Annotated in this window: 45 protein-coding genes and 1 tRNA gene (1 of these 46 cut by a window edge); 4 read left to right on the plus strand and 42 right to left on the minus strand. The window is 40.4% G+C overall.

What is annotated here, in order from left to right:
• Positions 1-994 carry the 5' portion of an NAD(P)/FAD-dependent oxidoreductase gene (locus BUF11_RS13085; protein WP_073589306.1) on the minus strand. It extends 623 nt beyond the left edge of the window, so 994 of the gene's 1,617 nt are visible here — the first part of the coding sequence; its start codon is at positions 992-994; its stop codon lies beyond the left edge, outside the window.
• A gap of 26 nt (positions 995-1,020) precedes the next feature.
• Positions 1,021-2,223: a BaiN/RdsA family NAD(P)/FAD-dependent oxidoreductase gene (locus tag BUF11_RS13090; RefSeq protein ID WP_073589307.1), complete on the minus strand. Its 1,203-nt coding sequence runs from the start codon at positions 2,221-2,223 to the stop codon at positions 1,021-1,023.
• A 329-nt stretch (positions 2,224-2,552) separates the two neighbouring features.
• Here BUF11_RS13090 and BUF11_RS13095 point away from each other — a divergent pair, with 329 nt between their 5' ends.
• Positions 2,553-3,032 carry a flavodoxin family protein gene (locus BUF11_RS13095; protein WP_073589308.1) on the plus strand — a complete coding sequence of 160 codons (480 nt, stop codon included), beginning with the start codon at positions 2,553-2,555 and terminating at the stop codon, positions 3,030-3,032.
• 153 nt (positions 3,033-3,185) lie between these two features.
• Here the strand turns inward: BUF11_RS13095 and BUF11_RS13100 are convergent, their stop codons facing one another.
• The 5 genes from BUF11_RS13100 to BUF11_RS13120 all read right to left on the minus strand — a co-directional run bounded on the left by BUF11_RS13100 (position 3,186) and on the right by BUF11_RS13120 (position 9,591).
• Positions 3,186-3,548, minus strand: coding sequence for a response regulator (locus BUF11_RS13100; protein ID WP_073589309.1), 363 nt, complete (start codon positions 3,546-3,548; stop codon positions 3,186-3,188).
• A 51-nt stretch (positions 3,549-3,599) separates the two neighbouring features.
• The gene (leuS, locus tag BUF11_RS13105) at positions 3,600-6,011 is read right to left on the minus strand and encodes a leucine--tRNA ligase (RefSeq protein ID WP_073589310.1); all 2,412 of its coding nucleotides are present in this window, start codon (positions 6,009-6,011) and stop codon (positions 3,600-3,602) included.
• Between the two features lie 237 nt (positions 6,012-6,248).
• Positions 6,249-7,355, minus strand: coding sequence for a BclA C-terminal domain-containing protein (locus BUF11_RS13110; protein WP_073589311.1), 1,107 nt, complete (start codon positions 7,353-7,355; stop codon positions 6,249-6,251).
• Positions 7,356-7,367: 12 nt separating this feature from the next.
• On the minus strand, positions 7,368-8,471 hold the full coding sequence (locus tag BUF11_RS13115; RefSeq protein WP_073589312.1) for a BclA C-terminal domain-containing protein: 1,104 nt from the start codon (positions 8,469-8,471) through the stop codon (positions 7,368-7,370).
• Positions 8,472-8,496: 25 nt separating this feature from the next.
• Positions 8,497-9,591 carry a glycosyltransferase family 2 protein gene (locus BUF11_RS13120; protein ID WP_084558639.1) on the minus strand — a complete coding sequence of 365 codons (1,095 nt, stop codon included), beginning with the start codon at positions 9,589-9,591 and terminating at the stop codon, positions 8,497-8,499.
• Positions 9,592-9,754: 163 nt separating this feature from the next.
• On the opposite strand from BUF11_RS13120, the gene BUF11_RS13125 reads away from it, so the two are divergent.
• Positions 9,755-10,864, plus strand: coding sequence for a tetratricopeptide repeat-containing glycosyltransferase family 2 protein (locus BUF11_RS13125; protein ID WP_073589314.1), 1,110 nt, complete (start codon positions 9,755-9,757; stop codon positions 10,862-10,864).
• Positions 10,864-11,766, plus strand: a complete 903-nt coding sequence (locus BUF11_RS24370; RefSeq protein ID WP_073589315.1) for a hypothetical protein — start codon at positions 10,864-10,866, stop codon at positions 11,764-11,766. Before BUF11_RS13125 ends, BUF11_RS24370 begins: the two co-directional genes overlap by 1 nt.
• Before the next feature lie 30 nt (positions 11,767-11,796).
• Here the strand turns inward: BUF11_RS24370 and BUF11_RS13135 are convergent, their stop codons facing one another.
• The 20 genes from BUF11_RS13135 to alaS form a co-directional block, all read right to left on the minus strand.
• Positions 11,797-12,513: a BofC C-terminal domain-containing protein gene (locus tag BUF11_RS13135; protein ID WP_073589316.1), complete on the minus strand. Its 717-nt coding sequence runs from the start codon at positions 12,511-12,513 to the stop codon at positions 11,797-11,799.
• Positions 12,514-12,580: 67 nt separating this feature from the next.
• Positions 12,581-14,245, minus strand: a complete 1,665-nt coding sequence (locus tag BUF11_RS13140) for a putative polysaccharide biosynthesis protein (protein ID WP_073589317.1) — start codon at positions 14,243-14,245, stop codon at positions 12,581-12,583.
• Between the two features lie 16 nt (positions 14,246-14,261).
• Positions 14,262-15,350 carry a DUF3048 domain-containing protein gene (locus BUF11_RS13145; protein WP_073589417.1) on the minus strand — a complete coding sequence of 363 codons (1,089 nt, stop codon included), beginning with the start codon at positions 15,348-15,350 and terminating at the stop codon, positions 14,262-14,264.
• A 19-nt stretch (positions 15,351-15,369) separates the two neighbouring features.
• Positions 15,370-15,873, minus strand: coding sequence for an rRNA maturation RNase YbeY (gene ybeY / locus BUF11_RS13150; RefSeq protein ID WP_073589318.1), 504 nt, complete (start codon positions 15,871-15,873; stop codon positions 15,370-15,372).
• Positions 15,857-17,002, minus strand: a complete 1,146-nt coding sequence (locus BUF11_RS13155) for an HDIG domain-containing metalloprotein (RefSeq protein WP_073589319.1) — start codon at positions 17,000-17,002, stop codon at positions 15,857-15,859. The genes ybeY and BUF11_RS13155 overlap by 17 nt, the downstream gene beginning before the upstream one ends.
• A 9-nt stretch (positions 17,003-17,011) precedes the next feature.
• Positions 17,012-18,070 (minus strand): PhoH family protein, encoded by a 1,059-nt coding sequence (locus BUF11_RS13160; protein ID WP_084558641.1) that lies wholly within the window; start codon positions 18,068-18,070, stop codon positions 17,012-17,014.
• The gene (gene yqfD / locus BUF11_RS13165; protein WP_073589320.1) at positions 18,045-19,286 is read right to left on the minus strand and encodes a sporulation protein YqfD; all 1,242 of its coding nucleotides are present in this window, start codon (positions 19,284-19,286) and stop codon (positions 18,045-18,047) included. Before yqfD ends, BUF11_RS13160 begins: the two co-directional genes overlap by 26 nt.
• On the minus strand, positions 19,283-19,675 hold the full coding sequence (locus BUF11_RS13170; RefSeq protein ID WP_084558642.1) for a YabP/YqfC family sporulation protein: 393 nt from the start codon (positions 19,673-19,675) through the stop codon (positions 19,283-19,285). Before BUF11_RS13170 ends, yqfD begins: the two co-directional genes overlap by 4 nt.
• Positions 19,676-19,778: 103 nt before the next feature.
• Positions 19,779-20,819: a glycosyltransferase gene (locus BUF11_RS13175; RefSeq protein WP_073589419.1), complete on the minus strand. Its 1,041-nt coding sequence runs from the start codon at positions 20,817-20,819 to the stop codon at positions 19,779-19,781.
• A 111-nt stretch (positions 20,820-20,930) separates the two neighbouring features.
• Positions 20,931-21,521 carry a TVP38/TMEM64 family protein gene (locus BUF11_RS13180; protein ID WP_084558643.1) on the minus strand — a complete coding sequence of 197 codons (591 nt, stop codon included), beginning with the start codon at positions 21,519-21,521 and terminating at the stop codon, positions 20,931-20,933.
• A 252-nt stretch (positions 21,522-21,773) separates the two neighbouring features.
• Complete coding sequence (gene rpsU, locus BUF11_RS13185) at positions 21,774-21,950, minus strand: 30S ribosomal protein S21 (RefSeq protein ID WP_033166800.1); 177 nt, start codon at positions 21,948-21,950, stop codon at positions 21,774-21,776.
• Between the two features lie 116 nt (positions 21,951-22,066).
• Positions 22,067-23,185, minus strand: a complete 1,119-nt coding sequence (locus BUF11_RS13190) for a bifunctional glycosyltransferase family 2/GtrA family protein (protein ID WP_073589322.1) — start codon at positions 23,183-23,185, stop codon at positions 22,067-22,069.
• 45 nt (positions 23,186-23,230) lie between these two features.
• Positions 23,231-23,665 carry a 6-carboxytetrahydropterin synthase gene (locus BUF11_RS13195; RefSeq protein ID WP_073589323.1) on the minus strand — a complete coding sequence of 145 codons (435 nt, stop codon included), beginning with the start codon at positions 23,663-23,665 and terminating at the stop codon, positions 23,231-23,233.
• Positions 23,655-24,707 carry a hypothetical protein gene (locus tag BUF11_RS24375; RefSeq protein WP_073589324.1) on the minus strand — a complete coding sequence of 351 codons (1,053 nt, stop codon included), beginning with the start codon at positions 24,705-24,707 and terminating at the stop codon, positions 23,655-23,657. The genes BUF11_RS13195 and BUF11_RS24375 overlap by 11 nt, the downstream gene beginning before the upstream one ends.
• A gap of 2 nt (positions 24,708-24,709) precedes the next feature.
• Entirely contained in the window at positions 24,710-26,074 is a 1,365-nt protein-coding gene (locus BUF11_RS13205) for a TIGR03111 family XrtG-associated glycosyltransferase (RefSeq protein ID WP_073589325.1), read from the minus strand.
• Positions 26,043-26,651, minus strand: a complete 609-nt coding sequence (xrtG, locus tag BUF11_RS13210) for an exosortase family protein XrtG (RefSeq protein ID WP_073589326.1) — start codon at positions 26,649-26,651, stop codon at positions 26,043-26,045. The genes BUF11_RS13205 and xrtG overlap by 32 nt, the downstream gene beginning before the upstream one ends.
• A 20-nt stretch (positions 26,652-26,671) precedes the next feature.
• Complete coding sequence (locus BUF11_RS13215; RefSeq protein ID WP_073589327.1) at positions 26,672-27,364, minus strand: Firmicu-CTERM sorting domain-containing protein; 693 nt, start codon at positions 27,362-27,364, stop codon at positions 26,672-26,674.
• Between the two features lies 1 nt (position 27,365).
• Entirely contained in the window at positions 27,366-30,434 is a 3,069-nt protein-coding gene (locus BUF11_RS13220) for a 6-pyruvoyl-tetrahydropterin synthase-related protein (protein ID WP_073589328.1), read from the minus strand.
• Between the two features lie 11 nt (positions 30,435-30,445).
• Positions 30,446-31,942 (minus strand): methyl-accepting chemotaxis protein, encoded by a 1,497-nt coding sequence (locus tag BUF11_RS13225; RefSeq protein ID WP_073589329.1) that lies wholly within the window; start codon positions 31,940-31,942, stop codon positions 30,446-30,448.
• Positions 31,943-32,228: 286 nt separating this feature from the next.
• Positions 32,229-34,868, minus strand: a complete 2,640-nt coding sequence (alaS, locus tag BUF11_RS13230; protein ID WP_073589330.1) for an alanine--tRNA ligase — start codon at positions 34,866-34,868, stop codon at positions 32,229-32,231.
• Positions 34,869-35,088: 220 nt separating this feature from the next.
• On the opposite strand from alaS, the gene BUF11_RS13235 reads away from it, so the two are divergent.
• A tRNA-Glu gene (locus BUF11_RS13235) sits at positions 35,089-35,160 on the plus strand.
• A 54-nt stretch (positions 35,161-35,214) separates the two neighbouring features.
• Here the strand turns inward: BUF11_RS13235 and BUF11_RS13240 are convergent.
• From BUF11_RS13240 to BUF11_RS24585, 15 genes are all read right to left on the minus strand, one after another.
• Positions 35,215-36,348 carry a glycoside hydrolase family 18 protein gene (locus tag BUF11_RS13240; RefSeq protein WP_084558644.1) on the minus strand — a complete coding sequence of 378 codons (1,134 nt, stop codon included), beginning with the start codon at positions 36,346-36,348 and terminating at the stop codon, positions 35,215-35,217.
• A gap of 24 nt (positions 36,349-36,372) precedes the next feature.
• Positions 36,373-37,485 carry an acyltransferase gene (locus tag BUF11_RS13245; RefSeq protein ID WP_073589331.1) on the minus strand — a complete coding sequence of 371 codons (1,113 nt, stop codon included), beginning with the start codon at positions 37,483-37,485 and terminating at the stop codon, positions 36,373-36,375.
• A 54-nt stretch (positions 37,486-37,539) separates the two neighbouring features.
• Positions 37,540-38,862: a glycosyltransferase family 2 protein gene (locus tag BUF11_RS13250; protein ID WP_073589332.1), complete on the minus strand. Its 1,323-nt coding sequence runs from the start codon at positions 38,860-38,862 to the stop codon at positions 37,540-37,542.
• 298 nt (positions 38,863-39,160) lie between these two features.
• Positions 39,161-43,636, minus strand: a complete 4,476-nt coding sequence (locus tag BUF11_RS13255; RefSeq protein ID WP_073589333.1) for a PolC-type DNA polymerase III — start codon at positions 43,634-43,636, stop codon at positions 39,161-39,163.
• Positions 43,637-43,699: 63 nt separating this feature from the next.
• Positions 43,700-44,767 carry a flavodoxin-dependent (E)-4-hydroxy-3-methylbut-2-enyl-diphosphate synthase gene (gene ispG, locus BUF11_RS13260; protein ID WP_175562060.1) on the minus strand — a complete coding sequence of 356 codons (1,068 nt, stop codon included), beginning with the start codon at positions 44,765-44,767 and terminating at the stop codon, positions 43,700-43,702.
• Positions 44,768-45,126: 359 nt separating this feature from the next.
• Complete coding sequence (locus tag BUF11_RS13265; RefSeq protein WP_073589335.1) at positions 45,127-45,327, minus strand: hypothetical protein; 201 nt, start codon at positions 45,325-45,327, stop codon at positions 45,127-45,129.
• A gap of 287 nt (positions 45,328-45,614) precedes the next feature.
• Positions 45,615-46,964, minus strand: coding sequence for an RIP metalloprotease RseP (gene rseP / locus BUF11_RS13270; RefSeq protein ID WP_073589336.1), 1,350 nt, complete (start codon positions 46,962-46,964; stop codon positions 45,615-45,617).
• Between the two features lie 78 nt (positions 46,965-47,042).
• On the minus strand, positions 47,043-48,191 hold the full coding sequence (locus tag BUF11_RS13275; protein WP_073589337.1) for a 1-deoxy-D-xylulose-5-phosphate reductoisomerase: 1,149 nt from the start codon (positions 48,189-48,191) through the stop codon (positions 47,043-47,045).
• 39 nt (positions 48,192-48,230) lie between these two features.
• Positions 48,231-49,028: a phosphatidate cytidylyltransferase gene (locus BUF11_RS13280; RefSeq protein ID WP_073589338.1), complete on the minus strand. Its 798-nt coding sequence runs from the start codon at positions 49,026-49,028 to the stop codon at positions 48,231-48,233.
• Between the two features lie 21 nt (positions 49,029-49,049).
• Entirely contained in the window at positions 49,050-49,775 is a 726-nt protein-coding gene (locus BUF11_RS13285; protein WP_073589339.1) for an isoprenyl transferase, read from the minus strand.
• 104 nt (positions 49,776-49,879) lie between these two features.
• A complete protein-coding gene (gene frr / locus BUF11_RS13290) occupies positions 49,880-50,434 on the minus strand; it encodes a ribosome recycling factor (protein WP_073589340.1) in 555 nt (184 codons plus the stop codon).
• 137 nt (positions 50,435-50,571) lie between these two features.
• Entirely contained in the window at positions 50,572-51,276 is a 705-nt protein-coding gene (gene pyrH / locus BUF11_RS13295; RefSeq protein ID WP_073589341.1) for a UMP kinase, read from the minus strand.
• A gap of 15 nt (positions 51,277-51,291) precedes the next feature.
• Positions 51,292-52,074 (minus strand): bactofilin family protein, encoded by a 783-nt coding sequence (locus tag BUF11_RS13300; RefSeq protein WP_073589342.1) that lies wholly within the window; start codon positions 52,072-52,074, stop codon positions 51,292-51,294.
• A gap of 21 nt (positions 52,075-52,095) precedes the next feature.
• Complete coding sequence (locus tag BUF11_RS13305; protein WP_175562061.1) at positions 52,096-53,148, minus strand: polysaccharide deacetylase family protein; 1,053 nt, start codon at positions 53,146-53,148, stop codon at positions 52,096-52,098.
• Positions 53,149-53,655: 507 nt separating this feature from the next.
• Positions 53,656-53,837, minus strand: a 182-nt coding sequence (locus BUF11_RS24585; protein WP_207665484.1) for a hypothetical protein, incomplete at its 5' end; no start/stop codon positions are given.

A 53,837-nucleotide genomic window follows, 5' to 3' on the forward strand; every position in this document is an offset into this window, starting at 1 on the left:
GACACATGCAAAAGGAATAAATCCCTCTGTTATTTGCTGCGTTGTGAGTCAATTTATAGTCTGCCGGCGGCAGTTTCTCATACCTGCTTCCATATTGGTTTCTGCTGATCAATTCCTGTGGATGTTCCATGCGAAGACCTATTGCAAAGGATTTAGGCGTAAGCTTCATACTCTTTTCGTAAAGCATCTTAAAAGTATCTCTGGCACTGTGCCCAAGAGCCAGTACTAACACCTCACAGGCAAGAATCTCCTTGTGATTAAGCTCAATACCGGTAACTTCTCCCTGTTCTGTAATGATATCAGTAAGACAGGTATTAAACCTTACTTCACCGCCAAGAGCTATAATTTCCTCCCGGATTGCCTTTACCACATTCCTTAGCTTATCCGTCCCGATGTGGGGTTTATTTAAGTAACGTATTTCTTCCGGGGCGCCATGCTCTGCCAGTATCTGAAGTACAAAATGGTTTCTTCCGGACTGGTCCTTTATCAGGGTATTTAACTTCCCATCGGAAAAGGTACCTGCCCCGCCTTCGCCAAACTGTACATTGGACTCTAGATTTAACATACCGCCATTCCAGAAGCTTTCTACCGTTTCCACTCTTTTGTCCACTTCTTCCCCCCGTTCCAGAATAACAGGGCAGTAACCAAAGCGGGCTAACATCAGTCCGCAGAATAATCCGGCAGGACCAAATCCTGCAATAACAGGCCTGGCTGCCAGTCTGGCTTCACCGGAGGACTTAAACTGATATGCACTTTTCTTTGCTATGGTGACATTGGGAGATTTCAGCCTTGCAGCTTTTTTTTCTTCCTCTGAAACCTCTGCCTCCACCTGATACACATAAAAGATGTCTTCCTTTCTGGCATCTATGGATTTTCTGGTAATTACAAGCTTCTTTATCTCCTGTTCGGGTATCTTAAGGGTCTTTGCTGCCAGCTTGTACAAATCCTTCTCTGTATGATCAATTTTAAGTTTTAACTGGGATATCTGTAGCATAAGTTACCTCTTTTCTCTCACCTTTTCTATAAATGACTGCCGGCTACGAAACCGCTGGACCATGCCCATTGCAGGTTATAGCCCCCGCAGGTACCGTCCACATCCACAACTTCTCCTGCAAAAAATAATCCTTTTACCAGCTTTGATTCCATCGTTGCCGGATTTATGAAAAGAGTATCGACCCCTCCGGCGGTAACCTGGGCCTGTTCAAAGGAATTGGGCTCGGATACCGGTATCTTCCATTCCTTTAGCCTAAGGGCCAATTGGTTTAGCTGTTCTTCCTTTAGCTGGCTTAGGGTTAAGGATACTAAAATCCCGCTTTCCTTTAAAGCTGTATAGGCAAGTTTTTTATTCAAAAGCCCTATAAAGGCCTGCTCTATTGATTCCTTTTGGTTTCTTTTAAGCCTGCTTCTAAGAATCTCCTTAATTTCTTCTTTTGAAAGAGAAGGAAAGAAGTCAAGTATCAATACGGCTTCCCTGCCTTCACTAAGGGCCTTGGCTGCATAGCGGCTTACCTGCATAACCGGAATACCGGATACCCCATAATCCGCAAAAAGTATTTCTCCCTTTTCTTTTACAAGCAGCTTCTTTCCGGAATACAGGCTTACTTCCGCCTCGGTACGTACTCCCGATAATGTCTTAAAGTATTTTTCCCTGGATTTTAGCTGGACAAGCGCCGGGAGTGGCGTAATAATCTTATGCCCCAGAGCCTTGGCAATTGCAAATCCGCTTCCATCGGAACCAAGGGCAGGATTTGCCATGCCTCCGGAAGCTAAAAGAATCCTGTCTGCCTGATATTCTTTCCTGTCCGTCAGAATCCTAAGCTTCTTATCAACTTGCTGTACATGGGTATCGCATTCTATTTTAACATTCAAACGTTCTGCTTCCATCAATAATACCTCCAGTACAGAGGAGGCCTGTCCGGAATTCGGATAAAGATATCCGTTCTTCTCATGGGGATAGATACCAATTTCCTTAAAAAATTCCACCGTTTTGTCTGTATCAAATGCTTTTAATATCTCTCCCGCAAAAGAAGGATTGTTACTTCGGTAGCATTCTTTGGTTTGTACAAGATTGGTATAATTGCATTTACCATTTCCCGTTGCAAGAATCTTCTTTCCGGGTCTGTCCTTATGTTCCAGAACCGTGACCTGCTTATTTCTCTTTGCGGCCCATATGGCGGCAAAAAGCCCGGATGCTCCGCCTCCAATAATATATATTCCGCCCATATGGTCACTCCTTCCATTTTACTTTTAAATTACGGCACTTGAGCTATATTATAGCATACTTATAAATATCTGCCCACCATTTATCATATAATCCCCATGGATATCGCAGGCTTGCCAGTAGTTTGCTTGCACTCTACACAATACTGCCCAAACAGAAAGTTTGAAAAATGTTTTATCTTTTTCAAACCAATACCCGGAGCAAACACATAAAAAGGGTTGTTCTGCCATAAATTAACATATTCTTGACAAACATGCTCTTATGACTTAAGATAACAAGTAGGCAATATTACCTAGGCCATATTCACTATATGCTTAGAAAGGAGCGAAGGATGAACACATTAGTTGTTTTCTATTCACTTGAAGGGAATACAAAAATCATTGCTGATATCCTTACAGAGGAATTGGATTCTGATTGTATAGAGTTAAAGCCAGACAAGGAAATTCCAAAAGGAGGTCTTACCAAGTTTTTCTGGGGCGGAAAAAGTGTATTATTTCATGAAAAGCCTGACCTTGTAAATGACCTGCCTGATATGGATGAATATGATACCATATTCATTGGCACTCCCATATGGGCAAGCTCCTATGCTCCCCCCATTGCCTCTTTTTTGGATAAGGTATCCATTAAGAATAAGAAACTGGCCTTTTTTGCCTGTCATGCGGGCGGCGGTGCAGATAAATGCTTTGATAAATTAAAATCAGCCTTGAGCGAAAATACAGTTATTGGAACAATAACCTTTACCGACCCTGCAAAAGAAGAAAAGGACAAAATCAAAGCTTCGGTAAAGCATTGGCTCCATGAAATCACTTGATACTCTCCTGCATTATAGAAACATAGGCTGTTTTTATAACCGGATGCACGGCGGTAAAAGCAGCCACAAACAAACTTATCATAAGGAAAAGGGCTTAAGAAAACAGTTGGAAACTGTTTCTTAAGCCCCTTTTATTTACTGTTATTCAAAGTCTTAGAGGAAGCTAAGCTTTTTGACCTGTTCCAGTACATCTCCTTCGCTGAAGGGCTTTACGATAAAGCCCTTGGCACCGGCACGAATACAGTCCATTATCACAGCTTCCTGACCCATGGCAGATACCATAATAACTTTACAATTCTTATCAATCTTCTTAATAACCTGCAGGGCTTCCAATCCATCCATCCCAGGCATGGTGACGTCCATTGTTACAAATTCAGGTTTAACCATGAGATATTTTTCCACAGCTTCTCTTCCGTTCGAAGCTTCTCCTACTACTTCATAACCGTTCTTCTTTAAGATATCTCCCAGTACTTTTCTCATAAATATGGCATCGTCAGCAATTAAAACCTTCTTCATACGGCCTCCTACAATTTCGCCCGGCACAGTAATCTCCCAGCATTTTTTAATCTAACGCACCACAATATTATAAATCTTATCTTTTACGTAGATTTCCTTTACAATGTTTTTGCCTTCAAGGAACTGCGTGATAGCATCCGTATTCATGACCTTCTCCTTAACAGTTTCCTGTTCTTCCCCTCTGTTAATCATTACGGTTGCTTTTAATTTACCATTTACCTGGACAGCGATTTCAACCTGGTTTTCGATTGTCTTATCTTCTTCCCATACAGGCCATGCTGTTTCATAAATCCTGCCCTTAAAACCTGCCAGACTCCAAAGCTCTTCTGTCATATGGGGTGCTACCGGATTTAACAGGATAAGGAAGGTTCTGTATTCCCCTTTTGTAACCTTACCCAGCTTGTTAAAATCATTAATTAATGCCATCAGAGCAGCAATAGCTGTATTGAATTTAAGTCCTTCAAAATCCAGACTGACCTTCTTTATAGTCTGGTGCATCTTGACTTCCAATTCCCTGGAGTAGCCTTCCTCCTCTGTAAGAATATCCTGAAGCTTCCACACCCTTTCAAGGAAACGGCGGCAGCCCTTTACTCCATCATTGGACCATGCGGCACTCAACTCAAAAGCTCCGATAAACATCTCATAGGTACGTAAGGTATCCGCGCCGAATTCATTTACGATATCGTCCGGATTAATTACATTTCCTCTGGACTTTGACATCTTTTCACCGTTCTCACCAAGAATCATACCATGAGAGGTCCTCTTCTTGTAGGGTTCAGGTTCACTTACATAGCCCAGATCATAGAGGAACTTATGCCAGAACCTGGAATAGAGAAGATGCAGAGTGGTGTGTTCCATTCCGCCGTTATACCAGTCTACCGGCAGCCAGTAATCCAAGGCTTCCTTTGATGCAAATGCATCCTCATTGTGAGGATCAATATAGCGCAGGAAGTACCAGGAAGAACCTGCCCATTGGGGCATGGTATCCGTCTCTCTGTGGGCATGTCCACCGCAGTGAGGGCAGGTAGTCTCAACCCAATCTGTCATTCGGGCTATCGGAGACTCTCCGTTTTCACCGGGTTCATAGCTTTCTGTCTCCGGCAAAAGCAACGGAAGCTCACTTTCAGGAATAGGAACATAACCGCATTTGTCGCAATGTACTAAGGGAATGGGTTCTCCCCAGTACCTCTGTCTTGAAAATACCCAGTCTCTAAGTTTAAAATTTACGGTCTTCTTTCCGATTCCTTTTTTCTCTACCCAGTCTGTCATACATTTTTTAGCTTCTGTCACGTAAAGTCCGTTAAGGAACTCGGAATTAATCAGCTTTCCATTATAATCGGTAAATGCCTCTTCTTCTACATTGCCGCCTTCAATTACAGGAATGATGGGGAGACCGAATTTCTTTGCGAATTCCCAGTCTCTGGTATCATGGGCAGGTACTGCCATAATAGCACCTGTTCCGTATGTCATAAGAACATAATCCGAAATCCAGACAGGAATTTCCTTGCCTGTCACAGGATTTACAGCAGCTACACCCTTAATCTCCACACCGGTTTTTTCCTTGGCAAGCTCTGCTCTTTCAAAATCAGATTTCTTCGCAGCTGCTTCTCTGTAGGCAGTTATCTCTTCCCAATTTGTTATATCATCTTTGTATTTATCCAATAAACCATGCTCCGGTGAGATTACCATATAGGTAGCACCGAAAAGAGTATCCGGTCTTGTTGTAAAGATTTTTAAGGTTTCTTCTTTGCCGCTTAATTTAAAATCAATTTCGGCTCCTTCTGAGCGTCCAATCCAGTTCTTCTGCTGATTCTTAATGCGGTCCGCATAGTCTACCAAATCAAGGTCATCTATTAAACGGTCTGCATAGGCAGTTATCTTTAACATCCACTGGCTCTTTACCTTATGGACAACTTCGCTGCCGCAGCGCTCACATACACCGTTTACTACCTCTTCATTTGCAAGCCCTACCTTACAGGAGGTACACCAGTTAATAGGCATCTCTGCCTTATAGGCAAGTCCTTTTTCAAATAATTTCAAGAAAATCCACTGTGTCCATTTATAATAGCCTGTATCTGTGGTATTAACTTCCCTATCCCAGTCAAAGGAATAACCAAGGGATTTTAGCTGTTCTTTGAAATGCTTTATATTATTATCCGTTACAATTCTCGGATGGATTTTGTTCTTTATGGCATAATTCTCCGTAGGAAGCCCAAAAGCATCCCAACCCATAGGATATAGAACATTATAACCTTCCAGCCTTCTCTTTCTTGCTATGATATCAAGAGCCGTATAAGGTCTTGGATGTCCTACATGCAGTCCTTGTCCTGATGGATAAGGAAACTCAACAAGGGCATAATACTTAGGTCTGGACTTATCAATTCCGGTTTGAAAAGCATTTTCTTCATCCCAGATGTCCTGCCACTTTTTTTCAATTTTCTTCGGTGAATATTCCTCTGTCACTCTTAATGACCTCCTAAAATGTACTATATTTTTTTCAATTATACACATAATTGTTTCTTTTCACAACACTTAAAGCCATTTTAACCTGCTTTTATCATTATAATCTTACCGTGCTCCCATAAAATATGCAACATGATTATTCATAATACCACTACAGGCACGAAAATAAAAGACACATCTTTGGTTTTATTTTCATTTTCTGAAAACCGGCCAAAAATGTGTCTTTCCAATAATACATCAGCTTAAGCGTATAATCATCAGGCTCGCACCTGCACCATTGTTAATTAAAGTAGCTGCACCTATGATAGTTGCAAACATCTGCAAGGATATTGTTGCACCTACTCCCAAATCAAGCTCAATCTCATTGTAATACTGCGAAGTTGACAGCACCGGATTGATAGTGGAAGTAATATTGGCAGAGCCATTTATTATCAGCCTGCTGCCCATTAACAGCGATAAAGTTGTATTAATATGGTAGGATATACGGTATCTTCCAAAGGTATTGACAGTAAACACCGTATTGGCACCGTTTACTGAAATATCTGCGGATAACAGCTGCGTACTCGGAAGGGCAATCAATGTTCCACCCAGCAATACAGTAATCGTAGGACCCGTTGTATTGGCAGCAAAGCCTGCTGTCACGGACGGATTCGGTCCTAAGGCTCCTGTAGCTCCTGCAGGTCCTGTATCTCCTGTGGCTCCCGTTGCTCCCGTTGCTCCGGCGGCTCCCACTGCCCCAGTGGCTCCTGTGGCTCCTGTAGCTCCCTCAGGGCCTGCCGGACCTGTGGCACCAACTGCTCCCACTGCACCTGCAGCTCCTGTGGCTCCTGTTGCTCCTGTGGCTCCCGCAGGGCCTGTGGCTCCTGTGGCTCCTGTTGCTCCCGTTAGACCTGCGGCTCCGGCCGCTCCTGTGACTCCTACAGCTCCTAAGGCTCCCGTTGCTCCCGTGGGACCATCAGGTCCGGTAGCTCCTGTGGCTCCCGTGGCTCCTGTAGCTCCTGTGGCAGGGCCTGTGGCTCCTGTTGCTCCCGTTGCTCCTGTAACTCCTGGAGTAACCGGGGCATTCATAGCAAGCATCATCTTGGAATTTAGCATAAGCTGGTTCTCAAGTGCCGTGTTTAACATCCCTTCAACACTTGAATTTACCTCTAATACCTCTTCATAGGTCGCACTTCCGCCTGAAAGTCCCGGCAGTGTTCCCAGTACAAACTGCATCTTTTCCCCTTCTGCATTGAGGATATGGCTCATTCCCAATTCCTCCAGGGCAATAGATGCTAATATCTGGTTAATAGAATCTCCTCTGGTAAGAGGCGGATCAATGATAGGATACCTTGGCAGCGACATATTTTCCCCCTCCTAACTCAATCGAACTATCATTAGGGATGCTCCTGCAGAGCCGCTTAATAAGACCGCTGTTCCCAATAATCCAAATAATTGTAATGATACTGTTGTTCCTGCCGTAACATCAAGTAAAACCTCAGCAGAGAAGCTGGATAAACTTAACAGGGGGACTACTGTGGATTGTAACAGCGCCGTGCCATTGATCAACAGCCTTGTGCCAAGTATCAATGCAGCCGTAGTGTTAACATTGTAAGACAGCCTGTAACGCCCTGTGGTATTAACGGTAAAGGTATCATTGGCTCCATTTACTGTAATATCTGGAGGCAATACCTGACTGCTTGGGAGGGGAACTAAAACTCCTGCTACCGCTACCGATATGGTAGCTCCCGTTGTATTAGCTGCAAAGCCTGCTGTACTTGTAACGTTGGTACCTGTAGGACCTGTGGGGCCTGTGGCTCCCGTGGCTCCCGTGGCTCCTGTAGCTCCTGTGGCTCCCGTGGCTCCTGCGGCTCCCGTTGGGCCTATTGGGCCTACTCCTCCGGTCGGTCCTAAGGGACCTGTGGCTCCTGTGGCTCCCGTTACTCCTGTAGCTCCAACTGCACCGACTGGACCTGTGACTCCTGCCGGGCCGACTGCTCCTGTAGGACCATCTGAACCCACAGCTCCGGTTGCTCCTGTAGCTCCTGCCGGACCCGTATCACCGGTTGGACCCGTGGGACCCGCGGCTCCTGTCGCCCCCGTTGCCCCTGTGGCTCCTGTCGGACCTGTCGGACCACCGGATGGGCCAGTGGCTCCTGTGGCTCCTGTGGGACCCGTGGGACCCTGCATTTCCGATGAAGCTAAGGCGCTTTGCATTTTATTCTTATAAAGCAGCTGATTCTGCGATATAGCGTCTATCATATTGCGGACACTATCATTTGCTGCCAGAACATCGTCTACTGTTGCTCCCGGCCCGGTTATACCGGGAAGGGTTCCTATAATATACTGAAGCTTTTCGCCTTCTGTGTTAATAATGTGGCTTAATCCCAATTCTTCCATAGCAATAGAAGATAATATCTGGTTAATTACATCTTCTCTTGTCAATGCAGGGCTAATGGAAGGAAAACTCGGCTGTGACATATAATTGCACCCCTTTGATTAAAATTTAAATCCTTAGTTCTTCCAGTCTTTTTTTCGCCTCTGTAAAACCAGGATGAATGAATAATGCCTGCTGGAAAGCTTCACGTGCATTCTCCTTTTCTCCTAACTTTAAATATGCCTCCCCCATATAATGATATGCAAGAAAGCTTCCACTGCCGCACCGGATAAGATAATCTGCATTATCCTCTCCAAGTAAAATGCAATAAGAAAACTCTCTTTTTGCTGCCTCATATCTGCCAAGCTGAAATAAGGCAATTCCTCTATAAAAATGAAGTTCAACATAATCCTTATATAGATTGACCGCTTTTTCTAAACCCTCACAAACACTTTCCATGCTTCCGTTATAAATGAGTATGTCATATTTTAGTTTATATAGAAAGGCCGGCGGCATTTTACTTTGAGATAAAAATTCCATAACTGCGTGATTAACAAGCTCCAATGCATCTTTAATATCCCCCAGCCGGTATAATTCGCAAGCTATATAGTAATCCAGCCATGGATTATCTGTTTCTGTTTCTTTTTCCTTCAGGCAGATTTGAAGATTCCTTAATGCTTTTTCTTTCATGTGTTTTGTAGTGTATCCGTAGTGAATGATTTCCACAGAACCTTTTGCATCACCTGATTCCGGTACAATGCCCGAACCTTTAAGAAGCCTCTCATGTATACGGCCTTTAAAATAGAAGCCGTTCTTTCTTCTGAAAAGTCTGTTGTGATAAGATATATAGTACTTCTTCTCTTCTTCTCTTTCTGAGTCAGTCAAATGCAAAAGTTTAACAAAAAACATATCCCTATCCTGCTCTGACAGTAATCTTTTAAAAGCATCCTTATTCCTTATTACCAGTCTTTCATCAGCATCCATCCACAGTATCCAATCACAAGAAGCCTTTTCTATACTCATATTGCGGGCCTCACTGAAATCTTCTTTCCACTCCATTTGATATATTTTGTCCGTATAACCGGAACAGATATCCACTGTACTGTCATCAGAGCCTGTATCAATAATAATAATCTCATCGGCAATATCTTTTACACTTTCTAAAGATGCCTTAATATACTCTTCTTCATTTTTCACTATCATACAAAGACTTAAAGTGGGCATAATCCATCCTTTAGACACATTGGATTTATAATATTTTATGTTCTATCCTGACAATGGTTACGATAAAATTAATATTGTAAAACTGCTTCTATGTAAGAATCACTACAAAAGTTTATTCTCATATAATATAATAATAATTATGTAATGAACCGGAGATTTATTAATGGTTACTATCAGTTTAGCCATGATTGTCAAAAATGAAGAAAATTATATAAAGAGATGCTTGAATTCTGTCTATGGAGTAGTGGACGAGATTATTATTGCAGATACCGGTTCCACCGACAAAACAAAAGACATCTGTTCCTTCTATACCGATAAAATTTATGATTTTAAATGGATAGATGACTTTTCTGCTGCCCGGAATTATTCCTATGGACTTGCAACGATGGACTACATTCTGTGGCTGGATGCAGATGATTTTCTGCTGCCCGAAGACAGAATCAAGCTTCTTAAATTGAAAGAGACTATAGACCCAAAGATTAATACTGTAATGATGAAATATAACACCGGTCTGGATTTACAGGGAAATGTGGTTTTTTCTTATTACCGTGAAAGAATGACTAAAAGAGAATGCGGCTTTCTATGGCATGAGCCTGTTCATGAGTATATGCTGACTACCGGACCTGTTTTAGAAACAGACCTCTGCATCACTCATGGGAAAATACCGGGAGAAAAATCAAGTGACAGAAATTTAAAAATCTACGAAAAAAAACTAAGAAAAAGGGAATTCCTTTCTCCCCGGGGAACCTATTATTATGCCAGGGAATTAAGGGATCATGACCGGTTTTCAGAAGCCGCGAGGCAGTTCGAGTTATTCCTGGATACGGATATGGGATGGATTGAAGATAATATCTCTGCCTGCAGTGAACTCGCCAAATGCTACCTTAAGCTGAATCAGGATAAACGCGCCCTTGCCTGCCTTTTCAGAAGTTTTGTCTACACTACTCCGAGGGCTGAAATCTGCTGTCAAATCGGCTATTATTACCAGGAAAAAAAGGATTATCAAACTGCTGCTTTCTGGTTTGAATTTATACTCTCCCTCAAAAAGCCGGTACAATGCTGGGGCTTTCTGCAGCATGACTGCTGGTCCTATATCCCACTTATTGAAAGCGCCGTCTGCTATGACCGGATGGGTGATTATAAAAAAGCACTGAAATTCAATACAAAGGCATTAAAAGTAAAGCCTGATTCCTTACAGGCAAAACAAAACCAGGTATATCTGCAAAATAAAGTGGCTTTACAGCGGAAAAGAAAAACGAAAGGAGCTCCCTAATGTCTATTCCGAATTTTCCGGATATCAGCCCGGATATTACAAGAGAAAAGGCCCTGAATATGATTCTGGCTTCTATTGCCTTAGAAGAAGTGGGACTAAGCCACATTATTAATGCAGAAGGTGAGAAAATACAATATGTCATAAACGAATTAGAAAAAAAAACCGGAAGCTGTGCTTCCGTAGAGGATATCTTATCGGTTAATAAAAGTGTTGAATCACTGATTGATACACTAATGCAGATGCAAGTCTTCCTGAAAAACAAGATGGAAAGTGTACTGGATGTCATGACCTCGGAAATCGGCCCCACTGGACCAACAGGCCCCACTGGCTGCCCGGGACCTATTGGCCCTATTGGCCCGATAGGTCCGACAGGTAAGCAGGGTCCAAGAGGACAAAGGGGGGAAAAGGGCGATACCGGTCCAATAGGTCCAGTGGGCCCCCCGGGTCCTGCCTGCCAATCCTTTGCCTGTATCTCTTCCTTTAAGGAAGCATGCATAGACTCCACCTGGAACTGCATGACTCTCTTTAAATGGAGAGTTAACTTTTCTTCCGACAACTGTTTTTGTCCCACACTTTCTCCCGACTGCAGTTACATTCTCTTGAAAGGCGGAGCTTATTATCTGATTACACTGACTCTTAATATAACCGGTCAAAATAACCAGCAGAAAAAGAATCTTGATATTTCCATAAACCTTTGTGAAAACAGTCAGACGACAGAAGTCTTTCGGATATACCGGCCGTTTACCGCCTGCGCCAGCACGCCGGTTACGGTATCCGCCGGCAATTTTCTCATTCATACCTTGGACTTTAGTGAAGAGAGCTCTCTTTCTGTCTGCCTTATATCTCCCTATTCCGTTACTACCGGGCAGGCAGAACTTACGGTTATTGAATTTCCATGCTGATATCAAAAAGTACTATACCCAGCCTGATAATCAGCTGGAGTAATTCTCCAGAATTGCATACAGCTCGTCCAGGTCCTTGACAAATATTCCTTTTTCTAACTGAAGCCTGTCCTCTAATGCCAGATTTTCAACGGATACACCTGTATAGTTATAAACCGTTTTCTGATCCCCATAGTAGGCTACAATATAACCATCCACTGCTTTAAGGAAATATTTATATTCTACCGAATCCGAATTGTAAGTTTTACGAAGCACGATATTATCTTTTGAGAAAGAAATCAGTTCAAAGGATACCAGACCCTTCTCAAATTCACTTAGCGACAAATCTGCAAGGTATTCCTTTAAGTACTGCATGACCTCTTCTCTGTTCAATCCAATAAGGTAGCTTGGTGTAGGAAGTTCCTCCTCCTTCAGGCTGCCTGTTTTCATATCATAGGTCTGGAGGGTATACTGGGTTGTAGGAAGTACCGCATTTGTAACGGCACTGGCCGCCGTGTCACCGGCCTCTGAGCCCTCTTCCTTCCCGGTGCTCCCATTATCACCTGTGGTCTTTGCCTCTGCTGCATTTGCAGTATTGTTAAGATATCCCTGTTCTTTCAGTTCCTTGATAAGGTCATTATTTCTTTCTACAGCATTTTCATTAAATTCTTTCAATGCCTGCTTATAGCTAAAATAATAGCAGGCTGTAAATATACATGCTATGGACAAAAAACCAAGAAAATAGGTTACTGCCTTTTTATATCTCACTAATATCACTCCTTTGCATTAAGTATTCACCTAAAAATAAGGTTTATACATCCGCAAAGGGAAAGAGCTATAAAAGATGAAGCTTAACTGCGATACGGGCAAGCGTGCGCCCCATAGGCATTTTAACCAATTCCGTTTCCGTAACATCCTTAAAAACAAGAAGTAATACCGCATAAACAATCATTGCAACGCAAATAGCAAACAGCGTACTTAATGCATTGCTTTTAATTGTCGTATACAGCAGCCAATAGACAAGGTAAGCAACCCCTGCCATAAAGACAGAACATCCTGCAGGTATTAAAAATGTCTTTTTGATCTCCTGCTTATAGTTTAAAAGTCTTGCCACGGAAATCCAATTTAATATACACACTATAAGAGCAAAAATCACATTGCTGACCACAAGTGCATAGGCACCAAGATTTAAAAATTTCAATAAAATATACAGTACCACAATATGTATTACCAATGCTATCACAGAATGTATTACCGGCAGATGCATCTTGTTAATTCCCTGTAATACGGCATTAGTCAAAGTAGATAAAGCATAAAATACAATTGCAACCGAACCCAGTGCCAACATTCTGGCAGGCAAAAGACTGGCATCTCCAAAGATTAACTTTAGTATCGGTGAAGCCAATACTCCTATGCCAAAGGCGCTGGGAATGGCTATAATCATATTGAATTTAATCGAATCATGTATCTTTTCCTTTACAATAAGATGAGCTCCCTCTTCTCTGGAAGTAACAATGCTTGGCACAATAGCCACCGCCATAGCAGATGCAATAGAAATCGGTACGTTCACCAGAATATTATATTTATTGGTGTAAATCCCCCAAAGAGCAGAGCGTCCGGTATCCCCAAGTCCCTTTCCGCTTAGTACATAGGAAAAAACAGAACCGTCAATTAAGGAACTGATATTATAAACGGTCTGGCTTAGAATTACGGGTAAAACAGTAAAACCAAATACCTTAAGGATTACCGGCACTGTTTCCGGAAGGGAATTTCTATCCTTCCTCATCTGCTTATCTACAACGGGCTTGTACAGTGCAAATATAAAAGCTAAAAATATCAGGGAAGCAATTGCTCCTATCAGGGTACCAAGGGTTCCCCCCGCAGCACCATAAGCTGCCATTTTATCGGAAGCGCTGTGGTTTTTCACCAGAAAATAAGCAGCAACAATACTTACCACCGCATTTACAACCTGTTCAATTATCTGGGAAATAGAAGTTGGCAGCATGGTTTTCTTTCCCTGGAAAAAACCTCTTAATACTCCCATTATTGCAAATACCAGAATTGTCGGTGCAAGTACCCTTAAAGGAATCGCTACTGCCGGCTGCTTTGAGATTATTACAGCAAAGAAATCAGCACCGAAATATAAAATCAATGCAAAGGCGGTTCCTGTAATAATTGCAAACCCAAGAGCACAAAGAAACACAAGGTAGGAATTCTTATACTGCTTTTTAGCATCCCTGGAAGCTACCAGCTTCGATACAGCCAAGGGTAGGCTGTAAGAGGACAATATCAGGGCTATATTGTAAATATTAAACGCATAGCCGTAATACCCCATCCCTTCATCACCAATCAGATAGGTTAGCGGTATTCTGTAAACTACTCCGATTATTCTGACTATTATTGATGCAATAGCCAGTATACTCCCCTGAACCAAAAAATTATTGCTCTTATTCTCGACCTTGGGCTTTACCCCCTGGTATATTCCGTTGTATGATTCCATTTCAGCCAAAAACCTTTCAATTTATTTGAATATGCTCTTCTCTATTTTCCGGAAACAGCGCAATATATGTTTTTCCCGGGTTGATGGTAAGCTCTTCCCCTGTAGAATCATAATACCTCATTTTTTTCGTATTTTCATTCTTTTTCCAGGTTATCTTTATTCTTTTACCATCTGTTATATAATACCCTTTACCTTCGGCATTTTCAATATCCATTGTCTGGTAGCCATGATTATCTTTATTCCATTCCTTCACAAGCTGGATGATAATATTCTTATATGCCAGCTGTTTTCCTGTATTCTTATCAATATGGGATTTTCCAAACTGGTATCTAAGATAAGTTTTTGTGCTCTCATCATAAGTAAAATAAGGATTGGATATACTGGAAAAGCTTAAAGACAGCTTTGATACTGCATCATTGCTGTCAGGAGTCGTATCCTCATCATAAAATTTAAAGTGTCCTTCATAATCCTTGGAATAATCGGTCTCATAACCCTTTATTTTCATTCCCTTTTCTATTCCCTCTTTCGAGGTAAAGGCGTTATGGGGTGCTTTAATGGAGTTATCCCGATAAAAAACCGTCTCACCGATGCTGCTTAACCCACTTAATGTATCAATTCCCAGCTCTTTTATTTTCTTTGTGGCATAGGTAGTCTGCCCGTAATGAACAAAGATAGCATTATATTCATCCGCAACACTTACAAAATAATGTCTGGCACTACGGGTTGAACCGATTCTTTTGTCATTTAGTTCTTCAAAAATTCCCATCAGCCTTGTGATGCCGCCCTCTGCCAATGCTTCATAAAGAATAGAGGCTTCTGTCGTTCCGCTCTGGGGTGAGGCATATTCTATGTTGTTTAACATAATAGCAAAAGGTCTTTTCATTCCAACTTCTTCCTTTACCCATTGCCCGGTAAGTAAGCTCTTTACCTGCCCTTCGTGGCTTTCCTCTGCCTTCGTGGGAGCTGCTGTGGGCGTTGTTTCTATAACGCCCGATGTAGGTTCTTCTGACGGAGTTACCTCTGCGCCGTTTTTCTTATCACCTTTACTGCATCCAATCATTAAAAGAGCAGTCAATACAACCAAAATTAATAAACGCTTTTTCATTTTCACGCCAACCTCTTTTTTATTTATTCCTTGTAATCTGAAGGCCATCAAGAATTTCCCGCTGTTTTTCTTCCATAACAGTCCTCTCTTCTTCCTCCATATGGTCATATCCAAACAGATGCAGCATACTATGGGCAACTAAAAATCCTAATTCCCTCTCTTTTGAATGACCGTATTCAATGGCTTGTCCTATAACCTTTTCCACCGAAACAATAATGTCTCCCAGCAAAAGTTCCCCTGTTTCCGGATTAAAACAGTCATCCGCCTCTTCTTCCAGGTGTGAAAAATCAGCCGGAATCCCATAATCCACCATGGGAAAAGACAGTACATCCGTAGGTGCATCTATCTGCCTGTATTCCTTATTAATTGCCTGAATTTCCTTATTATCCGTTAATATAACGTTTAACTCCACTTCATAAGGGCAGTTCTCCGTATCCAGAGCTTTTTCCACCACCTTATGTATGAGGGATTCATAATCCAGGTCTAATTTGATATCTGTTTCATATTCAAAATTCAGTGTCAAGATAGTCCTCCTCTTTGCCATAGTAATCCAAATAAAAATTCTTTAGTTTTATATACTGGGCAACTGTCAGATTAGAATCTGAAAGGCTGTCCTTTTCAAGCCGCATGGCAAAAAGATTATCAATAAATTTCAACATGAGTTTTAAGAGGTCCATGGCTTTCTTGTCCTCTTCTCTCCTATTTGCTAAAAAATATTCCTTTGCTGCAACCAGGCTTACAGTGAACATAACAACCGCGCCCTCCGGTGAAGCCGGCTTGTCCGCCTTCAGGTTATGGGATGCAATAATATTTATGATAGCCTCTGGCAAATGATACTCCTTTGCAAGGGCAATTCCTTCTGCAACATAATCTTTCCCCTTAAGCCTTCCGATTTCATGATAAAGCCCTCCGGCCCTTGCGGTATTTCTATCAAGCCCGGCAGCTATGGCAGCTCCTTCCGATATGGCAGCAATCCTGCCCGCATGCAGAAAAAGCTTTTCGGAAGCCTTTAACTCCTTATAGAGTTCAAAATCCTCCCTAAGTATACTCTCTATGGTAAGCTCATGGTCCTCTGTATCCTCTTTCGTTTCAGAAGCTGACATTCTTTTCTGAAATAAATCACCTGCAATATTACCAATCAGAATCGACACAATAACCGAACCAATAGCTATCGCCGAATGAAATCCCAAAAATCTTTCCACCGAAAAATTACTGTTTACTAAAAGTATGATAATATCTGCAGAGATTATCAAAAGAAACGAATACCAAAACAGTTTTTTTTCTTTTTTGTTCACCGGCAGCAGACTGATTAATATCCCATTTATGAGGAAAAAAAGCCCCTTTTCCCAGGTTAACCGCTCCAATGAATTTGCAAGAATATAAAATAGCAAGGTAAAGAATATACTGCTTTCTTTTTTTAAGACTACTGCAGCAAATGCCACTCCAATAAAAATAGCCGGCATAAAATCAGTTCCTGTCAATAGTATCCCAGGAAGTGACAATAATACTGTTACAAGAATAGCAGGGGAATCCTTCTTCCTGCCGTCCGTATACAATATCAGCAGTACAACTAGAAGGATCCCCAAGGTCCCTGCTTTTAAAATGTCCAATCTTGAAAAGTGCATCAAAAATGCCCCTGTCATATATTCCATCTGCTCATCCTAGCCTTGTCTCTTCCTGTGGTAAGCTTTGTCGGGATTTTTTATGACAATTCCTTTCGGACCTTTTCTCCCATACTTTTCCTTTTTCAATTCCGTTTTGCTTAGTTTGCTTTCATAAGTCTCATATGCCATAACAATCTTTTGCACCAGCGGATGCCTAACCACATCCTGCCCTGTTAAATAGGCAAATCCGATATCTTCAATTTTATTAAGCACCTTGATAGCAACATCAAGTCCCGACTGGGTTCCGCTTGGCAAATCCTTTTGTGACAAGTCACCGGTTACGACTACTTTGGAGCCAAAACCAATACGTGTTAAGAACATCTTCATCTGGGCAGGCGTGGTATTTTGTGCCTCATCCAAAATAATAAACGCATTCTCCAAGGTCCGCCCTCTCATATAAGCTAAGGGTGCCACCTCTATCAATCCCTTTTCCGTATTTTTTAAATACCCCTCTGCTCCCATAATCTGATACAATGCATCATAGAGAGGCCTAAGATAAGGGTCTACCTTACTTTGCAGATCACCTGGAAGAAAGCCTAACTTTTCTCCCGCTTCTATGGCAGGCCTTGTAAGAATAATCTTTCCTACCTCGTCATTTTTAAAAGCAGTTACTGCCATGGCCATAGCAAGGTAGGTCTTGCCGGTTCCTGCAGGCCCTACTCCAAAGGTAATCATTTTCTTGCGTATGAAATCCACATAAGCCTTTTGCCCTAAGGTTTTAGGCTTTATCTGTTTACCGGAAATTGTATGGCAGATTAAATCCTGGTCAATCTCCACAATTGCCGCGTCTTTGTTGTCCTGGCTTAGCGACAGGGCATAGCTTACATTCTGCTCTGTTATAGCATTTCCCCTCTTTGACAGTTCCAAAAGATTCATAAAAACACTTTTTGCTTTTACTACGTTATCATTTTCACCAATTAACTTTATCTCACCATCCCTGACAATTATAGTAACGGCTAAGGTTTTTTCTATCATTTTAACATAGGCGTCAAATTGGCCAAACACATTCTTTTCATGCTCAAGAGGCACATCAATTATCGTTTCCATCAGACTCATCTGTATCAATAATCCTCCACTCACTGTCATCAATAGCCTTATAATCTTTCACGGACTCCAATACCACAAGCTTACCGTTTGCTGTACAGACATTCCCCTTTACAGCTACCTGGACATTATTCTCCAATATTGTAACATCTCGTTCCTTCAGCTTCTTTATAAAACGTTCTAACCGCTTTCCCGCCAGGGCTTTTGCCTCTGCCTCCGAATACTTTTTCTTTTCTTCCCTGTATTCTAAATATCGGTTTGCAGTCATAGAAACCGGAAGGTAAAATTCATCATTAAGATGTAATGTAAATTCATCCCCAATTATATCATATTTATTATAAGGAATTCTAGGTCTGTATAAATTTATTTTTTTCAATAATATGGAAAAAGTATAAGATTTTTTTTCTTTGCCGGTATAGACCTTATCCGTATAGTATAAGGAAAATTTATCAGAATAATCATAAAAAGTCTTACCAATAATATCCGCATCAGCAATCATCGGCTGTTTTCTCACCAATAATCCGTTATCTCCTATGATATCAACTACCCCGGATACCAGAACGTCTCCTTTCTTTACCACATCTCCGATTCCTGCCATCGGAGTTCCTGTTCTTGTCACAATCTTTGTAATAATACAATCCTTAGAAGCTATAATATGGCAGTTATTGGTTTTAGTTACCGCCGGAGAGGGCATGTTAGTCTCTGTTATTTTAATAATCAGTCTTGTACCTTTTATTTCAGCAGAAACCCATCCAATATCATTATAGCTGTGACGTATCAGATCTTCTATTCCCTGACAGTTAATGTCTTTTTTCTTTAGTCCCGGCTGAATATCATTATTTCTTAAAAATTTCACCATCGCTTCTTGTGTATAAGTATAGCCGCCGGAAACGTTAATATCCCAAATAAACAGAGATAATATGTACAAAATGACCAGAAAAAGTAAAAATCCAAATACATATCCGCTTCTTTTTTTGTAATGCTGTATTGTAAAGGGAAGACCGTATCTTTTCTTTACTAACGGCAGAGTTCCTGTCTTTTTGGCAAGAGGTTTTAACTTATAATAATCCTTTAATTTAATCCGAAATTCATAATCTTCGCCATTTGACTTTAAATCCCACAAATAGATATAACGATTGCTGCACAAATTGATGAAACGCTCCGTAGACACTCCCTTTAACCGGACCAGGAGAAATCCCTGCAGCCAGCGAACCAGCTTTATAATCATCTGACGCCCTCCGTTTTGTTCTGTGTTATATAAGTTATGGCGGATACCAATCCGGTTATACGCATTTCATCATTTGTAAAATAAGGTATGTTTAAATTCTTGCCCTCCACCCGTATAATTCCTATTTTCGAAAGCACTTTTACAAAGGTATCGTTATATTCTAAAATTCCTTTATAATTCTCAATGCATACCTCATTTCTTCCCATGGCTGTTATAATCGGTGCTCCTGCTAAAATATCCGGCGGCAGTTTTAATTGCTCTGAAACGTTCTCTAAAAAAGGCCTTCTGTCTGCCTCTTCTTTCTTCTTATTTTTATTTATACTGCTATATAATTCTTTATTCGAAGTTTGCTTATTTTTTTCATGCAAGGATTTGAATTTATGCTGCATCCGAAATACTCCATATTATTCTGGATTATGATAGAATATATGGGTGGATTCTCTCAGTTATGCTTATAATCTGGGCACCTGCATGAAAGTTTGGGAAAGCGTTTTATATATTTTTATACGAATAGCGGGATGCGCCGCTCTTTTCCGGTTCAAATACGTTAGAATATATACCCTTTAAGGCTTCTCCAATCTTTTCTATACTTCTTTCGCCTGCCTTCTCATATCCCTCTTCTGTAAGCAGAGGAACCTCTCCTTTTAGAATATCACGTATTAATTTTTCGAATTCCTCAAGACTTCTGCCTTTATAAATCTGTTCACGGTCAAAAAGCCAGCCTTCATAAACAGGAATATCACGTATTAACGCGGGTATTTTAAGGGCCAATGCTTCTAACAGTACAATCCCTTCTGTTTCCTCTTTTGTAAGGAATAGAAACAAATCACTGCCGCAATAGGCCTGTTTTAGTTCTTCACTTGAAATATATCCCGGAAAATGCAGATTGGGAAGTTTCGTCTCTACTGCTTTTTTTATATTATCCGGCACTAGCTTTAGGTTGGTATCTCCAAACCATATAAACTGGTATTCGGGAATTCTCCCGGCCAGTTCGACAAAATCCTCAATGCCTTTTCTTTCAATATAATGACCAACAGAAATAACTACTTTATCCTTCCTGTCAAAGCGGTATTTTTCCCGGAAACTTTTTCCTGATTCCTCATCACGGTTAAAAAAGTCCAAATCAATGCCATTGGATAAATATAAAATTTCCTTGTTGATACCATAATCCTCTAATAACTCTTTCGAATACTTTGTCGGTGTAATTATTACATCTCCCAGGCAATAGCAAAAACGTATCCATTTCTTAAAGAAAGGAGCCAAAAAATCAGAACCCCTAAAGGACTTTTTAAAGTCCTCCATGGTGGAGTGGGCATAGTATACCACTTTTTTTCTCATGACTTTTGCTAACAGGGCCGCCAGCACCGAATCCGGAAAAATCGTATTTAGCTGGACAATATCGTAATCAAAGCTGAATTTTTGCGTATAAGCAACTCCTGTTTTTTCCAGTGCTGATTTCTGATGTTCCCATGCCTTTCCTATGCCGCTCTTTCGTATTAGTTTTAAACCGCCTCTATATAACCATATTTTCACACTTTTCCCGCATTCCATATACTGCACCCTTTCGTATCTGAATTTTCTTTTACCTCCATCATGCATAAATCCTCTGCAAGAGGATGGTTTAACGCTTTATAACTGTCTATGCTAATAACCCACAGAATGGATCAGCGCAGTAAACACCAGATTTAACCCCATCGAATAAGCTGCTATTGAAACTGGTTTGCCTGCCAGTATTATGATAGAAAATTTTTTCAGGGAGATTTTTGTTATTCCGGCCAGATAACATAGAAAATCATCAGGGGCTACAGGAAAGAAGATTGCTAACGCAAACCATTTATCAAATTTATCGCTGCTTAGCCATGAACTGTATTTCTTCCAAAGTCCGGGCTTTGAAATCTTTTCTACGAATATGGTTCCGTAGCGCCTTGCTAAAAGGAAGGCAATAATTGAACCCATGCATATCCCAATGTAATTATAGAGAAAACCCTTCACCGGTCCAAAGATAAGCACTCCGGCAAGGCATCCAATTGACCCCGGAACAATAGGAATCACAACCTGTACAGCCTGTACCAATATAAATATGATATCCGCAAATATTCCGAATCGGCTTAAAAAACTATGTAATGCATCGGAAGATACGAATATTTTTGCTTTATAGCCATAGAATAAAAAAGCAATTACCAGCACAAAACCCAAAACAGTTATGAAATCTAAAAATGATATTTTTCTTTTCACCGTATCTGCTCCAATCCAATTTTAATACACACACTTTTAACCATGATTATAAAGCAAATAACTAAAGAACAGGTTTATGTAATATAAATGATTTCTAAAGAATTTCAAAAAAATATACGGTACATCCATATGGAAAATGGATGTACCGTATTCAGATGATGCAGCAATTTTTGCTTTTTAGAAATGAAAAAACTAAAAAAATAAAAACCCCTGAACTTTGTGTTCAAGGGTTAATTTAAGCAGCTTCGCTACTTATTTGAATTTACGCTTACGGGCAGCTTCAGACTTTTTCTTACGTCTTACACTTGGCTTTTCATAATGCTCTCTTTTACGGATTTCCTGTTGAATGCCGGCCTTCGCACAGTTTCTCTTAAATCTACGTAGAGCACTATCTAAAGTCTCATTATCTTTTACAATAACATTTGACATAGTCTCACACCTAACCTCCCTCCAGTTGTGTATTGTGCCTATACAACTGTTTGGGTATTTTTTGAACAGCACTACAGTAATTATATTGTCTATTATATGTTTTGTCAATACATTTTTTAATAATTTCCGTTGTCCGCTTGGTCCTTCAGTCCCTTAAGCTCTTGTATATTGTTTACATTTGTGTTTCGAAAAACCCACTTCATCTGAACCTGATAGCTGATAAAGAATAAAATAGAATCCACAAATACCTTAATTAAAGTTTCAAAAGCTCCCATGGCAGAATACAGCCAAGTCACCAAAAAAGCCGAAAGAAGCATCTGAACAATGCAGAGGGCGAAATAGCGCACAAATACTCTGCCTCCATTATTTGTATTCCCAAATACTTTACTGCGGTTAAAAGAAAAGTTCACGAAGGATGATATTATCCTTGCGGCTACGGTACTTACCATAATAAATCCAACAGGAAATACCAGCCTGGTCAGATTGCTAAATAGTATAAACAGAAGAATATCAACGAAAAAGGAGGCCAGGGATACCGCCAAAAACTTAACAAACAACGAATATATCCGCAGGGAATCCAATAAGGGATTAAAGTGAGAGGATTTATTGTCTTCCAGATAGATTGTTTCTATGGGCACTTCTATAACCGATATGCCATATTCCCGTACCGCTAAAAGCATATTCATCTCATATTCAAAACGTTCACCGGAAACGGTCATGAATTTTTCCAGTAATTCCGTTGACATGCCCCTAAGCCCTGTCTGTGTATCAGAAACTTTAATTCCGCATAACAGGTTTAATACCTTACAGGTAATCTTATTGCCCGCTCTGCTCCGAAAAGGTATTGTCTTATCCTCAAAGCTTCTGCACCCCATAATCAATGCATCAGGATTCTCCCATAAAGCCTTTGCGCAGCTTAGTGTATCTACCGCGCTATGCTGGCCGTCAGAATCCACCGTAACAACTCCCCTGATATTCTCTTTGCCTGTTAATATGTAATTAAAGGCATCCTTAAGTGCTCTTCCCTTTCCCAAATTTACCCCGTGCTTAAAAATATTGCATCCGTAAGTTTCTTTTGCCCTCCTGTAGTATTCTTCATATATCGTACTGCTTCCATCATTTACTACAAGTATATGTTTAAACCCGGTTTCCTTTAATTGCTGTATAAAGCATAACATTTTCTCATCCGGGTTTAGGGAAGGTATGATAACCGCTACTTCCTCCAGGTATCCCATGGTTCCTCTTTCTGATATCCGTATACTGAAATATCCTATTATTTTTTAAGTAAGAAATGAATTTGCAATAATATCATTTACCATATCAGCCTTTTGCAATTCGGATTTTGCTCTATTTTCCACCAGGCTTATGATATAAGACCTGGAAGGTGTCTCCCCAACCTCAATACAAAAAATATACCATCCAATTGGCATCAGGATTGCCTGAATTTCCTTCAAAAGATAATTTGTGATATTCTCCAGTGTCGGGTTGATATCCTTAAAGGGCTCACAAGCATTTAAAAATTTGTTCTGGTATTTATCCAGAAATTTTTCTACCGGTTCTTCAACTTCTTTAAACTGTACAAACTCCTCTTGCTGCTTTAGGGTGCTGATTTCAATTTCCCATGTATGAGGATGCTTTTCTCCCATTACCCCCTGTATATAAATTGCATGTATGGCATTGAGATAGAACTTGAACTTATACTGGCTATATCCCATATACCACCTTCCAATCCAGGCTGACGTCTTCCTTTTGGATCTGAACATCAGCAGGTATTTTCCCAAAATACAACTGGTACATTTGATAAAACTGCTGCAGGAATTGGCATGTCTCCTGCATATCCACATTAAGCAGCAGCACCCTGAATTCTCTTTCGCTCCATATACAGCTTATGGTCTTTTTATACTGCAGTTTGGCAAGGATAGCTGCAACATTGGCAACCAAACCATAATCCTTGGAAACTATATCAATCTTGATTTTTACGCAGGCCTTAAGCTGTTCATCTGTAAGATGATCCATCAGCTTTACTACCATGTCTTTCGACAGAAAGCCTGACTGCAAATACTTTTCTCCCAAATCCGAAACTAAAATATCATCATTTAACCGGTCGATAACCTGTCTGCTGCTTGCTAACTCCATCTCCTGCTTTGCTATCTGTTCTTCATTCTGCTTTAATTTAGTGCTTACATGGTAGGAGGCTGCCATTAAAAGCAAAGCCAATACCCCGGTATAAAAAACCATATGAAACTGCAATGTCTTTGTATCCAGTAACTGGGAAAAGTAATTTTCACTGGTTGCAATACCCATAATACAGATGCCATCTGCATCTTCATACTTAACCATGCTTACAATATAGGTCTTTCCGTCACTTATCCTGTATTTTCCGGTGAAGGCATCCTGTAAATTACCAGGAAGAAGCTCGTTACTGCTTACATTCAGGTATTTTTCAAGGGGAGTGCTTTTATATACTCTGTCCTTCTCAAAGATAACCTGCCCGTCCACAGCCAGAAAACAGTAGTTTCCGGCAGAGGTCGGATAATCCTCTTCAATAATCTTTGCAAGAATGGTTTTTAGAGGAGCTCCCGTTACAGTATTAATCCGTTCTGCCTCTTTTAAGTACTGCTCTGCCATATCTGCCTGATGATTCCGATACCATTCATGCATATTTGAAGAATAACTTCTGATATCATAGAAAATCAACACAATCCATATCAGACAAAATACTGCGGCAATACCCAATATTATACCTTTGCGCCTCAACTTTATCTTTCCTCTTTTCTATATATGTATTTTTTTTGCATTTCTATTTTTTTCTTTATTATCGCGATATCATCCCGGATGATATCCTTTATAATCTTATTCTCTTCTGCCAATGTCTTAGTTCTCCAGTTGCTGGCTCCTTTAATACTGTTGATAATTCCGGCCAGCCGGAACCAGTAAACAATAAAGTTAAAAGCCGGCATAAGAAATATGACATAAGCCTTGCGGCTATAAAAATTTCTTAATTCTTTATTCCATGTCAGATAAGAAATAATATTCAAATAATATAAAAATCCAGATAAAATATATAAAAAATAGAGAAAACAAAGAGATATTATAATAAACCGAAAAGGATAATCTAAAAAAGTCAGGCAAATCAAAGCAAAATACCAAATCATACGCGGAAAGGCAAAGGTGTGATCAAACAGCAGTAATCGAAACAAAAGCGAGTCTTTTCTGCCCTTCGATGCTGGAAACATATGGGCAACCTCAATTTCACCTCTTTGCCATCTCTGCCTTTGTACATACAAGGTCTTCATACTGTCAATCGGATCCACAAAAAAGACTGCCTTTTCACATAAATCAATCCTTTTCTTTAACAGGCGCCTTACCTGGAAGGTTACATGTGTATCCTCACAAACCGTTTCTGTGTTATATAACTGTGTCTTTAAAATAGTGGATTTGCGGAAGGCTGAAAATGCACCTGAAAGTGTAAAAATGCTGTTAAATTCCGATTCAAAATTCCTGCCTGCCAAAAAAGCCTGGGCATATTCATAAAATTCCACTTTCTGCATTAACCTGTGCCAAAAGCCCTTACTGTCCTTAATCATCTCCGGATTGGTAAGAATTGTACCAGTCATACAGTGGATATCTTCCTCATTTTCAAACCGGGTGACTAGATTGCGGATGGCATCTTTCTGTAAAGTGCCGTCGCTGTCTATGTGAATAATATATTTTCCCTCACTGTTAAACAAAGCCATATTAAGTGCTTTGGACTTCCCCTGCTTTGCATTAAGCCATTTAATATTGATATCGGCATGGCTGTTCTGATAATCCTGAAAAATGGTAAAGCTCTCATCCCTGCTTCCGTTATTTGCTAAAAATATTTCAACCTTATCACAGGGATAACTTGAATAATATACGGAATCAAGGCAGCTCTTAAGACTTCCTGCAGAATTATATACAGGTATGATAATTGTTATCTGCGGATAATACTTAAGCTCTGAATCCTTCTTCTTTCTTATCTTTTTTGTTACAAGAATAAAGAATCCGAAAATTGCCGGTAATACTTCAACCATAAGCGGTATTATAACCCACGGCAGCCATGAATTAATTTTAGCTGCCAGTATCTGTAAGATGTTCTGCATATGAAAATCCACCAACCTTCTGCTTTACAACTTGTGCTTTTGTAAAAGTAAAATAATATAATCCCACGGACATCACATAAAAAACAATTCTTCCAGCTATGGTATGAGCAAAATAATAGGAATTGTTTCCAAAGAAATAAATAATTGCACATATGGTAAATATACGCACAATATTGGCGAAGAATATTCCCAGGCATCCAAGAATACCCACCACTACCCTCTGTCCCGGTTCATACACCTGAAAAAAGGCAACCATTGCGACAAAAACCATCATCTCAATAATCCCGGAACATTCATAGTCAATATATAATGAAATAGCCGAATTACCATGTTGAATAAACAAGATCCCATATTCATAGTAGGAACTGTACATTCCCGTAATCTTTCCAATAATACCTGCCATCGAGGAAACCAGCGATTGCAATACCGGAGTTGCCACCGGCTGTACTATAATCATAAGAAACAAAAATAAGCCAATGCTCCCCCAAAGGAACCGGAAAAAGTAAAGTTTGCCTCTATGAAACACTGTTAACATATAAATCCACAGAATGAAACAAATAAAAACAAAAACATGCATGACTGCCTCCGCCACCCTTTTTATAGTGCTTCACTTTTAGCCATCTGCCTTTCGTATGTCAGTCCACGGTGCATTACTCTTCTTGCTATAAAAATTCCGAATATCAACGGTATCACAAACCCATACTGGAATCCTGTCGGTGTATCAACAGCGGAAACTGTAGTACCTCCCAGTCCGGGAATATTAACGCTTACCCTGGCGCCGTTATTAATTGTGCCGGAAGGCATGGATAGATTGTTCTCCAGAGCTGCTATGCTCATACGCATTTCCACATAATTTCCATCATTTTTTACCAGTGCAGCCTCCCCAAGGCTGTTATTGGGCCAGTAGGTAAAAGGGCTTAGCCCAAGATAGGTACCTCTTCCCAGATCATATACGCCCCTGCTCCAATCGGTAGTTCCCGAACTTGTAGGATATCTTAAAAAAATCTGTGTATTTATGCTGCCAATTGTCAGGCTGATGGAATCTAAAGGTATATAAGACCCGGATGATTGTTTATTGCTTTCATAGAACAGATAAATACTAGTGTCATCTTTTACAAGGGAGATGTAATTGGGATACTGGCTGTTATATGTTACTGTTGCTTTCGGCATGGACATCCAGTCATCAAAATAGCCGTCAATTGTGATAGCCGGAGCATCCGCATAGGCCTTTATCCCGGTCAGCTGCATAAGAATGATAGCCGTAAAAATGAATTTAACTATTCTCTTCAAACTATTCCTCCTTATCACTTTTCATCCGGTTTCTTTTTAACCAAAACAAATAAAGAACCGTACCGGTTATTCCTATGATACTGATGAGCAGCCCTTGTACGAAATAGGGATACTTAATCGTAATTACTGTTATACCCTTATCAGCCACCAGCAAATTATTGTCCGTTTTTAAAGTCCCTTTTCCATGTAAGATATCCAAACCGGAAAGGGTGGTATTAACATTATCATAATCACTGGTAATAATAATCTTATTATGGCAGTAAGAAATGATAAGCGGTACAATTGTCCTAAGCGGCAGACTATCTGTATCCAGCTTAAAAATCTGCTTTAACAGCTCTGCTATTTCTGTATCCTGGCTGGTCAAAACATGATAGGGCAGATTAAATCCCAGAAAATGAATGTTCTTATTTCCTGCCGTTCCTTCAAAAACCAGTTCCGTACCATCCAGATTGCATGTTCCTTCTTTCTCTTTGATGCCATCCAAATATACCGTGTTCCAGGTTGATAAATCTTCGCCCCCCTCTTCTTTCGTATCTGCAAACATTTCAGAAACGTAATTTTCGCCCTCATACTTAAGCTTTGGAAAATAGTCTTTAAAGGAAATAACCTGGGCACTCACCCCTAGCAGTTCGTACCGGTTTGTTTTTGCATCAGCAGGTATCTTATTCATATCAATGAAGATTTCCGTGCCGCTGCCAGCAAGAGCAGTCAAAAGCTCTTCCGCCCCTTTTTTGTTCTTATAAGTAAATCCTGATAAATAGATTTTTTTATATTCCTTTAATTCCTCGTATGTATAGCTGTCAAGCTGCAGAGAATCCCCTTCTTTAAAGGCAGGGAATAATAAGGCAATATCTTTTGCAGAAGAACCAATGGCCATATATTCATAGTCTGTCACCACCCCAAAACTGCTTATCGTATTTCTATGAAAAAGCAGACTGCCGTTCCTGTTCTCCTTTCGTGCATAACCGGATTTTTCGGCGGCCGCGGCTATCTTGTCTATGTCTTCCTCTTTATTCTCTAAGAAAACTGTTGGGATGAGCACCGTATCACTTCCAAGCTCTAAGCACCTGTCAAACAGATAATAATAATTGCCTCCCGCCAGCGCAGTGTTTAGCCGCACAATATTGGATGCCGTATGAGCTCCTTCCCAGCCTGCTCCAAAGGTATATTTAATTCGTTTATCCGTACCTGCCACATAATAAGGAGCAAATGCTCCATACCGGCTAAGGTCCAGTATAGCAAGCCTCTGTGAAGTTATCTTCTTGGCATCGCTAATCAACAGATTATCCGCATTATTTCTTTGTGCTGTATAAACATCCTGTGCCCCATTTACCCCTGAATAAATATATCTATAAGACGGAAGGGTATCCAGTATCAGCGCCAGGCACAATAGAACCATTATATATGGTTTTAATTTCTTCCACTGCAAAAAAGCAAACAGCGCTAAAATCACTGCTCCCGGTATGAATCTTTGCATCCAAAGAAACTGGCTGATGGGAAGTCTTGAGAATATTTCATAGGCCGTTTTTGATGTGGAAAATAAAATCAGCATTGCTGCTAAAAATGCGGGAACAGTTTCCTTACTGCCGTAAATAACTCCAAATACCAGCAATACGAATAGCGGCAGTCCGAAGTAAAAAATATCTGTCATTCCCTGTAAACGGTATATGGGATTAAGGGAAACAAAAAGGCTTTGAAAGAAATTTTTCATAACCTGGTTCGTACTGGAGCCGCTTGTTACCCCTCCGCCAATCAGGGCAGGATACAGCCATATGCCGATAAGTGCAAAAGCTAAAAGCATACCTGTAAGTAAAGAGAGTACTCTCTTTGACTCCTTCATCACTGCCCCGTATATTCCCAGGAACAAAGCAAAGGTTACAAACAGCATGACTGCTATACCGCCATGGCAGATACCGATTAACCCCTGTAAGAAAATAACTGCTAAGGCATCCCTTATTCTCCCTGCTTTTAAATAATTCCACATAAAATATACGAGATATGGCAAAATGGCTGCAATCAAAGCTCTTGGAAGATTGCCGCCTTCAAAAAACACTGCCATATTTTCCGGTTGAAAAAACCAAAGTATACCTAATAGAAATGCAAGCCCCATGCGGTTATAACGAAGTCCTGACAGCATCCAGCCTAAACTTCCCGCAATATATATCAGGCCTGTAAACAATATATAAGCATTCATGGAATCTCCGCCTGCAAAATACTGCATCAAAGCCAGTGTATACAAAGGCAGAGGCCCCCAATAGCGCATAATTTCAACTCCATTATACCAGTATGGATCATATAACGGGTAGAATACACCTTTCTTAAGCGACTGAAATATCAGATCGGCCCTATAGATATGGCAGAAAATATCAGATCCTTTGGGATAACTTCCGCCGGCTCTTACTATATACATAATTCCTAAAGAGACAATTAAGATAGCCGATATGTAAAGCATAAACTTAAAGGCTGTTAAAGACTGACCTCTTTCTTTTGCTGCGGCTATTTCTGAAAACACCTGCTCTGCCGTTACAGGTTCTTCCTTTGTTAAAGCCATTTCCCTGCTTGTATTCTCTTTTGCGGGAGTGACAGAAACCGCTGTTTCATCAGCAATACTGCCACTTTCTATATTCTCAACGGCAAAATGATTGCCGCTCTCAAAAGTACCGCCTGCCGCAGGATTATTCCATGAAACATTAAGAAGAGGTGAGTACTCAAGCAGATTGACACTGCCATCTAATATTTTCTCAGAAACAGAATATACATGAACGGGGGACTCACTGATATCAAGGCGTATTAACTCAAATCCTGTTCCTTCTATCTTTTCCTTCAATGCCAGGTAGAGCGCATCTCCTGCCGCCTCAATAAACATGACATGAAGGCTTTTATTCTGATACTGTTCAAGCCATTCCGAAATATTCTCTTCTATTTTTTCAAACAGGATAAGCTCATTTCCGTAACTTTTAATATATAGGGTAATCGTAAAATTATGGAAGTGTTCGGGCATTGCCGGATCTGAAATGCTTTTATGGCTTGCATACAGATCAAATTTGAGCTTATACCCTTGAAAACTCATGGTTATCCTTTCTACTTTGCACCCAGCTCATTTCGAAGGCTGCTGCTTAGTTTCTGCATTACTGACATTTCTCCTGTCGTTATGCGGATACTTTGATTCTGTTCCTCCATAGACGCGAGAATTTCTTCTGTCGATGCTGCATGTTCTGATGATAAACCGGAAATATTCTCAAGTTGATCCAATATCACAGCAAATGCTGTGTTAACTTCGGATATTTTAAAGTCCTGCTCTCCAATCTGGCTGTTAATTAATTCTGAATTCTTCTTAAGCATCACAAAACGGTCCTTAACTTCTTTAATTACCTTTGTGCCCGCTGTCACTGCATCCTTTCCATCTACTACCTTATCATATGTTTGAGCTGCTGCTTCCTGCAGCTTCTCCACTACCACAAGAACCTCTTTGACAGTCTTTGAACTCATTTCCGCCAGATTTCTTACTTCTTCCGCCACAACTGCAAAGCCCTGCCCCGCTTCCCCTGCCCTGGCAGCTTCGATGGCTGCATTCAGGGCAAGCAGATTCGTTTGACTTGCTATGGCAGTTATACTGGCCATAAACTGGTTAATCTGCTCCATACTGTCCTTTAAGTCAACTACCGTATTCATAGCAGTTCCAACTGCATTTTCAATGGTGTCCATCTGTTTCAGCATGATGTCAATTCCCTCTGAATTCTCATGGATGATATCCTGCATTTCTCCCGAATTTTCAATTGTCTTTGCCGAAATCGCCTGTGTTTCTTTTATTGTTCCCGTTGCATCGGCAGCTTTCTTCGCTATGGCTCCTGTGCTCTCTGCCTCTTTTGAAATTCCTTCCGCAATCTTATCCACCACCTGGGTTGTTTGGTTACTGACTGTTTCAATTGTCTGAATATATTGATACGCTTTGGATATCGCATCATTAAGCTGTAAGGTATTCTCATCAATGACCGCAAAGGTACCTTCCCGCTTTTGTGTCATTTCTACCGCTTCTCTTTCTTTCATCTGGGCAGATGAGATATATTCGCTTCCCCATTTTGTCAGAATATAAAGTATAAACATCATAAGGTCCAGGCAGACCAGTCTGGTCACAAATTCCGTTACATTATGGTTATCCCCTAATAACCCTTGCGGATCATAGAGAAAAGAACCGATTATAAAAAGATTGAAGACTGCCGCATAGCCTAAAAGAGTTGACCTGCTAAAATAAAGTGCAACCATAGCAAAGCTTCCGGTATAAATAAGGAACACTCTTACCGTGATTGCCCCACTTTCAATATGGTTTAAGAAGCTTGCCGACACGGCAACAGAAAGGGGAATCAGTATTCCTGCAAGCTTCGTAAGCTTCTTAAATTTTCTGCAGCCTAAGGCTAACAGCGTAGAAAATATTGCTGCTGAATAGGTTGCCAAAAGTACTTTAATCCCATAATCCACGCCCGTACTGATAAAAGCCTGGACGGATAGTACCGTCGACAACCCCCAAATAAGAAGAACATTAAAATTGTTAATACGCCTGCTGTCATAATCTACCTTCATAGCTTCCTCCTTTTCTGCATCGCCATGTACAGAATTTTGTTATATTTTGTCATTTGTCAGTGTCGTTACTGCTCAAATGCTGGAACTTAGAATCATATTATAAATTTTTTGTTATATTTTTTTGTATAATTAGTAAATTATATTTTAAATATTATTTTAAGTGAGCGGCTTTGTCAATAAGATATGTCCTTCTTTTCTCACATAGATGCAAAAAAGCCCTAAAAGTGAAACAGGTAGTACCTTTTTCATCTTTTAAGGCTTTTATTTTCATGTATTAATTGCAGAATTACTGTAACTGTTTTTCTAATGCTTTAGGAGCTGCTTCTATCAGAGCATCAATACCTGCCGGATTTTTACCGCCGGCCTGGGCAATGTTTGGACGTCCGCCACCGCCGCCGCCTACTAATGCAGCCAGTTCCTTAATAAGATTGCCGGCATGGGCACCCTTTTTAATGGCAGCATCCGTAACCATAGCAATCAGGTTTACCTTGTCATCAGCAGCAGAAGCTAAAATAACAACACCTTCTCCTATCTTATCCTTTAACTGGTCTCCAAGATTCCTAAGATTGTTAACATCAACTCCATCTGCTCTTACTGCCAAAAGCTTAACTCCCTTGATTTCTGTTACCTGGTTCATAACATCACCCAGGGCATCCTTGGCAAGTTTATTCTTTAACTTCTCATTCTCAGACTGCAGCGCTTTTATTTCTTCCTGAAGGCTTTCTATCTTCGCTGAAAGCTGTGCAGGCTCTGTCTTTGCTGTTCTTGCCGCCTGATTTAATTCTGCCTCAAGCTGTTCATAATAGCGGAACACTCCCTTGCCGGTAAGTGCTTCGATACGTCTGACTCCGGCAGCAACACCGGTTTCAGAAACGATTTTAAACACCATAATGGAACTTGTATTGGAAACATGGGTACCACCGCATAACTCCTTACTGAAATCACCCATGGTCACAACCCTTACGCTGTCTCCGTACTTTTCGCCGAACAGTGCCATAGCACCGGTCTTCTTTGCCTCTTCAATCGTCATAATATCAGTATTTACGGTTAGGCCATTTTGAATCTGTTCATTTACGATGTCTTCTACTTTACGGATTTCTTCCCTGGTCAGAGCAGAGAAATGTGTAAAGTCAAAACGCAGCCTGTCTTCATTTACAAAGGAACCTGCCTGCTCTACATGGGAACCTACTACTGTACGAAGAGCCTTTTGAAGCAAGTGGGTAGCACTGTGGTTCTTTCTGGTGTCACCTCTTCTTTCCTTGCTGATAGCCAGATGAACTGTTTCACCCGCCTTTATCATTCCCTTGGTCACAACACCTACATGACCGATTTTACCGCCCTGTAACTTGATGGTGTCCTCCACTTCAAATTCTGCAGCAGCTGTTGTGATAACGCCGGTATCTGCCGCCTGACCGCCGCTGGTTGCATAAAAAGGTGTCTCCTTTGTAAAGATCGTTCCCTTTTGTCCTGCAACAAGCTCTGTAACCACTTCTGTCTCTGTGGTAAGAGCAATTATCGCTGAATCTGTCTCATCTTTTTCATAGCCTGCAAAGCTTGAAGTAAGAGTGGGATCAAGCTGTAAATATACGGTCTCATCCGCACCCATGTAATTGGTAACCGCACGGGCACTTCTGGCTGTTTCTCTTTGCACGTTCATGGCCTTTGCAAAGCCTTCTTCATCAATGGTAAAGCCTTTCTCCTCCAGGATTTCCTTTGTTAAGTCAAGAGGGAATCCATAAGTGTCATAGAGCTTAAAGGCATCTTCGCCGGAAAGTATATTCTTTCCTTCCTTTACAAGAACCTCTTCCAGTTCTGATAAAAGCTTAAGACCCTGATCAATTGTCTTGTTAAAATTATCTTCTTCTATCGTAAGCAGCTTTAAGATATAGTCCTTTTTCTCTTCCAGTTCCGGATAGCCGTCCTTGGATTCTGCAATAACAGTTGTGCTTAAGGTAGCAAGGAAACGGTCCTTGATTCCAAGAAGCCTTCCATGGCGGGCTGCACGTCTTAACAGCCTTCGAAGCACATAGCCTCTTCCTTCGTTGGAGGGAATAATGCCGTCCGATATCATAAAGGTTACGGAACGGATATGGTCGGTAATTAAGCGGATGGATACATCTGTCTTTTGATCCTTCTTATAGGTCACACCGGCTACCTCACACACCTTATCGCGGAGTGCCTTGATCGTATCCACGTCGAAAATAGAATCCACATCCTGGGTAACAGTGGCAAGTCTTTCCAGTCCCATTCCGGTATCGATATTCTTCTGGACCAGCTCCGTATAATGACCATTGCCGTCATTTTCAAACTGGGTAAATACATTGTTCCATACTTCAATATAACGGTCGCAGTCACAGCCTACCGTACAGCCGGGCTCATGACAGCCATACTTTTCTCCGCGGTCATAATAAATCTCTGAGCAGGGACCGCAAGGACCTGCACCATGCTCCCAGAAGTTGTCAGCCTTGCCGAAACGAAAGATCCTCTCCGGTGCAATTCCGATTTGTTTATTCCATATTTCAAAGGCTTCATCGTCCTCTTCATATACGGAAGGATAAAGCCTGTTGGGGTCAATCCCAACCACCTCAGTTAAGAATTCCCAGGACCAGTGTATTGCTTCTGTTTTAAAATAATCTCCAAAGGAGAAGTTTCCAAGCATTTCAAAGAAAGTACCGTGTCTTGCAGTCTTTCCTACATTTTCAATATCACCGGTACGGATACATTTCTGACAGGTGGTAACACGCTTTTTCGGAGGTATCTCCTGCCCTGTAAAATATGGTTTTAGAGGTGCCATACCTGAATTAATTAATAATAAACTTTTGTCATTTTGGGGAACCAGGGAAAAGCTGTCCATTTTTAAATGACCTTTACTTTCGAAAAAGTCTAAGAACATTTTTCTTAGTTCATTCACTCCATACGCCTTCACTCTATTTGCCTCCTGTGTATAAATAATGGTTCGAAAACCTAATAAGTCCACTAGTACCTAATTATAAGCAGATATTAGTTTTTTGTCAATAAAATCGAGACAGGCATGCACTCACCATAAGATTTCCAACTATTGAAGCTATTTTTAAAACTTTTTGAAAAACTTTAAAAATAGTACTTGCATTTTTTATTTGATTGTTGTACAATACTAAATGTGATATGGCTCATTGGTCAAGTGGTCAAGATGTGGCATTCTCAGTGCTGAGACAGGGGTTCGACTCCCCTATGAGCTGTTTAAAAAAGGACTTCTCAAATAGAAGTCCTTTTTGTTATTCCCGAATACATATTTAATGCAATATATCATGCATGACACCAATCAGTTCCCCATTCTGGTCCTGTGAATATTCCCAGCACATCCCTCCCCCCAGGCCGTGTTTCTTAACATAACTCATTTTAACAGCAACGGACTTTTTATCATCATAAGTGATAAATTCATTTCCATTGAACAAATACGGCGCTTTCGCCTGCTCATCCCAATGGCGTACATATCCGTTCTTGTTAATATAATTTTTACACAAGGTATTATAGGATAAATCTACTTGATAGTTATCTATGCAATTTTGTGCTGTCTGATACAGTCCGTTATCTTTATTGGTTACCCCAGTCCAGCCGCGGCCATAGGCCGGAATTCCCAGTACAAGCTTTTTTGCGGGAATTCCGGAGGCAATATAGTGCTTTACCGAATCATTAATATTAATTGCAATGGGACTTTTGGGATTTTTGTAAAGATTGGAATGATGGGCGGTAGTGCTCTCCCAGTAACCCGTATAATCATAACTCATGAGATTAACCCGGTCTACAAGTCTTTGTACCTGATCAGGTTCAATCACCTCCGTTCCCCAATCCGCCGAGGTGGCAGCAAAAGAAAGCTCATACCGTTTCCCTGTCTCTTCTTCCAACTGATCCATTCCCTTCCTTAACGAACTTAACAGATAGGTAAAGTTCTGTTTATCTTCCTTACGGCATTTGATACTTCCCCAGCCTCCATTAACCGGAAACTCCCAGTCTATATCCACTCCGTCCAAATGATATTTCTGTATGAAGCTCATAATGCTCTTTGTAAATGCGCTCCTGCTTTCTTCCGAATATGCTGCATCAGAGAAGCCATCACTATTATATCCGCCTATGGCAAGGCAAAGGGTCAGATCAGGAAATGCTTCTCTAAGTGCTTTTATTTTTTCCAAATATGTTTTGTCTGCAAATGTAATTTTATGATCTGCACCTATACCTGCAAAGGCAATATATAAAATGTCCAGCTGCTCTGCCTTAAGTTCATTGCAGTTCCACTGCTTCCACAGCGGCAGATAAGCCGATACCACATACTCCTCCCTTTTGGATTCTAATACCAAAAGACCTGCTGTCAGAATTGCCGCCAATAATACCCCGCCTATGACCCAAAGCCTTATTTTCCTTTTCTTCATAATTGCCCTCCTAAAATGCACTGTTTATCCAAAAAGTATTTTGCTGATGCGGGAATTTAAGTTGATAAGCTTTACTATAAAAAAGCTTATCATAAATACTGCAGCAATCGTTACGACATCGGATACAGAGGCAAAAGCTGCAATACTCTTACTGCTGGTTTCAATACAGCGGACCAGGTATATCTGTACCAATAAGTGGATTAAGTAAATTCCAAAGGTTGCTTCACTCATGGAAATAATTAACCGCATTAACCGTTTATTGATTTTTTCTTCCCATGCTATATTTTTAAACAGGATGAAGACTGCCACCGCACTTAAGAATGTCGTAATTGAAAAATTCCCATAGAAAAGTTCGTTTAATACATCTTTTCCTCTGGTAATCAAATAGGTCAGGATTGGTGCCGCCAGCATAGCACTTCCTCCGGCTGCATAAATTATCCCTCTCATCTTTTTGCTAAACTCCTGGTTTTTCAAATAGTAGCCCAGAATAAAAAAGCCTAAATATCCACTGTAAAAAGGAATATCTAAAAATCTGATATAAAAATACTGCTCTGTCTTTATGTAATAAATTCCTTGAAAAGTGGTATAGGCAATGGTAACAAAAAACCACATGACAATGAAAAACTGCAGCTCTTCTTTGGCGGCATTTTTTATTATTTTATTCACAAAGGGGATTACAAAGTACATTGCAAGCATTATATAGACAAACCATAAATGATGGTATACCGAATCCTGCAGAATCTCTTTCACCATGATTTTACCAAAAGAAAAAATCCCAGGATAATCAGGCTCGATTACATAATGCTTTAAAACGCAATAAACAATACTCCACACGAGAAAAGGAATCCCAATCCTTGGTAACCGCTTTTTTAAGAATTCCTTGATATTCCCATTCTTTTCATTGCCTAACAGCAATGCCCCGCTGATCATGAAGAAAATAGGGACAGCACTTCTGGAAAAAGAGTTCAGTATATTGACAAACCACCAATGAAAGGTATCCATGTTACGAATAGCACTTACATTTGTTGCCGTAACATGAATTGTAATCACTGCCAAAATGGATAATACACGTAAAATATCTAAGTAATAAATTCTAGCTTTCGCAGCTTGTTCATTTATGATTGTCTTTCTTTTCATTCAATACTCTCCTTCTTATAGTAAGTATAAACTGTCCGCAGGTTGCCATTTTTCTTATATAGAAACCTCACCTTTTCTTTCAATGTAATTCCATCTTTCCTCCTGGAAGAAATAGGATATGGTCCCGACTGTATTAATAAATAAAGGTATCTGTTTGAATACAAATAAATCAATAGGTGCAAATAGCGCGATCCTGATATAATCCCTGAAAGAGTAACGGTAACCATACCGTCCGCTGACAATCAGTGCAACAATACTTTGAATAATATCAAAACCTACAGCACACAGATATAACAGCAGTGCAAGCTTGTACCCCTGTCCGGTAAGCAGAATCACAACCGGCATAAAAATTGATGTATAGGCTGTTACTGTTCCAAAGAAAAAGCCATCAATTAAAAAGAACAGAGATAGCGATGTATTAAATTCATTAAACAAAGCTTTCCAATATTCAACAACGCAATCGATAAATGCATTTTGCCAGCGAAACCGCTGTTTTACGAAATTGTGTAAATCCTCCGGGCACTCCGTATAGCATACTGCCTCCGGAACATAAACCAGTCTTTTCTTAATCTTGTTTTCATTCATGTATCTGTAAATTTTCAAAGTAATATCCATATCCTCACCAACAGTTCTTCGGAATCCGTCTATCTCAAAAAGAATATTTCTCTTAAATGCTCCAAATGCTCCTGAAATTACAACAATTGAATTAAATACAGATTGTGTCTGCTTTTTCACATAAAAGCCGTGGATATAATGAAGGGCCTGATGCCTGATAATTCTTTTGGCAGGAAATTTAGGCCAAATCTTTCCATCCTTTTTGGAGGTCCCCTGAACCACGTGAACGGTTCCTCCCGCAGCAATTATATCTTCTCTATGAAAAGCCGCATTTATGTACTGAAGAGATTTGGCATCCAGCATACTGTCCGCATCCAGAGTAATAATGATTTCATGGCCGGCACAATCAATTCCTGCATTTAATGCATCAGCCTTCCCGCCGTTTCTTTTATCTATCACCAAAATCTTTTTATGGTTCATCGATTGATAGATATTTTTAATCTCATTGTAATGCAGCTTTTTCTGCCTCCTCCTTTCAACCACTTTCAGGTCCAGAAATTGTTCCAGCATATCCATTGTTCCGTCTTTGGAACCGTCATTAATAATAATTACCTCAAAATTAGAATATTCTACATTTTCAACTGCACTGATACAGTTTTTTAGTACTAACTCTTCATTATAGGCAGGAATTAAGACAGATATGCCATTTTCCTTTTGGTTTATATTCAGTTTTCTTTTAAAGGATGAAACTAATGGGACAAATACATAGAGTGTTTGAAAAATCAGAAATGTAATAAAGAATATTAATGTTATAAACCTCATTTTAGTACCCCCTTGTACTGTAAAATCAAGCAATTTTTTCTAACATTTACCAGAAGATTCCTCATTATATAATTTCTCTTCTGCAATATCAAGATGTCAATTTTTAGAAATTTTTAATTATTTATCTGCTTTTTTGTACAATTTACCATTTAATGGTTTTTATTAACAAAAACCAATATGACTATTGCAGTAGTTTTATTCATTATTTTGGAAACCATAATAAAAAAGGCTCTATGCCAATGTGAAGCAAGCTGCTTCTACATCAACAATAGAGCCTTTGTACCTGATTATTTTTTGATTATTGCAGAAAATCCATCAGAGATATCTGGTTGCTCTCCGGCAAATCTCCCAGAAGCCTCAAGTCATTCATCAAATCCACCACCGTCGTACTTACCTTGCAGCGGCTTCTAAAGTCATCCCTTGACAGGAATTTGCCGTCCTTTACTGCCTCTACAACCCCATCGGCAGCTTTATCTCCAAGACCGTCTATGGTGCTTAGGGAAGGCATCAGCTTACCATCAACTATCTGAAAGTGATTTGCCTTTGCCGTATAGATATCAATGGGTACAAATTCAAAACCTCTGGCATACATCTCCTGCACGATACGCATATCCTTATAAGTATCCTGCTCCTTTTTACTTAACTCATTTCCTCTGCGTTTATAGTCTGCCATATGCCTCTCCAGCCGTTCCTTGCCAAGGCACATAAGCTCATAGTTAAAGGCAGAGGCACGGATGGAAAAATAAGCCGCATAGTAAGCTAAAGGATAATACACCTTAAAATAGGCAATACGAAAGGCCATCATAACGTAAGCTGCCGCATGTGCCTTAGGGAACATATACTTAATCCGTTTACAGGACCAGATATACCAATCCGGCACCCCTGATGCCAGCATTTCCTCTTCCATTTCCGGTGTCAGGCCTTTTCCCTTACGCACACTTTCCATTATCTTAAAAGAATGTCCGCTGTCAACGCCCATATTAATGAGATAGGTCATAATATCATCACGGGTACAGATAGCAGAACCCAGAGTACATTTTCCTTCCGTAATGAGGGTCTGTGCATTGTTAAGCCACACATCCGTTCCATGGGAAAGTCCTGATATACGTACAAGGTCTGAGAAATTCTTAGGTCTTGTATCTCTTAGCATCTGCATAACGAAATCTGTGCCGAATTCCGGGACACCAAGACAACCCAAGTCACAGCCTCCCAAATCCTCCGGCTTTATCCCTAAAGCACTTAGATTATCAAAAAGGGATAATACCTTCTCATCATCCAGTCTTATACTCTTGGCATCCAACCCCGTAAGATCCTCAAGCATTCTTATCATTGTCGGATCATCGTGTCCGAGTATATCCAGCTTTAACAGGTTATGGTCAATGGAATGGTAATCAAAATGAGTAGTTATAGTCTTGGTAGTCATATCATTGGCAGGACGCTGCACGGGTGTAAAGGAATAAATCTCCTCACCATGAGGAAGTACAATAATACCGCCGGGATGCTGGCCGGTTGTTCTTCGTACACCGACACAGCCGGATACGATACGTTCGATCTCTGCCTTTCTTCTGTGCTGGTTATGTTCCTCATAATATTTTAATACAAAGCCGTAAGCGGTCTTATCTGCCAGGGTACCGATAGTTCCCGCGCGGAAGGTATGTCCTTCTCCAAAGATAACTTCTGTATAATCATGAGCCTTGCTTTGGTATTCACCGGAGAAATTCAAGTCGATATCCGGCTCCTTGTCTCCGTTAAAGCCTAAGAAGGTTTCAAAGGGAATATCATGTCCATCCTTACTTAAGGGCTGTCCGCATACCGGGCAGTTTTTATCCGGCATGTCGCAGCCGCTGCTGCCGGCATAGGCTTTTACTTCTTCAGAATCAAAATCCGAATAATGGCAGTTTGTACAGTAATAATGGGCTGCCAGGGGATTAACCTCTGTAATACCTGACATGGTCGCTACAAAGGAGGAGCCTACGGAACCTCTGGAACCAACCAGATAGCCGTCTTCATTGGACTTCCACACCAGCTTCTGGGCAATAATGTACATAACTGCAAAACCATTGGTTATGATGGAGCGAAGCTCATGCTCTAACCTCTCCTCCACCTGTTTTGGAAGTTCTGGCCCATACATGGAATGAGCCTTATTATAGCAGATTTCCCTTAAAGTCTTATCAGAATCCGGAATGACCGGCGGGCACTTATCCGGGCGCACCGGTGATATCTTCTCTATCCTGTCGGCAATCAGATTAGTGTTGGTCACAACCACCTCATAGGCCTTATCCTTCCCAAGATAAGAGAATTCCCCCAGCATCTCCTCCGTAGTCCGAAAGAACAGGGGAGCCTGGTTATCCGCGTCCTTCATTCCTTTTCCATATAAAAGGATCCGCCTGTATATCTCATCCTCCGGATCCATGAAATGAACGTCACAGGTAGCAACCACCGGCTTATTAAATTCCTCTCCAAGCCTTACAATTCTGCGGTTGATATCCATCAGCTCTTCCCGGGAATTGATATTGATTTTTTCACTTTCGATCATAAAGTCATTGTTTGCCAGAGGCTGTATTTCCAGATAATCATAGAATTCTGCCAGGCGGTTTATTTCTTCCGGCGGCTGCTCCCTTAAGATTGCCTGATAAAGCTCTCCTGCCTCACAGGCAGAACCAATTATAAGCCCCTCCCTGTTCTCCAGAAATAAGCTCTTGGGGATACGGGGTCTTTTCTGGTAATATTGAATATGGGACAGAGATATAAGCTTGTATAAATTCACTCTCCCGATATCATTTTGCGCTAATATGATCGCATGATAGGTAGGAAGCTTCTTAACAGCATCTGCCGAAAGCTTGCCAAGGGGATCAATTTCCTCTAAGACAGTAACTCCAAGGTCAGAGAGCTTTGGCAGCAGTTTTATAAATATCTCTGCAGTTGCCCCTGCGTCATCTACCGCCCTGTGATGGTTTTCAAGAGATACATGAAGAGACTTCGCTACCGTGTTAAGCTTATAATTATTCAAATCCGGAATTAACATTCTTGCCATCCCGACCGTATCCACTACGGTAAAGTTCGTCTCTATCCCAAGCATCTCTGCCTTTTTGCGGATAAAGCTCACATCAAAGGAAGCATTATGGGCTACCAGTACGCTGCCTTCACAAAATGCCAGAAATTCCAGCAATATTACATCAATTTTAGGGGCTCCGATTACCATATCGTCTGTAATGCCGGTAAGTTCTTCGATTCTTTGGGGTATGGGTATCTCTGGGTTAATAAAACTGCTGAATTTATCAACAATAACACCTTCCCTGACCTTTACTGCACCGATTTCAATAATCCTATCCTTAACAGGCCCAAAGCCTGTGGTCTCAATATCAAATACTACATAGGCATCGGAAAGTGTCTGTCCCTTGGGATTTACGACAATTTCCTTTAAGTCATCAACCAGGTAGGCTTCTACTCCGTATATTACCTTAAACTGCTTCAATCTTTCCCACTCTGATTCCGGGTAATCCTTTTTGCTTAGGGTATGATTGGCTTCCGGGAAGGACTGCACCACACCGTGGTCTGTGATGGCAACCGCCCTATGCCCCCATTCAAATGCCCTCTTTACCAAATCCTTTACATCTACAACCGCATCCATATCACTCATCATGGTATGGGCATGGAGCTCCACACGTTTCTCTACGCTGTTATCCATCCTCTTCACGGTAAAGGCGGGAATTGCTTTTACTCCGACAATGGAGCCAATGGAAATCTCCCTGTCGTATTTATCCATCAGCGCCATTCCTTTAAGCTTAATGAATTTTCCCTTTTTTAAGACATCCGTAACCTCAGCGGCTTCCTCTGTTTTTAGAAACATCTTGGCCGATATGGAATCAGTAAAATCCGTTATAGTAAAAATAAACAGGGTCTTTTCATTCCGAAGTTCCCGGCTATCCGTCCCAAGTATTTTCCCTCGTATAACAACTTCACCGATTTCATCCTGTATATCCGCAATGGGAATTGCTTCCCCTTCAAAGCCTCTGCCGTATATCGTATCCGGATCATGTATGACCTTCTTAGGCGTATATTCTGACTTTGTAAAGGTCTTATCGTTCTTCTTCTCTTCCCTTGCTGCCCTTGGCATACTGGGTAAAGGCTTCTCTTTGGAATAGGCTTCCCCACTCTCCGGTGTGGCAGAGGAAGCCGTTTCCCTGCTGCCTGTACTATCCTCTTGATAATTATTATGTACACTGTTACTAAGCCGGACAAACTCGTATTCCTCTTTCGATTCCTTCTTAACCGGCTCATAGTAATCAAACAGAATCGAAACGGACAGGTTAAACCTCTCAAAGATAGAAACCAGATGCCTTTTAAATTCCTCTGCCAGCTTTCGAATCAAAAAGCTCTCCTCACACTGAAAGGTAATCCGGTTCCCATCAAAGGTTATTTTAGAAAGTTCAAATATATTATATTCCAGAATGCTTCTTTCCCGAAATTCCGTCAGAATGCTCTCTTTGTAGACTTCAAAGAGATTCTCCGGGGTGTATTGCGCAGAAAGATGGTAGCTTTCCTGAAACCTGACCTCATCAGGGGTTTCAGAAAACAGCCTGTTCTTTATAAGCTGTTCCATTCTGCCTATCTCTTTTTTCTGAATCAGCCTGCCGCTTTCCATATGAATTTTAATCTCACTCCTGGACTTGGATACACAAACCTTTGCAATCACAACCTCTTTGAATAGCTGTACCAAATCCTCCGGTGTATCACCCAACTGGTCAAATACTTCAAAAAAAAGCATTCCCATTTCTTACGCCTCTTTTCTGTCTAATCCTATGCATGCCGTATCTGTAAACAGATTCGGCACTGCTCAAATCATGTGCATATCCGCCTTCATTGCAAGAAGTTCTTCCCTTAAGGCTTCCAAAAGCTTATTCTCCGGGACTTTTCTTACAACCTTCCCCTTCTTAATAAGTATTCCTTCTCCCTTTCCGCCGGCTATTCCGATATCGGCTTCCTTCGCTTCTCCCGGACCATTTACCGCACAGCCCATTACTGCTACCTTGATATCCATGTCAAATTCCTGAATCATATCTTCTACCTGCCCCGCAAGACCAATCAAGTCAATCTGGGTCCTTCCGCAGGTAGGGCAGGACACCAGTTCCACTCCGCCCTTTCTAAGACCGAGTGTTTTTAAGATAAGCCTGGCAGACTTAATTTCCTCCAAAGGATCTCCGGTTAAGGATACCCGGATGGTATCGCCGATACCCTCATAAAGCATAATGCCTAAGCCCACAGCGGACTTAATGTTGCCGGAGAGCAGGGTACCCGATTCGGTTATACCCACATGAAGAGGATATGCTGTTTTTTCTGCAATCATCTCGTGAGCCTTAATACACATTAAAACATCAGAAGACTTTATGCTGATTACCAGATTGTCATATCCCATATCTTCAATAGCCCTCACCTTATCAAGAGCACTTTCCACCAGACCTTCCGGTGTGACACCTCCATATTTTTCAACCAGCTCTTTTTCCAGCGAGCCGCTGTTAACTCCCACCCGGATGGGAATATTTCTTTCCCTGGCGGCTTCAACCACCGCTCTTAGCTTCTCATATCCTCCGATATTTCCGGGATTAATTCTGACCTTATCTGCCCCATTCTCTATGGCAGCAATGGCCAGGCGGTAATCAAAATGAATGTCCGCCACAAGAGGAATATGTATTCCCCTCTTAATTTCCTTTATGGCATGAGCTGCCTCCATCGTAGGAACGGCACAACGTATAATATCACAGCCTGCTGCTTCCAGCTTTAGAATCTGCTCTGTGGTGGCTTCTATATCTTCTGTCTTTGTATTTGTCATGGACTGGATGAGGATCGGGTTCCCTCCTCCAATAAGTTTATTTCCTATCTTCACTATTTTTGTTATTCTTTTCATAATACTCCAAACTAATAATAAAATTTATGTCATCAAATTAATCCAATCGATTATAACAATTTGATAATCTATTTTAACTAAATCTGTATTCCTTTTAATCTTCATTATCAATATTACCATTTCAAATGTTTTAGTCAAGTCTTTTCTCATATCCAAAATTATTCATTAAATTCTTTTTCTCATCAAATAGCTAATCTTTATTACAATATTAAAACAGAAAGCAGTCTCTTGTATAATCGATTACTTAAATGATAGACTAAAACTTTACACAAATGCCTCATTAAGGCAATTAAAAAAGGACACACTACACTCTAACTGTAAAAGTTAGCTCAGCAATGCATCCTTTTAAAAACTCTTAGTTATTGATAATCACGACCATATACTAGGTTTGCCTTCTGACTAGTCTCCCAACTTATTTTAGCCGGTGTCCAAATGACCTTTCCTAACATATAACCGTATAATCCTTCATACAATATTTCTCCAATACCACCACCATCAACTTTTTCCATTTCTTCAAGCGTTATTTCTTGAAGATTTACCGCGTCTAATACATTATTCAAGAATATTTACCTCCAGTTAGTTTTATGTTTGTCTATGTACAATAGTTTTATATGTATTTAGCACTAAAACTATTAATACCAATAAATACTTGTAACTTTTCACTTTTATAATTTACTATATTTTTACTTTTTTGTCAATATATATATAATAATTACATTATATATATTGTTATTACATATTTCGCCAGGAAACTAAAGCATTAGTTTTCGTTCTATAAACCTATCAGTATCATCTTTGGTACCCAAAATATAAGGGAAACACTAATTAATCAGTGCTTCCCTAAATATTAAAAAATCCTATTTAAATCGTTGAACATTACAAATACCATAAGAATCATCAGTGCGATAAAGCCTATCATATGCACGATGCCTTCCTTGTTCTGATCCACCGGTCTTCCTCTAAACACCTCAATCAATAAAAATACCAGTCTCCCGCCATCCAGTGCAGGGATAGGAAGAAGGTTCATAATGCCAAGATTCGCACTAAGTAATAAACTAAAACTTGCAAGACTTAAGAATATTGTAACAAAACCGCTTGGTGCACTGTCTTTATAGATATTTCCAATCATATCCACAATACCTACCGGTCCTGCCAAATCATTCGCCTTTACTTTACCGGTAAACAACATTTTAAGACTGTCAACGGTGTATACAATGACATATTTCACCTCTGCCAGACTATATTTTATAACTCCGATTCCATTCGTCTTAACCCTGCTGCCGTCAATACCAAAACCTATAGTATATCCCTCCCCTGCCAGCTTAGGAGTTACGGAAGCGGTATTTACAGTGCCATCTCTTTTATAGACAATTTCAATGGCCTTTTCCGTCATAGGATTCTGTTTAAAATAATCCACGATATCATCTTTTGTTTCAACAACTGTACCATTGATTTCAGTTATAATATCACCTTTTTGAAGTCCGGCTTCCTTCATAGGATAACTATCCATTACTTCCTTTACAATTGTACCATTGCCGTCATCATAATAAAATCCCAGTTTATAATCTTTAACATATTCGGGATTTATAGTCACGTTATGTTTCTCTCCACCCCGTTCATAGGTAAGTTCCACATCCGCCTCATTTAAAGGATTGAAAAAAAGATAAAGGTCTAATTCCCTAGCAAGGTTTATATGTTTTCCGTTTATTTGGGTTATAACATCTCCATTCTGCAGACCCGCTTCTTTTGCCTGTGAAGTCACATTTGTAACCTTTGCCGGGTCATAACCGCGCATACCCACAATAACGAGTGCCAGAACCAATGCCAATACAAAATTAAAAATAGGGCCTGCTAAAACAACAGAAATCCTGCCCCATACGCCTTTTTTATTGAAGGCTCTTTCATCCTCTACGCTTTCATCCTCCCCAAGCATCATACAGGAACCGCCGATTGGGAGCAGTTTAATGGAGTAAATAGTTGCTTCCAGTTCTCTGTTCGCGGCAGCGAAATCTCCAGGTGACATAAATGCCCGTAACCGGTAACCCTTTGTTGTCTTTACCATAGACAGAATTCTTGGGCCCATACCAATAGAAAATTCTGTTACAAATATCCCATTGGATTTGGCTAAAAGAAAATGCCCTAATTCATGGATGATAATAAGGACGCTAAATATTAAAATTGCTATAATTATATTCATGCTTTCTCCTATCTTAGTGTATCTACACCATATTTATTGTTAACGGCTGCAGAAAATGTATAAAACTATACCGTCTTGTTATCTTTTTAAACTTCTGTCAAGAAATTCATAGGTTTCTTTTTCAACTTCAAGAATCTCAGCAACAGAAGGGTTTTCCCTGTATCTGTGCATATCTATTGCCGTCTTTATCAAATCCGTGATTTCCAGGTAAGATATCTTCCTGTCTAAAAACTTTGCTACGGCATATTCATTGGCAGCGTTAAAGACAGTTGGCACACTGCCCCCCATTTTTGCTGCTTCATAGGCCAATTTAAGCCCTTCAAAAGTTTCATAATCCGGCTCAAAAAAATCCAGCCTGCCAAGCTTAAAAAAGTCGATTCTTTCTCCCTTTAGACCTCTTCTTTCAGGATAGTAAAGAGCATACTGTATGGGAAGCTTCATATCCGGCATGCCCATTTGTGCAATTACGCTGCCATCCATGTATTCGACAGCAGAATGAATAATACTCTGTGGTTGAATGACTACTTGTATTTTCTCCAAATCCACATCAAATAACCATTTGGCCTCCATGACCTCAAGACCTTTATTTACCATAGTGGAAGAATCAATAGTAATTTTTCTGCCCATGGACCAATTAGGATGCTTTAGCGCATCTTCCACTTTGATATTTTCCAATTCTTTTCTTTTTTTGCCCCTAAAGGGCCCGCCGGAAGCTGTAAGGATAATTCTTTCTATTTCATTTTTCCCTTCTCCGTTTAAAGCCTGAAAAATGGCAGAATGTTCACTGTCAACAGGCAGGATCCGAACCTGTCTTTCCTTTGCTAACGGCATAATAATATGCCCGGCTGTAACCAGTGTTTCCTTATTGGCAAGAGCAATGTCCTTTCCGGCCTTAATAGCTTCCACCGTAGGAATAATTCCAATCATTCCCACCAAAGCTGTAACAACAATATCCGTATGTATATCAGTACTGCAGACAATCAAACCTTCCATCCCTGACATAACAGCTGTATCTGTATCCCTTACCTTCACAGCCAGTTCTTTTGCCTTTTCTTTATCATAAACCGCGGCCAAAGCAGGTTTAAACTCCCTGATTTGTGCTTCCAGCAGGGAAATATTACTCCCTGCAGCAAGTGCCACTATTTTTATGTCAGTATTTTCTCTTACAATTTCTAAAGTTTGAGTACCTATAGAACCGGTAGAACCCAGTATAGATATATACTTCATCATAACTCCTTTTGCAAATGCCAAACTTAAGTATCCCTATTATAATATAGTTGCAAGGAAATATACAATAGGGGCAACAAAAATGATGCTGTCGAATCTGTCCAGAATACCGCCATGTCCGGGAATAAGAGTCCCATAGTCCTTGATATCATGATTCCTTTTGATTGCAGAAGCTGCTAAATCTCCTATCTGGGATATCACACTGGCAGAGGCTGAAATCAGAGCAAAAGCAAGCTCTATATTATGAAAATTAGTAATGTGGTTTTTAATTATCAGCGCATATAAAAATCCAATGAGTGCTGCACCGACAACTCCCCCGACACAGCCTTCAATTGATTTCTTGGGGCTTAGAGGTGTAAAATTTTTATGTTTTCCAATCAGCATTCCCACACAATAAGCACTAGTATCAGATCCCCATGCACCAATAAAGATAAGCCAGACAATATAAAAGCCGCCTTCCAGCATTCTTACCTGATAAATAAAGCTTAGCATAACCGCCACATAAAAAAGTCCAAAAAAGGCTGCCGTAATCTCCTCTACCCGGTATTTTGGATATAAAAATACGTAAATAACCATTAAAACCAATAAAAACCCAATAAATAAAAAGATATTATAATCTCCCAACCCAAAGCGCAGTAAGGCAAAAAAGACAATGGCAGCTGCATAGCCTGTAATTCCAAGAGGTGATTTATTGAGGTTCCCTGTTTTATACAATTCTGTCATTCCGATAATAGAAATTGCCAGCACCACAGCAAATAAAGCATCTCCTCCCAACAGGATTACAGCTATGGTAATAACCATTAGTATGACCGAACTGCGTAATCTTACCCAAAACATGTGTTACCTCCCAAAAAATCATTATTCATCAATACCGCCAAACTTTCTCTTTCTGCTTGCGTAATATTCAATGGCTTTTCTTAATTCCTCTTTATTAAAATCCGGCCATAAGGTATCCGTAAAATAAAATTCCGTATAGGCCAACTGCCATAACAAAAAATTCGATATCCGCTTTTCACCGCTGGTTCTTATCATCAAATCCGGATCAGGAATTCCCTCCGTATCCAAATATCCGGAGAAACTATCCATGCTTATCTCTGTAAGATTTACCTTGCCGTCTTTATAATCCTCTGCCAGCTTCTTAGCTGCTCTAAGTATTTCATCCCTGCCGCCATAATTTAATGCCACCTGAAAATGAAGCCCCGTGTTAGAGGCCGAGATTTCTTCAAGTTCATTAATGCTTCTTTGTATATCTTCGCTTAATCCGTCTATTTCACCTAAGACGCGGACCTTCATATTATTCTTACTGCTGGTCTTCTGGCAATTCTTAAGATAACTTCGAAGAAGCTTCATCAGTGCGTCGACCTCATCTTGGGGCCGCTTCCAGTTCTCGGTAGAGAAAGCATAAACTGTAAGATACTCCACTCCCATATTATATGCTTCTTCGCATATGTTTTCAACTGTTTTACTTCCCTGTACATGCCCATAATTTCTTGGCATCATACGCTTTTTGGCCCAACGCCCGTTACCATCTAATATTATCGCAACATGTCTTGGAACATTTCTATCTGAAACTTTTTCTCCCATGGAGTCCTCCAACTGAAAAAAACTGCTTCAAAGATCCAAAAACTATTGCCTTGACAATAGAATTCTTTGAATTTTGGAGCAGTTTCTGTAAAATATTCAAAAGATTATACCGTAAGAATTTCTTTGGATTTGTCCTCGCTAAGCTTATCTACATCAGCAATGTATTTATCCGTGGCTTTCTGAGTACTCTCTTCTAAATTCTTAACTTCATCCTCGGATATTTCATTGTTTTTGTTCATTTTCTTAATTGCATCGTTTGCATCTCTTCTGATATTGCGGATAGCAACCTTAGCATTTTCAGCCTTCTTCTTAATGTCCTTTACCAGATCCTTTCTTCTTTCCTCTGTAAGTTCAGGAAATACCAATCTGATAACCTTTCCGTCATTACTGGGTGTCAATCCCAGATCAGAAGCAATAATAGCCTTCTCAATATCCTTAATCAGCTTGCTTTCCCACGGCTGAATCTGAATAACTCTGGGTTCAGGAACTGAAACGTTTGCAACGGATTGAAGAGAAGACGGGGTACCATAGTAATCAACCCTAAGTTTATCCAATAAATGAGGGTTAGCTCTTCCGGCACGAATCGTAGAGAACTCTTCCTTTAAATTATCCAGTGTTTTAGTCATTTTGCTTTCGTATTGTTCCAATCTAGCATCCATAATTTTTCTCCTCTATCATTATAATACTTATAAATTCCCAATTCTTTAGCTTCCATGCATATCGCAAGTTTACCGGTAGATTGCTTGCAATCTACATTGCACAAATCAAAAGTGAAAAATGGTTTTTATTTTTCACGCTAAGCTGTCACAACGGTTCCGTCAGACTTTCCATGAACAGCTTTGATAATACTCTCTTCCTTTTCCAGTGCAAATACTAACATTGGCATTTTATTTTCCATAGCAAGGACGGTTGCTGACAAATCCACCACTGCAAGCTGTTTATCCAGGGCTTCTTTCAGACTTATCTCACTGTACTTCTTTGCACCCGGATTCTTCTTGGGATCACTGTCATAGACCCCATCCACTGCCTTTGCCATCAATATCACATCTGCTTCCAGCTCAACTGCTCTTAGAACAACTCCCGTATCCGTTGAGAAATACGGATGCCCTGTTCCTCCTGCTAAGAACACTACCATACCTTTTTCAAAATATTTATTTGCTCTGTCCTTTGAGAAAATCTTTGTCATTGAGCCGCATTCAAAAGGAGTAAGTACCTGAGTCTTCATGCCGGCATAACGGAAAATCTCTGAAACATAAATACAATTCATAACAGTTGCCAGCATACCTATTTGATCAGCCTTTGTACGGTCAATTGTCTCGCTGGTTCTTCCTCTCCAGAAGTTACCCCCGCCTATTACAACTCCTACCTCAATTCCCTCCTGCACCAGCTGCTTTACCTGATTTGCAACTTTAATACAGGTAGCTTCATCAAAACCGGTCTTTTTATCGCCGGCCAGAGCCTCCCCGCTTAGCTTCAGTAAGACTCTTTTATATCTGTTCATTTACAATACCTCCAATTATTCAAATATGTTATCAATATTAACAGCTGCGTAAGACAGAGAGCAGAAACCTTCAATAACAGCACCATTGTTAATCTGAATAGAGGCAGCTTTAATATTTCCCTTAATAACCGCTGATGAATCAATCACAATAGGACCGCTGATATCAATATCACCTTTAACAGCACCTGCAATAAATCCGGCAGTTCCAAGAATATCTCCGATGATTACCGTTCCAAGACCTATTCTTATATTGCCTTCACTGGTAATTGAGCCTTCAAAGCGCTTTGCACCTATATAAACATCTGAAGCTGAACAGTTTCCATTCACATTTCCTATTACCGATAACTTTCCTTTACAGTCAACGTCTCCTCTGATAGTACCTATTACTTCCAGCGATCCGTCCGTACGAAGATTACCGGTAAGTACCGTACTCTTTGCTATGATAGTTATTTCTTCTGTCAGATCTGTACCATCACCGTTAGTCTCTTCTGTCTCGGTACCCTGCCCATCCTCTTCTTTTTCGTTTACAGCCTGCTCTTCATCCTTTAAAGTCTCCGTTTCAGAAGTTAACAATGCTTCCAAGAGTTCTTTATCTACATTGTCCTCCTCTGTCAGCTCATCTTCTTTCTCCTCTTTTGCAGTTTCGCCTTCTGTTTCTTTTGCTTGTCCCTCTGCTGCTGCACTTTCATTTTCTTCCTCTGAAGTATTATCCTTGCCTTCGTTCTCTAAAACCTCTTCCGGTAATAATTCATTAACCGCTTGCGATAAATCATCTTTAAAATCTTTAAAAAAGCCCATTTAAAGTTCCTCCTATGTAATTTACTTATTATAAAGTTCTGATGAACTAAGTTTTACCTGCTGGATAGGTTTCACTGTATCATTTAAAGCAAGCAACTTGGCACCGCTTTCTGTCAATGTACTTAGTAAGCTATCAAGAGACCTGACTGTATTCAGCTTGGCATCCGTGTCATGCATCAGTACGATAGATCTCGTATGGTCCGCAATACCTTCCAGTATATTATCGCAAAGCTGCTCCGGTTTATAATTCACACCCGTCGCATCACCGCTTGCCACATTCCAATCGTAATAAACCACATTCTCTTTATTGAGATAACGAATAAAAACAGACATATCCGTACTGCTGACCTCATTACCGCTTCCTCCCGGAAAACGGTAAATATCCGTCTCCAAACCAGTAGTTTCATATATCAATTGTCTTATTCGTTTATAATCACTTTCAAATGCCTTTAAAGATTTGTATATCTGGTCATAATCGTGAGAATATGAGTGCATACCAATGGAATGCCCTTCTTCCACTATCCGCTTATATGATTTTTTAGACTGTTCATCCGTTTTTCCTATTACAAAAAAGGTTGCCTTTACATGGTACTTATCCAGAATATTAAGAATATCATCCGTGTAACCGCTTGGACCGTCATCAAAGGTTAAGTATACTTCCTTTCCTTCATACTTCTTCCTTTCCTGCTCATCTATATTCTTCCTGGTATCTTTTAAAGAGACCGGTTTTTTATCCTGCGCTCCTTGCTCTTTTTCATCTGCATTTAAAGCATCCTCTTTGCTGCCAGAAGATACCTCTGTTGTCTTTTTATTTGATTGTTCTTCATTATCTTTTGCTGCTGCCGGTGATATTATGGCTTCTTTTGAACCTGCGGAATTTCCACCTGAATTACTTGCAGAATCATTTCGGGTCAAGCTGGTATCCAGAGAACTGCCAGCTGACATCTCTTCCTCATTATAACTGTTTTTTTCTGATTCTTCAAGTGAAGATGAATAATCTTCTGCCTGATAATATAAATTTTTTTCAAAAGCTTCACCGCTTTTTTCTTCCATTCCCACCTGTTTCTCTGTCAATATATCAATCTTTCTCTCCAGAGAATAAATTTTACCAAACAAGATTACACAAAGTAAAGTTGGAAGCAGTAAGCAAATTATAATTATTATTATAATCGCATTCTTCAGGTGCTTTATACGCCTTTTCCTGCGAAGTGTATTTTCTGTTTCTGGCCGGCCATTATCCATGTTTCTATCAAGTCTCCCTTATATTGCCCCTTTTGTTATATTCTATCATAAAACATCGAAAATTGAAAGAAACACCTTTAGTACTATTGACCTATAATGGCTTATCCCTGCCAGCCCTGAACTGACATTCCCAATCGGTAAAAAGGACACTGCCAATAGTAGACAGTGCCCTTTCCAAAGCTTTAGAAACACAAATAGAAGAATATCAATCTTAAGTTAATCCTTTCATAGACCCATGCATTTCTTCTCCAACGGAAACCTTCCACATGGTTTCTTCCTATAAAGGTAGGGAAAAACCAGAAATTACTTCCATTAATAAGCCAAACATAAGTAAATCGGTTAAAACAGGTCCATAGATTGCCAGGACCTATCTGCCCTCCTATTCGGAAAGCTTCCGGACCCTCTGTATTGGCAGGTAATTCTGGTATAAAATTGGGCGGCGGTATCATAGGCTGTGGCGGCCTTGGCCCCGGTCCTGGCCCTGGCTGCGGCGGTCTTGGCCCCGGTCCTGGTCCTGGCTG

Source organism: Anaerocolumna xylanovorans DSM 12503 (assembly GCF_900143645.1).
GTDB lineage: Bacteria > Bacillota > Clostridia > Lachnospirales > Lachnospiraceae > Anaerocolumna > Anaerocolumna xylanovorans.

What these genes read in the sequence shown, in the direction of transcription:
- BUF11_RS13090 (WP_073589307.1), bottom strand. Translation starts at nt 2,223, where the DNA reads ATGGGCGGAATATATATTATTGGAGGCGGAGCATCCGGGCTTTTTGCC.
- BUF11_RS13155 (WP_073589319.1), bottom strand. Translation starts at nt 17,002, where the DNA reads ATGGAATATATGACAGGGGCATTTTTGATGCACTTTTCAAGATTGGAC.
- pyrH (WP_073589341.1), bottom strand. Translation starts at nt 51,276, where the DNA reads ATGAACAGATATAAAAGAGTCTTACTGAAGCTAAGCGGGGAGGCTCTG.
- BUF11_RS13195 (WP_073589323.1), bottom strand. Translation starts at nt 23,665, where the DNA reads ATGGGATATAGCCAGTATAAGTTCAAGTTCTATCTCAATGCCATACAT.
- BUF11_RS13125 (WP_073589314.1), top strand. Translation starts at nt 9,755, where the DNA reads ATGGTTACTATCAGTTTAGCCATGATTGTCAAAAATGAAGAAAATTAT.
- BUF11_RS13160 (WP_084558641.1), bottom strand. Translation starts at nt 18,070, where the DNA reads ATGAGTCTGATGGAAACGATAATTGATGTGCCTCTTGAGCATGAAAAG.
- frr (WP_073589340.1), bottom strand. Translation starts at nt 50,434, where the DNA reads ATGGATGCTAGATTGGAACAATACGAAAGCAAAATGACTAAAACACTG.
- BUF11_RS13220 (WP_073589328.1), bottom strand. Translation starts at nt 30,434, where the DNA reads ATGAGTTTTCAAGGGTATAAGCTCAAATTTGATCTGTATGCAAGCCAT.
- rseP (WP_073589336.1), bottom strand. Translation starts at nt 46,964, where the DNA reads ATGAATATAATTATAGCAATTTTAATATTTAGCGTCCTTATTATCATC.
- BUF11_RS13275 (WP_073589337.1), bottom strand. Translation starts at nt 48,191, where the DNA reads ATGAAGTATATATCTATACTGGGTTCTACCGGTTCTATAGGTACTCAA.
- BUF11_RS13245 (WP_073589331.1), bottom strand. Translation starts at nt 37,485, where the DNA reads ATGAAAAGAAAGACAATCATAAATGAACAAGCTGCGAAAGCTAGAATT.
- BUF11_RS13255 (WP_073589333.1), bottom strand. Translation starts at nt 43,636, where the DNA reads ATGGGAATGCTTTTTTTTGAAGTATTTGACCAGTTGGGTGATACACCG.
- ispG (WP_175562060.1), bottom strand. Translation starts at nt 44,767, where the DNA reads ATGAAAAGAATAACAAAAATAGTGAAGATAGGAAATAAACTTATTGGA.
- BUF11_RS13140 (WP_073589317.1), bottom strand. Translation starts at nt 14,245, where the DNA reads ATGGAATCATACAACGGAATATACCAGGGGGTAAAGCCCAAGGTCGAG.
- BUF11_RS13225 (WP_073589329.1), bottom strand. Translation starts at nt 31,942, where the DNA reads ATGAAGGTAGATTATGACAGCAGGCGTATTAACAATTTTAATGTTCTT.
- xrtG (WP_073589326.1), bottom strand. Translation starts at nt 26,651, where the DNA reads ATGCATGTTTTTGTTTTTATTTGTTTCATTCTGTGGATTTATATGTTA.
- BUF11_RS13205 (WP_073589325.1), bottom strand. Translation starts at nt 26,074, where the DNA reads ATGCAGAACATCTTACAGATACTGGCAGCTAAAATTAATTCATGGCTG.
- BUF11_RS13170 (WP_084558642.1), bottom strand. Translation starts at nt 19,675, where the DNA reads ATGCAGCATAAATTCAAATCCTTGCATGAAAAAAATAAGCAAACTTCG.
- BUF11_RS13120 (WP_084558639.1), bottom strand. Translation starts at nt 9,591, where the DNA reads ATGCCCACTTTAAGTCTTTGTATGATAGTGAAAAATGAAGAAGAGTAT.
- BUF11_RS13285 (WP_073589339.1), bottom strand. Translation starts at nt 49,775, where the DNA reads ATGGGAGAAAAAGTTTCAGATAGAAATGTTCCAAGACATGTTGCGATA.
- BUF11_RS13240 (WP_084558644.1), bottom strand. Translation starts at nt 36,348, where the DNA reads ATGAAGAAAAGGAAAATAAGGCTTTGGGTCATAGGCGGGGTATTATTG.
- BUF11_RS13190 (WP_073589322.1), bottom strand. Translation starts at nt 23,185, where the DNA reads ATGGGATACCTGGAGGAAGTAGCGGTTATCATACCTTCCCTAAACCCG.
- BUF11_RS13145 (WP_073589417.1), bottom strand. Translation starts at nt 15,350, where the DNA reads ATGAAAAAGCGTTTATTAATTTTGGTTGTATTGACTGCTCTTTTAATG.
- BUF11_RS13110 (WP_073589311.1), bottom strand. Translation starts at nt 7,355, where the DNA reads ATGTCGCTGCCAAGGTATCCTATCATTGATCCGCCTCTTACCAGAGGA.
- BUF11_RS13115 (WP_073589312.1), bottom strand. Translation starts at nt 8,471, where the DNA reads ATGTCACAGCCGAGTTTTCCTTCCATTAGCCCTGCATTGACAAGAGAA.
- BUF11_RS13100 (WP_073589309.1), bottom strand. Translation starts at nt 3,548, where the DNA reads ATGAAGAAGGTTTTAATTGCTGACGATGCCATATTTATGAGAAAAGTA.
- BUF11_RS13250 (WP_073589332.1), bottom strand. Translation starts at nt 38,862, where the DNA reads ATGAGGTTTATAACATTAATATTCTTTATTACATTTCTGATTTTTCAA.
- yqfD (WP_073589320.1), bottom strand. Translation starts at nt 19,286, where the DNA reads ATGATTATAAAGCTGGTTCGCTGGCTGCAGGGATTTCTCCTGGTCCGG.
- BUF11_RS13300 (WP_073589342.1), bottom strand. Translation starts at nt 52,074, where the DNA reads ATGGGCTTTTTTAAAGATTTTAAAGATGATTTATCGCAAGCGGTTAAT.
- rpsU (WP_033166800.1), bottom strand. Translation starts at nt 21,950, where the DNA reads ATGTCAAATGTTATTGTAAAAGATAATGAGACTTTAGATAGTGCTCTA.
- BUF11_RS13095 (WP_073589308.1), top strand. Translation starts at nt 2,553, where the DNA reads ATGAACACATTAGTTGTTTTCTATTCACTTGAAGGGAATACAAAAATC.
- BUF11_RS13280 (WP_073589338.1), bottom strand. Translation starts at nt 49,028, where the DNA reads ATGTTTTGGGTAAGATTACGCAGTTCGGTCATACTAATGGTTATTACC.
- BUF11_RS24370 (WP_073589315.1), top strand. Translation starts at nt 10,864, where the DNA reads ATGTCTATTCCGAATTTTCCGGATATCAGCCCGGATATTACAAGAGAA.